Below are 55,275 nucleotides of genomic sequence, written 5' to 3' on the forward strand. Positions count from 1 at the left end.
GGTGTCAAGGGACATGAGAGCGTCCCTGTAGGCGGACAGGTCATGTCCCTGCGCGCGGACAGCTGATCTCCCTGTCGGCGGTCAGCCGATCTCCCGCACCAGGTCAGGTCAACGGCATCACCCCGCGTCCGGCGGTGGCGTCCTGCAGCCGCAGTGAGGTGCCCTCGGTGATCACGACATGCGCATGGTGCAGCAATCGGTCGACGGCGGCGGTGGCTAGGGTCTCCGGCATGATCGTGTCGAAGCCGGACGGGTGGAGGTTGCTGGTCACCACCACGCTGCGCCGCTCATAGGCAGCGTCGACGAGACGGTAGAACGCCTCGGCAGCAGCCTGCCCCGACGGCAGCATGCCGATATCGTCGACGACGATCATCTCGGCGCGAGTGATGCGGGTGATGGTCTTGGTGATCGATCCGTCCACCGCAGCCCGCCCGATCGCGGCGGTCAACGATTCGAGACTGAACCAGGACACCCGCATCCCCGCGTCGATGACCGCATGCGCGAGTGCCTCGACGAAGTGGGTCTTGCCGGTTCCCGACGGCCCGCTGACCGCAAGATTCTCGGCACGCCCCACCCACTCCAACGTGGCCAGAGCGTGCTGGGTGGGTAGCGGGATCGACGAATCCGTCTCGCGCCAGGAGGAAAACGTCTTGCCCGCGGGAAGCCCTGCAGTTTTTCGGCGCATCGCCTTCGTCGCCTCATCCCGACCGCGGACCTCCTCGTCGAGAAGAACCTTGAGGACCTCGGTGGGATCCCATCGCTGCGCTTTGGCGGTGGCCAGCACCTCCGGTGCGGCGGCGCGGAGATACGGTAGCCGCATCCGTTTGAGGACGGCGATGAGATCGTCGGGTAGTGGTGGTGCAGAGGCGTTCATGACCCGACTCCGGTTCCGGCGGCACCGAATCCCGCCCAGGCCGCGGTGCCGGGTTGGACCGAATGAGCCTCGTCGGCGACGACGAGCCCGGTCTCGGCTGCGGTGGCGGTGTGATGCGCGACGATCGCCGGCAGATCACCGTCGGCGAAGCGGCCGGCCTCGGCCGCGACCGCCAACGCGGCATCGACGGCGGCGGCGCCGACAAATGCGGCCAACTCGACCGCGCCGGTCATCTTCGCCCGGATCCGGACCGTCCCGGCCGCCGACGCGGCGATCAACCAGGTGTGCGCACCGGGGCCGAGGTCGAGGAACCGGGCCTCGGCCGCGGAGCGAGCCTTCGGGACCGGCGGCTTCGGTGACCCGTCCGGATCCTGCGGATGATCGGGATAATGCGCCGGGTCGATCTGCGGGTTGCCCGGTGTCGAAAGCAGATGCCGGGCAACCTCACTCAAACCCCGTCTGTTCTCAGCCCAGTCCGGAACCCGGGGCAGGGCATCGAGATCGGCCACGACGACCAGTTCGGTGCCGGCAACGCGCACCCACACTTCGGAGCCGACCAACCCGGGCGGGGTCGAATACCGCACTGACCCGAAGCGGATCGTCTGGTCGGTGCCGACACTGCGGGTGGTGCCCAGTGCCAGGGTGTGCGGGCTGGCCGGCAGGGTGTGCAGGCGGGCGCGTTCCTCGGCCACCGCCTCGGTGGGGATGCGGGCGCTTTCGCGGTGCCGACGGCCGTTGACGGTGGCGCAGAACCGCTCGCAGGCCGCCTCGAGTTCGACGAACGACACATAGTCCGGCAGCAGATTCGCGTCAGTGGGCACCAGATCGGCCTTGGCGATCTTGACGGTTGCTTCGCTGCCGCCCTTCGATTCCGGATCGTAAGGGATGCAGGTGTGCACGGTCATGCCGTAGTGGCGGGCGGTCTCGACGATCTGCGGATGCCGCACCGGGATTCCGGCGATGTGATCGATGCTCACGGTGCGCGGATTGTCGGTCAACGCGTAGGTCGGGACTCCGCCGAAGCGACGCACCGTGGCGTCGAGACACGCGATCAACGTCGGCAACGTCTGATCCCAGACCGGGATCACCACCCGGTAGCGGGACCATGCCAACCAGGCGCAGAACAACAAGGTCGAGCGTAGAACCCCGCCCGGGCCAGGAACTTTCGGGCCGTCGCCCCAGTCGAACTGCATCCACAACCCGGGCTCGGTGATCCACGGTCGATAGGTGCGGCGATGGCCGGCCTGCCATGCTGCTTTCACATCTGCGACGGCGCGTCGGGTGGTGCGTTCGGTGCCGTCGAAACCGAGATCGACGAGGCGTTCGTGGACGATGTCGGCGCGGACCTTGCCTTTACTGCGCTCGACCCATTCTTCGATCTTGGGCATGTAGTCGTCGATGATGCGTGGCCGTCGCGACGGGCCGGTCAGCGGCATACCGGCGTCTCGGGCGGCGACGTAGCGTCGGACGGTTTTCGGATCGACCCCGGCCAGCTGCGCTGCGGAGTGCGCGTTGCCGGTGGTGTCGTAGGCCTCGAGAATTTCCATGATGTCCCTGTCAGACTTCTTCATGCGTCCCTCCGGTGGGAGTTGCTCGTAGGTGGTCGAAGACCTCGAGCAAAACCCCGGAGGGGCGTCTGTGTCAGGACCGACACACCGCCGGCCCCCGTGTCCATCGGAAGGGAGATCAGCTGTCCGTCAGCAGGGACGAACCTGTCCGCCTATAGGGAGATTGGCATGTCCGCTTGCAGACCGGGACGCGGCCGCCCGGCCGATTACGCAGTAATCCTCATAGTCACGTCTCAACCGGTCGTTGCGCCGAACCGTTGCCTGTCACCAGGGCGCGTTTGTTCGGCCACCGTTGCGGGCGCGAAAGGGTAGCCCGCTTAGCGGGCAGGAGTCCCTCCGAGCGGGAACCGATCGAAGATCGGCGGGGTACACGCCGATGATGCCTGTGCTGCCGACCTTCGCGGCGCACGGGGGTGGCCCACCGCAGCGCCAGGTACCCACGTGTCACCGTCCGGACCGGCTTTGTGGCGATACGCGTCGACACCCACAGCATCGATGATCCGGTCGACGCCGATACCACCGTTCGACTCCAGCACGGTCTGCACCGGATCTTCGGTGCCGAAGTCGATGGGGTCGGCGTTCTGGGGGCGGGCCATCTCGAGGCGGGAGTCGATGCCGTCGACGACCACCCGCCGACGATCAGCGCCGCCCACAACACCGTGGCGATCATGCCCAGCGGTCCGGTCGAGCCGAGCGCCCGGCCGTGGCGGCGGATCTTGCCGGCGACCCACCAGGCACCCCGGAACACACCTCGGCTGAGCGTGCCCAACCCGTGCGGATGCTACAAAGTCGCATAGAGATCCCGTAACGCCATCGCGATGAGTGCCGCGCCGAGCACGCTGAGGATCCACGTCATCGATGCCGACCTTCGGGCGTTGTCCTACGCCGATCGAGCAACTCGCGCCGGTGTGCGAGCACCTTCGCGACCATGACGCTGTGACCCGGCGGACTCTCGAGCGCCACGCCACCGAGGTCCGCGCCGCCTTGACGCACCCTTGACGGGCGCCCGGGGTGCAACGCCCGGGTGCGTCGAGAGCCCGGCGCGTTACGCCCTCGCCGTCCGTGGATCGGCGCGGTACGGTGAGCGGCGGAGTGCCGGGAAGTCTGGTCGGCGATGGTGTTCGTGCTATCCGACCCCTGGGAGTTGCCTTGACCGATCGGATCCTCACCGGCCGTGCGGTGACGCGGACCGCGGCGCTCACTCCGCCCTCGACCGGGAGGGACGTCTTCTGTGGCCGGTAGTCGGCGGATGGGCCGATGGTCCGATCTGCTCACCGAGCGCCCCGACTTCGCGTTGGTCGGTGTGCTGCGGGTGCCGCAGCAACAGCGCAGTCCGCGGCGGGCCTGATCCAGGCCTTCGCCGGCGGCGCCACCATCGCCGTCATGGCCGACTCGCTGATGCCCGAGGCCTATCGGGAAGGTGGCTGGTGGGTCGGTATCTGTACCGCGGCGGGATTCCTGATCGCCTTCGCGCTCGGCGCATGAACCGGCCTGCCGCACACGATCACGACGCGACGACCCGCGCTACAGGGCCACGTCGAACAACTGACCCACTGCATAGGTCACGGCCATCGCCAGCGCACCGCCGAGCACCACCCGCAGCACCGCCCGGCCCCGCCGCGCCCGACCGAGCCACGCACTGATCGATCCGGTCGCGGCCAGCGCACACAGCACCGCGACGAAGGTCACCGGGATCCGCACCGCTTCCGGCACCGACACGATCATCAACAGCGGCACCAACGCCCCGAGGGTGAACGACACCGCGGACGACAGCGCCGCCACCCACGGATTCGCCAGTTCGGTCGGATCGATCCCCAATTCCACCTCGGCGTGGGCCGCGAGCGGATCCCGGGCGGTCAACTCCTCGGCGGCGGCACGCGCCGTGACCGCCGACAAGCCCTTGCGCTCGAGCAACCCCGCGAGTTCGTCGAGTTCGGCCTCCGGCATCACGGCGAGCTCGCGCCGTTCGGTGTGCAGCGCCGCACGCTCCGTGTCGCGTTGCGTGCTCACCGACACGTACTCGCCCAGCGCCATCGACACCGCGCCCGCGGCAAGCCCGGCAACCCCGGCGGTGAGGATCGTCGACTCGTCCGTCGTGGCGGCAGCGACACCGACGACCAACCCCGCGGTCGAGACGATGCCGTCGTTCGCGCCGAGCACGCCCGCCCGCAGCCAGTTGAGCTTGCTCGCCAACCCGCCGGTGTGCGGTTCGACGCGCTCGTGCTGCCCGCCGGAATCGTTCGCCGACGGTGGGTTCGGTAGCGACATGTCGAGAAGCTAGCACCGAACCCCCGAGACGCGACAGGACGGACATCCTTACCTGACCCGGCCCCGAGGTCTCGGTCGTCGCGCCGGCGTATCCGCGCTCGGTGCCGCAAAGGGATACCCTGCGCCGAATACCGGCGGGCCTCCGTGGTGGCGCGACCGCCCAGTCCGGATCGCCGGGCAGTGGGTCCATCGGATCCCGATTCCTGTACGGGACGCTCGTGTCGGCGGGAAGCACCGCGCGCTGCAGCGCCCGCTCGATACCCAAGGGCCGGTGGTCCGACGCGACCAGGCCACCGATCCACCGGAAGTCCCGGGCGGTCATGTCGTGTCGCAGACTCTCCATCAGAGCCGCAACGGTTCCGGAGGGCACCTCCGTCAGCCACGACCCGATCCGACCGATCACCGATTCCAGCAGCCGGGAGAGGGTGACCTGTGCGCGCGGCATCCCCGTGATCCGGACGCACCGGCCACCGCTGCGGTCAGATCGACGATCGCGACCGGTTCGACCTTCGAGTTCATCCAGTCGGGCACCACCGTCACCGGCAGCCGCCCCGCGAGCTGGCCCAGCACCTCGAAGCTCGTCGACCCGGATCCGAGCACCATTCCGGCCCGCAGGGTGATCACCGGTCGATTCGACCAGGACAGTTCCTGCTCGACCTCCCACCAGGAGAGCAGATGTTCGGACAACTCGTCCGGATCGCAGTCGGGGACGAAACCGGACACGTAGACGATGCAGGTCGCCGAGGACGCATCGACCGCGTGCCGCACCTCGTGAGCGGCCGCGAGATCGACCTCCCGGAAATCCGCCGAACGCATCCCGTGCACGAGATGGACCACGACGTCCACATCGTCGAGCGCGGCGGGAAGCGTGTTCCCGTCCGTGACGTCCACCTCGGTGGTCTCGACACTGTCGTGCCACCAGAAGCGCCGCAAAAAGAGGGGGCGCGGGCGACGACACCGCCCGGCGACAACGAAGTGCTCAGGGTCCACCGAATACTCAGTTGGCCGGGCACGGGCGTCGTGATCGTCCGGCCCGACGGCTATGTGGGATTCCGGGGCTCGGACAGCCGTCGCGCCGAGGCGTGGCTCGAGATGATCGGTGTGGATCGTGCCTCCCGTGCCCAGTGATGGTGCGGTGGGGTACGAACAAGTGGTGGATGCGCTCAGCATCGGGAGACATGACAGATTCACGTCTTCACGTTCGGCCTATGGCACCGTACCTGTCGGGACCGGGAGAATGGATGCACGCGCCGCAGGCTGGTAAGAGTCGTATGCGTCAGGTGTGTGCTGAAGTCTGCCTCGCCAGCCTCTCGCCCCATTGTTCCGCGCGTGCTTCCTCGTCCTCGACGAGTTGGGTGTGCGTATCGACCAGAAAGCTCTCTGGGTCGGCGACGATCGTGAAGCCGAGATGCCGTAATTTTTTCGAGATTCCTTTCGACGCGCGCCCGGTGAGAAGGGCGGGCTTGTCGATTCGGGTGTCGAACGCGGCGGCGTTTCCCTTGCTTCGGGGAAGCCCGTCGAGCCATTCACGAATTCCCGCACTGGCCGCGTCGGGTTCGAGCGTCAAGTTGCTCTCCGGTTTCTCGGCGGCCTCGACGGCGCCGCGCCGGGTCGAGTCACGGCTCATTCCGTGCACGTGCGTGGGACCACCGACGATCAGCAGATCGTATGCCTGTACGTCCTCCTGGGATGCCTGAGACACAGGGATCGTGGCGACAGTACCCGTCGGTGCTATTCCTCGTGCAATTGCTTCTGCCACAGTGTGGGTATTGCCGTACATCGATTCGTAGACGATCAGTGTGCGCATGCCGCTTCCTCCTGACCCGAGTATCGGTGACACCGAACCGTAAGGGTGAGGTTCAAGCCCCCGCGTCCGGTTCTCGCTCAGTCTTTCACCTCCTGCGGGGCACATCGAGCCTCGGGATGCGGATGCCAATCCCAGATGTTGTAGGAGTGAAGGTTGGGGCAACGGAGCCGCATTTTCCGAAGACAGGTCATTTACCAGTGGTGACACTGGTGGTTCCGAATGCCGGCGGGCAGGGCTTGCAGCGGGCACTTCGGCACGCAGGGCGGCAGCGGGACCAGCCATCTTGACGATGATGGTGGGGCTGGCAGAAACGTGAGTACCTATAGGCGGCGGCCGCGCTCGTACCCCTGCCGAGTGCGGCCGCGCTGTGGTCGAATGGTGTGTCATCGGGTGTCGGTGAGTGATCGTCGGCCACCCAATGCGGGGCCATCCGGATTGGACGCAGCCATAACGGCGCACCGAGCCCATCGACGAAGGGTTCGCCGTCGAAGCTGCCTGGTTCGCGACCACCGTTCCGACCGCAGGCGTGCGGAGCAGGTCTGGTGCACGGCGCGGCGGCGGACCAGTCAACGATGCCGATCGTCTGGTGCAGCTACTCGTCACCGGCGTCCTTGCCGGACCGGGTCGACAGGACCTATCCGACAATCTCGCAATCAGAACGGATCAGCTGTGGAGCCAACGAGATCCGCCACCGAATTGATGACGCGGGTCGGACGGTAGGGGAATCGTTCGACTGATTCACGGGTGGAAATACCCGTCAGGACCAGCAGCGTCTGCAGGCCGGCTTCGAGGCCGCAGACGATGTCGGTGTCCATGCGGTCGCCGATCATCAGCGTGTGTGCGGAGTGCGCACCGATCGCGCGCAGGGCCGAGCGCATCATCAAGGCGTTCGGCTTCCCCACGAAGTAGGGTTCGCGGCCGGTCGCGCGGGTGATCAGCGCCGCAACGGCGCCGGTTGCGGGAAGCGAACCCTCCCGTGACGGGCCGGTAGGATCCGGATTGGTCGCAATGAACCGGGCGCCGCGTTCGACCAGTCGGATCGCGGTGGTGATCGCCTCGAAGGAGTAGGTGCGTGTCTCTCCGAGGACGACGTAGTCCGGGTCGCTGTCGGTGAGGACGTAACCGATGTCGTGCAGCGCGGTGGTCAATCCGGATTCGCCCACCACGTAGGCGCTGCCGCCGGGACGTTGATTCGCGAGGAATGTCGCCGTCGCCAACGCCGAGGTCCAGATCGCCTTCTCGGGAACGTCGAGGCCGGAGAGCAGCAGGCGAGCCCGTAGGTCTCGGGGTGTGCGGATGGAATTGTTGGTGAGCACCATGAACGGCGTACCGGTATCGCGGAGTTCGGTCAGAAACGCGTCGGCGCCGGGAATCAGGTGATCCTCGTGCACGAGAACACCATCCATGTCCATCAGGTAATTCCAGACCGGCGCGGATGTGGGTTCTTCGCTCATTCTTCGAGTGTGTCACCGACTGTTCCAGTCGGTGGCCGATACAAGGTGATCACCCGGCGGCCGGTGTCGGCTCCGTACTCACCCGCCGAGGTTTGCGACGGTCGAGTCGAGCACGCCCGCCTGCAGTTCGAGGTCGCTCTCGTCGAAGTCGCGATCCTGCGGCAGTTGCTTCCGGAGGTCTTCCCTCGTGACCACGAGAAACGGTCGGTTCTGATCGGTCAGCTCCTGACCTCCGACAACGCGGAACCGTCCCTCCTCCAGAACGAGTGCGGGGTCGTCGAGCGTCGAATCGAGGAGTTCTCGAAGGTCGGTGGCGGTCAACTTGGTGGGCACATGTCCTCCTGCGCTTGCTCGTCTCTCGAACCGTTGTGTCCTCTCGGAGGTACCCGGTCGAGTGCCGGCTGAACCTGGTGTTTGTCGGGCGACGTGACGGGCCGGCAATCTCCTCGGGGGAGGACATCGGCAGCGAATATTCCGTGTTGCGGTATGTGCCGCATCTAATTTCGAAATGTCAAGGGACCGGGTGCGTTCGGTCGCCTCTCGGCGAAAGGCGCAACACGGCTCCAGCCGAACGGAACTTCCGTGAAGGCAATGGGTTGAGCCCGGGGGACACGAATACGCACCCGATCCGCCCAGCACAACGCGACCCGATGGTTATCTATTCCCGGTGGGGATAAGCGTGCGGAAGCCGAACGCGTGCGTGACGGACTGTGACCGCGGACATCTTCGTTGATGCTTCAACCGGCATACGATCGAGACCACTCATGTACACAGACTTCGCCACACTCGGCGGAACTCTCATCTGGTTCGCCGCTCTCATCGCCCTTACCCACATCCTCGGCCATACCCTCTGACCTCCGACCCACGGTCGGCCACCCGATTCCTGAGGTGTCTGCCGTAGACCGCCGAGAGGACGGCACGATTTCGGCGAAGCGTTGCGCGCAGTAACCGCGGCTGCGGCTGCCACGATTGCGGGGGTCGAGTGCGCCGACATCGTCCTCATCGGCAAGGACACATTCGAATCCCACGGAGCGACCTCGTCGTTGTCCCGGGAACTCGGTCGGATCCAACGCGACGCCGGTGGCCCCTGTATCGATGCGGCCGGAGTTACGAGCGTGGTCTACAGCAGCGACCTCCGATCCGAGATGCGCTGGCCGCAGTTCACGGAAGAAGCCCTGATGGTCGGGGTCGGCAGCGTGTTGTCCTTCCAACTCCACACCCGCACCGACATTGCCGGTTCGCTGAACCTGTTCGCATCGAAACCGCAGGCCTTCGACGGTGCCGCGGTAGCGCTGGGCATCGCACTGGCGGCGCAGGCGGCCGCCGAGCGCACGGCTGCACGCGCGGAGCTGCATCTGCGCTCGGCGTTGGGCACCCGAGACACCATCGGCCAGGCCAAAGGTCTTCTGATGCAGCGCTGCGGTGTCGATGCCGCCCGCGCCTTCGTGATGCTGCGGACGCTGTCGCAGGATCTCAACGTCACCGTCGCTCGAATTGCCGAGCGAATCGTGGAGGACCACACCGCTTCTCTGTGATCGTTTGTCCGATCACGCACAGTCCGTCCGTCGGGCGGTCCACAGCGGTTCCCTCGAGATCGATGTAGGCACAAGAGGTGCATTCGACTGCCTACGAACCGTGGGGGTGTCTATCGCCCTCGAGTGCTGCGACGACGCTTCTGGCATGCGAAACCCATGCAGCGACCGTCGCGCCGGTGCTCCGAAGCGGGAGTTGAGCCAGACGCAAAGTCGAGGTGCAGCGGCCTTCCGGATCGCGTACAGGGAAGACGAGGGACCCGACATCGTAGCGACCGTCAGAATCGAGCTCCTGAACGCGATAGTCGACGTCCGACCCAGGGATCACGGTCCGGATGTCACGTTCCTCCATGGGTGTGAGCAGACCTGATTCGTAGCGTCGCGTCGCTTCGCACATCGTCTCGTAGGCGGTGCGGCCTTCTCGAGGAAGAAGCGAGAGCGCGTATCCGTGGGCGCGTACGAAACCGAGTCGCCGGCGGTAGACCCCCTTCGTGTCCTCGTCGATTCCGATGGCCCTGGACAGCCAGCGTTCCTGTTCGTCCTCGGACAGGTCGAAGACGATACTGTCGCCGATCGGAGGCACGATCGGGATACGTCGTGCGAGTCCGTTCGTCTGTTCCACGCCGGGACCGAAGGCCGACAGCACTCGGACCATCTCGTCCCGGCCGATCGTCGTATACAGCGCGATCTCGCAACCGATCGAGTGGGCGAGCGCTTCCACCTCCGGGCGGAGGGCCTCCGCCGCGCTGATCGAATCGGTGATCTCGTGCTGCAGCCGAGCGATCAGCGACGTACTCACGAAGCTGCCGTAACCGCCCTGGAAGTAGATCAGAGGCGCCACGGGGTTGGTGACCGCCAGATCGCTCACGGCGCAGAGGACGATCCAATGGTCGCCGGCATCGACCGTGTTCGTCACGCGTGCGTCGATCCAGGCGACCGATTGTTCGAGAACCGGGTTGCCGGACGGAGAGGTGGACCATTCGATGCCGTCGAGCTTGTTCTCCCAGCGCCGGGCGATCGTGGCGACAAGATCCTCCTGCTCGCCCCCGATGACATTGATGCATATCGACTCGCACCGCCGGAGTTTGTCGAAGGTCTGGGACGTCTTCATCGGCATGAACGAGACCAGGGGAGGATCGAGGGACACCGAACTGAAGGTCCCGACGACGAGGGCGAGCAGTTCGCCGTCGGCCGCGCGTCCGGTGATCACTGCAACGCCCGTGGGATAGTGGCCCATCACCTCGCGGAACAGGCCCTTGTTGATACTGGCGGTGTCGAGGGACATAAGCACTCCTTGGTCGGAACGACGATCGATCCGGCTCGGTTCAGCCTTTGCGGTGACGCGCCTGGAGGGTGCGTCCGAGGGCTTCGGGGCGGAGGAAGAGGATGCACAGCACGCCGCCGACGAGCAGGACGACACCGGTGATCGTGAAGGCTTGATGTACGCCTACGGCCATGTTGTTCGCCATCTCGGGGGTGAGGGGCGTGCCCGAGGGCGGCGAGACGTACCCCGCGCGCGTCATCAGCCATCCGACGAGGGTGGGGGAGATGATTGCGCCGATCGACGCGACACCGCCCAGCGTGGCCATCATGATCGGACGCTGCCGTGCGCCAACCGCGAATGCCAGCGCTGAGGCGGTCATCGGGTAGGCGAGGCTGCAACCTGCGGCGATGCAGAGCAACGCGACGGCGGCGACACCGGAGGCCGCCTGGACCAGGATGAAGCACACACCGGCAACGAGTGCTGCGATACCGAAGGGGATCGCGATGGACCGATGCGCGTTGTATCCCCGCTGCATCAGTCGGTGACCGAGGAATCCGAGGAAGAGAAGCACGAGCGCTCCCAGGATCCAGGGAATCGTGGTGACCGTCCCGACCTGGGACAACGAAAGTCCGACCACGGTCCCCAGGTACTGGGGTAGCCAGGTGGTCACGAACCCCTGCACCCAGAAGTTCGAACCTCCGCCGATGACCGCCGCGAGGAAAGTCAAGCTCGCGAATGCCCGCCAGAGCGAGACGGCCGGTTGTTTGTCGACATCATCCGTGGCGATTTCGTGAGCGGACTCGGCATCCGCCTCGGGGGCATCCTTGCCGGCGGAATCCTTCTTCCCGTGGCCCGCGTAGGGTCCGTCGCCGGCCAGGATCAACCAGGCGATCACCCAGACCAGACCGACGATACCGAGGACACCGAACGCCCAGCGCCATCCCCAAGCACCGATGACCCAGGCCAGGGCAGGTGCGGCGAGGACCGGACCGAGGGTCGAGCCCGCAGCGACAAGATTGGAGGGAAGCGCGCGACGTCGGGGTTCGAACCAGGAGTGGGCGGAGGTCAGTGACATCGCGGTGGCCGGGCCCTCGGCGCCGCCGAGAACGATGCGGGTGACCAGAAGAATCGCGGCGCCGCCACCGAGCAGCATGGGGAACTGCATCACGGCCCACACGACGCCCATCGTCAGGATGATCCACCGCACCGAGAACCGCGCTGCGAGAAATCCGGTAACGACCGAGACCACGGCGTAGAGGAAGAAGAACGCACTGCCGATGAAACCGAACTCGACGGCCGAGATTCCCAGGTCCGGGATCGCCTCTGACGCAACGAGTCCGAGTACGGCCTTGTCGGCAAACGCGACGATCTGAAAAAGAACGAGGAGTGCAGTGATCAACCAGGCCTTGCGGTTCATTCTGCCGAAGTCGATCTTCTTCGATGCCTTCGGATCGGAAGGATCGATGATCTTGTCCGGCGCCACGGTCGAAGCCATGAGAGGCCGCCTTTCTTGTGGGCTGGGAATGGGGCTGGAGTGAGCGGCGAGTGCTCCGTTGGTGATCGGAAGCCCAACGGTGTGGAAAACCTATGTCGCCTTGCGTCACTCGGGTAGGAGGGAAACCTTTACTGTCGGTACGTCCTTTTCCTGGGCAGAATGGGGAGGTCAGCGACTGCAGGAGGATGATGTGAACGCGCCCGTGGTTGACGTGTCCATCGAAGATCAGGTGAGGTCGGTCCGGACCGGTTCGACGACGGCGACGGAACTCGTGTCCCGAGCCAGAACGGCAATCGACGCTCAGGAACCCGTACTGCAGGCGTGGGTGCAAATGTCGAGCACTACTGCCGAGGACGTCGCGACGATCGATGCCGACCGCCGAGACCTGCCTTTGCGAGGGATTTCCGTCGGTGTGAAGGACCTGATCGACGTCGCCGGCATGCCGACCCGTGCGGGATCGCCGGTCACATCCGCCGCGGCAGCTGTCGCGGACGCGCCCTGCGTGGAACGATTGCGTTCGCTCGGCGCCGTCGTCCAAGGTAAGACCGTCACGACCGAGTTCGGTTACTTCCGTCCGGGTCCCACACGCAATCCTCATGCACCCGAGCACACGCCCGGAGGATCGTCGAGCGGGTCCGCCGCCGCGGTCGGTGCTGGCACCGTGCCGTTGGCGCTCGGTACCCAGACCGCGGGTTCCCTGACCCGACCGGCGTCCTATTGCGGCACGGCCGGACTGGTTCTCGCCCACGGCAGTACCGAGATGGCAGGAATTGTCGGCCTGAGCGACTCCCTCGATTCCCTGGGGCTGCTCACCCGCACCGTCGCCGATCTGCGTTACGTCCACGATGCGTTCCTCGGCTCAGCCGCCGCTGTTCAGTCCGGTCTTCCGGAATGTGCGTTCGTCTGGGGCGGAAGCTATCTCGGATATCTCGACCCTCCGATGATCGCTCTGCTGGGCCGTCTTCCGTCTGTTCTGGCCGGACTGGGCCTGCATTCGGAAATGCTCGACTGGGACGACCACGTGCAGACTCTCGCCGAGGACCACGCGACGATCATGGCCTTCGAGGCCGCACGCACCCGAGCTCGTGAGTTCGAACGGCAGCGGGACGATCTGAGCCCGCAGATCCGAGATCTGCTGCAGCAGGGACAGACAATCTCGGTCTCCGACCACACGGCTGCGTTGATCCGACGGGATCGCTCGCGGGAGTTGTTGGGCGAGATACTCGACGGATCATCCCTCATCGTCGGTCCTGCCGCGACCGGACCTGCACCGAAGGGATTGTCGGCGACCGGTTCGCCGATCCTCAGCCGCCCGTGGCAGTTGCTGGGCCTACCCGTGGTGATTGTGCCCGGAGCGCGCACCACTGCGGGACTGCCGCTCGGAATACAGCTCGTCGGCCTGCCAGGTAGGGAGGATGACCTGTTCGAGGTCGGGGAGAGACTCGAAGCAATTCTCCGCGAAAGTCCCCCGCTGGACGAGTGATTCGAAGACCATGCCCCTGATGACGACTGGAGAATTCTCGATGCTGAAACCGCGCCCGGTCAATCACCATCGGATGTTCCTCACCTGCTACGAGGACACCTTCAACTACGGATGGCATCACGTCGACCTGTTCGTCCACGACGAGTACGGACGCGAGGTCAACTGGGTGCATTGGACCGTGGAGGCGGATGGACCGGAAGCGGCCGACATATCGATCCGTCGTGAAGAACCCCTGCTCCGCCGCACCACCGACTGGGAGCCGAAGACAAGCGCAGTCGGGGCTCCGTACTGGACTGCCGAAGCAGCGTGGGATGCGGACAGCTGACATGGCCGAGCATGTGACCGGCAACGATGCGCCGGCGTCCGAGGCCACCGTGTACGTCGTCGACGACGATCCAGCGTTGTGCGATTCCGTCGACTGGATTCTGGAGAGCATCGGCATCCGACCGGTCATCTGCCACAGTGCCGATGTCTTCCTCGATGTCTACGACGGCACGCATCCCGCTTGCATCGTGCTCGATGTGCGCATGCCGGGCATGAGCGGCACGAGGTTGCAGGAGCGGATCAACGAGTTCGCGCCGCATGTGGTGATCATCTTCGTCTCGGCGCACGGCGACATCAGGATGTCCGTCTCGACGCTACAGAAGGGCGCCATGGATTTCCTGGAGAAGCCGTACGATCCGCAACGGCTGCTCGACGCGGTTCAGTCCGGCGTCGAGCGCGCTCGGACGCGTTTCGCGGAGCATGCTGCACGCGTAGCGCTGCGGGAGAAACTCCAGGGGCTGACGCCGCGTGAGCGGCAGATCCTGGCCTTGGTCGTCGAAGGCCTGCCGAGCCAGAATATCGCCCGCAAGCTGGGGATGAGCGTGAAGACCGTCGATGTCCATCGGGCTCGGATCAAGAGCAAGACCGACTCCGACAGCATCGGCACCTTCGTTCGGGACCTCCTCCGCTACGGCGTAGAGGTCCCGAACGAAGCCTGACCACGGTCGATCAGTAGTAGTCGAGGACGAGTCGCTGCCCTCTCGTGCGCGACACGCACACTGCCATGACTTCCCCGGATTCCTTCTCGGCACGGGTGAGCACGTTGTCGCGGTGTTCGGGCGAACCCTCCAGGACCTGCATGATGCACGTTCCGCAGATGCCTTCCTGGCAGGAGGTGTCGACGTCGCAACCGTTGTCCTGGAGGACCTCGACGATGCTCTTATCGGCCGGAATCCGATAGGTCTCTCCGTCCAGCTCGACTTCGAATGCGGCGTTCGCCGACGCGTCGGGTTGCTCCGAGGCGTGGAAGTTCTCGATGTGGATGGCGTCGGGGGAGACGTGCTCACGCGCGACGGCAACGACCTTGTCCATGAACCCCGCCGGTCCGCACGTATAGATGTGAGTGTGTGGAGGCAATTCGGCGAATTCGTCCTTCAGGACATGCTCCTGGGCCTCGCGCGTCACTCCGAGATGCTGATGCAGCTTGTCCGGGCAGCGGTCGTTCAGCAGCGGCAGGAATGCCGCTTCGGATTCGGTGCGGGCGAAGTAGTGCAGTTCGAAGCTGATGCCGTGAACGTCCATGTAGCGGGCCATACTCAGCATCGGAGTGATGCCGATGCCGGCGGCGACGAGCACGTGGTGCTGTGCCTCTTCGGCGATGGCGAGCAGGTTCCGAGGTGTGCTGATGCGGAGGGTGTCGCCGACAGAGAGTTCGTGCAGGGCAGCGGATCCACCGCGTGAGTTCGCCTCCTTCTTGACGGCGAAGACGAACGAGTCCGGTGCGTCCGGGGTGCTGCACAGCGAGTACTGACGTGTGATCGCTGTCGGGCCCTCGACGTCGATGTGTGCGCCCGGCAGGTACGGACCCAGCGGTGACCCGTCCGCCTTCACGAGCGTGATCGACTTGACGGTCGGTGTTTCCTGGGTGATGTCGGAGACGATGACGTCGATGAGTGTCATGTCAGGTTCTCCTCGTGTAGCGACGGGTGCGGGCCGATAGGGATGGAACGCTCAGCGCAGGTACAGGCCGCCGTTGATGTCCCAGCAGGCACCGGTGACGAAGAAAGCGTCGTCGGAGATCAACAGCGCGACGGTGTCAGCGACGAACGATGCACTGCCGAGTCGCCCGACCGGAATGCCGGCAACGATGCCGTCGAGTTTGTCGGCCGGAACCGTCTTGCGGACGACCGGCAGATCGTGTGGGCCCGGGGAGATCGCGTTGACCGTCACGCCTCGCGCGGCGAGTTCTCGCGCGAAGATCTTGGTGGCGGTCAGGATCGCGCCCTTCGACGCCGCGTAGTGCCCGCCGGTGGCGGTGCCGCCGTTCTGGCCCGCGAGCGAAGCCATGTTGACGATGCGACCGAATCCCTTGTCGGCCATCGCCGCTCCGAACACCTGACAGCCGAAGAAGACGCTGTTGACGTTCGTGGTGAGCACGTCCGTGAACTCGTCTTCACCGAGTGTCATCAGGTCGGCCGCGCGGGTGACCGCTGCGTTGTTGACGACGATGGTGGGCGTGCCCCACAGGTCTTCACAGACTGCGAGGCCTTCCTCGAAGGCCGCCTTGCGGCCGACGTCCAACTTGATGCCGCGGGCTGTGGACCCGTCGGGGGACAGTTCCGCCGCGAGGGCGTCGACCGCGGCGGTGTCGAGGTCGGCGAGGAGCACCCGCCGGCCGTCGGTATGCAGTTTACGGGCGATGGCGGTGCCCATTCCGCCGGCGGCTCCGGTGACGACCGCGATACGCGGGGCATGAGGATTCATGGTGGCCTCTCAGAGCAGATAACCGGACGCACTGACCGCGTCCTCACTGTCGATCAGACGGACCACCTTGAGCGCGATCCTGTCGTCGCCCTCGTCGTCGAACACGATCGTGTGCGTCAGATCCGCGCCGAGGGTCAAGAACGCGTTGCGTTTGAAGGCATTGACGATCTGCGCCGAGCGGAGGGTGACCGAGGTATCCGTGCGTTCCTGCACGGTGAAGCGGGAGATCACGCGGACGGTGCGTGCTGCGGCGACCGCGGACGGCGAGTAACCCTGGAGCATGCGTTGGACGCGCAGTCGGCGCATCCGTGCATCGTCGTAGACCATGTTGAGCGAGGACGCGAAGTCATCCGTGTCCGGGTCGATGGGGATCACGTAGATGCCATCATCGGTGTACATCTGCTCCCAGGACTTGTAGTCCTTCGCGTCGAGGGCTTCGGCCTCCTTCCACACCAGTTCTATGGCACGCAACACGCGGGGATCGGTCAGGCCCAGGTCAGTCATCGCTCATCAGCTTCTTCCACATTGCGTAGGCCTCGCGCATTCCTGTCTCGTCGGTGACATGTGAAGTGGGCCAACCTTCTTCGGTGATGTATTCGCGCCCCTCGCCGCGGTTGACGAGAATGGGCATGTCGGGATTGCCGCCGGCACCGATCTGAACCCGGGTCCAGCCCTCCGCATCGTCGGGGCTGCCGAAGCCGAACGGACCCTGGAAGTGCTCGTGAATACGCAGACGCTCCCGGTTGACGGATTCAGGGCCGCCGTCCATGCCGATGGCCATGTGCCAGATCTCGGTCTCGTCGACGGAGATGGGAATCAAGACCCGGAAGAACGACGAGGACATCGCCACATTCGGAAAAGTGTTGAGGTTGAACCCGCAGCCGTGCATCGAGCGCATGTAGCGACGGATCCGCTCCGGACTCTCCCCGGCCTCGGTGAGTTCGTCGACGAGATGCTGGAAGCGTGGCTGGATCTCCTCGGTGCCGTCGTCAATATCGAGGTCGACGTGGGCAGCGGCCATGATCGCGACGCTGTGTCCGTTGCCGAGCGAATGTGTCTCGGCGGCCGGATCGTCCATGAACGACATCATGTCGGCGGTTTCCGCGTCGACGGAGGCCATCCATGACTTGTGCACCATCGGGAAGTGGTAGCCGTCCGTGGTGTTCTCCAGTTGGATCTTCCAGTTGCCCTTGAAGCGGAACTTGTGGACGCCGAGCACCTTGGTCGGCAGTCCGTTGCTCTGCTTGAAGAAGCGCTCCATCCAGAGCTTGGCGTCACCGAGGAAATCCTCGAGGGGTTCGGCGTCCTGGTTGAAGGTTGTCCAGATCATGCCCAGGTAGCTCTCGGTGCGCAGCGTCTGGAGGGGGAAGTCCTTCTTGTCGATGACTCCCTCGTAGCCGTCCGGATAGGGGATACCGCGCAATCGACCGTCGAGAGCGTAGGACCAGTTGTGGTACGGGCACGTGAAGCCGTTGGCCTTGCCGCTGCGCTGGTCGCAGACGGTCGCGCCGCGGTGCCGGCAGCGGTTCAGGAGGGTGTTGAAGTTTCCCTTGCGGTCACGAGTGACGATCACCGGCTGATTCCCGACCTGAGTGGTCTTGAACGAACCGGGCTCAGGGATCTCGCTCTCGTGCGCGACCCACACCCACGTGCGGTAGAAGATCTTCTCCATCTCGACACGGAAGATCTCCGGGTCCGTGTAGAGCCGTCCGGCGACCCGATCGGTGCCGACGAGATCCCCGTAATTGTTCTGGATCGAATGTTCGATCGTCGTCATGTGTTTGCTTCCTTCGAACTCGTCACGTGCGGGTGTCCGCATCAGTGCAGATGACTCATCGCGTCGATGGGTAGGGGTGCCGCGAACATGCGCTGGGTGCGGAATCGGTGTATGCGGGCCGTGATGTCCGCCGAGCGGGTGATCTCGAAATCGATCTCGAGTCGGGCACACAGCAGTTCGGCCGTGCCGTCCGTGTACAGCGACAGTTGTTGCATGATCCATCGACCGTGAGCACTGTCGCGCTCGACCCGGATCCGTTCGCTGCCGAGCAGATGCGTGTTGCGAACGAAATGTTCGGCTGGTGGAAGATATCGAGAGACCAGAGCGACGATGTCCTCGCGCCCGTGAGCGATCCCGAACTTGCCTGTGTACTCCGATCCGATGCCTTCCCAAGTCGCATTGCCGGTGAACAGCGCGCCGATCTGTTCGGGATGCTCCAGGGAACCGGGGACGTCGCACAGGTCCATGTAGCGCATCAGGCATAGCCGGGCAGCGTCCTTGACTTCGAGCGCGGACAGTCGGTCCGACATGTCGGTCACGTCTACACGTCCACGTCGTCCCGAATGGTCAGCTCACGACCCATACGAGCTTCGATCTTGAAATACCTCCACAATGCAAACTCACCGATCATGGTGGTGCGCAACAGGTTGCACGCGTTCTTCACTGTCTCCTGGTCTTTGACGTCGGCGAGGACGTAGCACGTCCACGGCCACCCATCGGACGGTCCGACCATGTGGGCGTCGTCGTCGAAGGTGCCGATGATGTCGACGCCGTCCATGCGCTTGAGATCGGAGAGCATAGTGGAGATGCCGACCCAGACCGGGCCGATCTCCGCCTTGGGGAGATCGAAGAAGTTCTGGTTGTTGCCGATGCAGAACAAGGTGCGCAATGGTTCGGGCACGACAGGTGTCCTTTCGGTCGGGTGAGCCTTGCGGGCTCGCACGGTCGGAGAGGCGATCAGGGGAAGCTGGGGATATCGGCGTCGAGACCGAGCAGAATCGAACCGGCGGCCTCGAACGTGTTGGTCTGCAACATGGCGTGCTGGGCAGGAACGAGCGCATCCTGCAGATATCGCTGGAGAGGATGACTGTCGTAGATCGCGCCGGTGCCGGCGAGATCGAAGGCCGACAGCACCACGGTGCGACCGACATGCGCGGCATGTGTCGCTGCCAAGCGGAGCATCGCCCTGTGTTCGTCGGCGATCGGATCGCCCGCAAGCGCAAGACTCCACACTTCGTCGGTGACCTCGTAGAAGAATGCACGTGCCGACCGCAGATCGGCCTCGGCCCTGGCCAGACCGATCTTGTAGGCGGGACGGTTGCCCTTGGCGGCACCGCCGGTGATGCTGGAGCGCGCTGCACCGACCTCCTGCACGTAGTCGAGGGCACCGCGCGCTGCTCCGAGCGTGACCACCGCGAGCACCTGCGCTGCGTAGGGAAGCATCGGGTAGCGGGTGATCGGTTCGTCGACTTTCGGTGCGCCGCCGCGGACGAAGGTCATCTCCTCGGGCACGAAGAGTTGGTCAGCGCGTATCGAGTGCGAGCCGGTGGCTGCCATGCCCGCCACGTCCCAGTTCTCGACGATCTCGACGTCCGCTGGATTCACCAGCGCGGTGAGAGGCATGCCGTTGGTGTCCGGGCCGCCGGCGAGACCGATCCCGAGGATGTCGGCGCCTCGGCAGCCGCTCGCGAACTGCCACAGCCCGCTGCACAGATAGCCACCGTCGACCTTCTCGGCTTCCTGCATGGGGAACAAGCCGCCGGCGTAGGCGATGTCGGGGCCGTCAGCGTAAATCTTCGCCTGGGTCGCGACCGGGAGAGCGGAGAAGTACACCAGCGACGATCCGAAGCTGGCGACCCAGCCCGTGGCTGGATCGATCGCAGAGATCCGTTCGACGAGGTGCATGAAGGACGACGGCGCCATCGGTTCGCCACCGAACTGTGCCGGCGTGGATGCCCGGTACAGTCCGGCCTGTTTGAGCAATGCGATGTAGTCGGGGGGTACGAAGCGTTGCTGGTCGAACTCGTCGCGCCGGTCGCGGAGCACTTCGAGCGCGTGCTCGAACGCGCGATCCCGCGCCGGACCCGCCGGCGCTGCCTCGATCCGTTCGGTCGTGCTGGGGATGGTCATGCCGTCTCCGTTTCGGTACGTGTTCGCGCTGATGAACACGCTATGGACGAGCCGGTTACGGCGGTATCGGGACTTTCTCCCGAGGCCATAAAGTAATTCCTAATGGCGGTGACGACGTCGCTCGTCGGACGATGGACCGTCCTGCTCCCGGAGGTGTTGATCGATGTTCCCTACCCGACGTGACTTCCAGGCGATGGCGGAGCGAACGCAGACCGGCATCCTGATCCACGAGGCTGCGTCGAAGAACATCCTGTGGGCCAATCCCGCTGCGTGCCGGATGTTCGGTTTCACGCTCGAGGAGTTGCGGCCGCTCAAAGCGCACCACATGAGCAGTCAGGAACGTCAGTATCGCCGGGCCCTGGGAGTGGCGTGGCTGCAGTCCGCGGTCGTACATGGATCGAGTCGGCGGCAGTGGAAATATCGAACCAAGGACGGGGTGGACTTCCTCACCGACGCCAACGCGTCCCTGGTGCAGTTCCAGGACGGTCCGGTGGTGATGGTCGAGTTCCGCAACATTTCCGAGGAGGTGGAGATCCAGCAGGAACTCAGCTGGGTGTCGCAGTCGTTGCAGCGGATCATGACGCACACCTCGGCCGGCATCCTGGTGCTCGACGACGGCAACTGCATCGACGACATCTCACCACTCGCGGCGCGGTTGTTCGGCTCGACCACCGACCAGTTGATGGGGGCCCACCTCGAGGGCCTGGGGCGATGCGATCCCTCGCTGGATTCCGAGCAGGTGGTGTCGAAGCTGGCGTCGGGCACCGGATCGGTGAAGATCCGGCAGAAGATCGAGAGGCCGGACGGCCGCGTCACCTGGCTCGCCGGTGAGCTCGAGGACGTGGTGCACGACGGCATGGTCTCGCGGGTGCTCGTGATCCGGGACGTGACCGACCGCGTCGAGTTGGAGCAGCGCCACGAATACCAGGTAGCGAACCTGCAGTATCTGAGCCGCTACAACGCGATGGGTGACATGGCGATGATCCTGGCCCATGAACTCGGGCAACCATTGGCGGCGTCGTCGAACTACCTGCGTGGTCTCCAAACGCGCGTTGCCGGTGGCACTCTCGACCGCGATCAACTCTCCTACGGTCTGGACATGGCGGAGAAGCAGTTGAGCCGTGCTGCGGAGATCGTGGCGTCGGTCAAACGGTATGTGCGGCGCATCGAATCGACGTCGTCGGCCATCGATCTCAACGACGTGATGGAGGAGAGCCTGTATTTCGTTCGGTTGCGCGCGGCTGAACGGGGCGTGCGGGTGGTGGTCGATCGGACCGTCGAGAGCTTGCCTGTGCAGGGGGAGAGCGTGTTGATCGGTCAGGTCATCATCAATCTGTGCTTCAACGCGATCGACGAGATCGTCCTGCCCACAACGGAGGCGAAGGAATTGAGGGTCACGACCTGCCGTGATGGTGACTGGGCATGCATCCGGGTGGCCGACGAAGGCCGAGGCATGGAACGAGCCCCGCGAAATCAACTCGTCTCAGGGGCGTTCTCCGCGAAGCAGGACGGCTCCGGGCTCGGCTTGATCGTGTCGGAGCACATCGTCGAGCGTCACGGCGGCGACATCGAGTTCTCTCCGAACGAGCCGCGGGGAACCGAGGTTCGTCTGCGGCTTCCGATCGCCGGTGGCACGCCATCGGTAGGTGTGTAGCGCCGTTCCTCGATCGCGACACCACCGGTTGCCGCGCGTCCTTCAGTCCAGACAGAACTCGTTGCCTTCGATGTCCTGCATGACGATGCAGGACTCGTCGACGCCGTCGGCATGCAGAACCTTCACCTGCGCAGCGCCGAGCGCGACCAGCCGGTCGGATTCGGCTTGCAGAGCAGACAGGCGTTCGTCACCCTCCAAGCCTGTCCCGACGCGGACGTCGAGATGCACCCGGTTCTTCACTACCTTTTCTTCGGGTACTCGCTGGAAGTGCAGCCGTGGCCCGGCACCGGTCGGGTCGGCGCACACGAACGCGCGTCCTTGCGACTCTGCGGGCAGGCTTGCGTCGTAGTCGGTCCGTGTCGCGAACCCGTCGGGCGGCGTGGGCACCTCGTAGCCGAGAACAGCGCACCAGAAGTGCGCGAGTCGCTCGGGTTCGGTGGAATCGAACGTGACCTGTACCTGCCTGATCGATGCCATGCGGGCCACCCTAGGGAGCAGTGCCGGAACGAGCAACCGCATTTTCGGACGCGATATCGCACTCGGTCGTCGAACCGAATGTCGGTGGTGGGCATCGATTCTCGTTACCACGGACGTGGACACCGACAGCTGACGGTCGTATCCGCAGTCTCAGCGCTCGTTCACGGGGTAGGCGAGGGTCTCACGAGTCAGATGGAACAAGCCAGGTATCAGCAGCGCAACGACGATCACCACGACCACCTTGTCCATGGTCGGTAGGAGCGCGATCGCCAGGCTCGGAGCTCCGACGACCAGTCCGACAACCGCAACATTTCGCCCTTTCTTCACCCGGGTACGCCCCGCGTCCGATAGCGGACCCTCGGATCGGCGCACGACACTTCGATGAGCCCGGTACACCACCGATGTGCCCCATCCGAACACAGCCACGGCCACGATCGCTACCGCCCACAGCAGCGCAGTCACTTCGAATCCTCCATGTGTCGTCGGTTGGTAGAAGACCGCCCGCAGGCTACATAACCGCGCGTTCCATTACGGGCTCGCAACAGAGTTGCAACAGTCTTCTCCGATACTCGAGAAACGAACAGACACCCTGTTCGCCCGGGAGGATGCTGGATCATCCGAGTTACACGGCTGCACTCCATCTCGTTGCGCGACTTCCACGACCAGGGGGTAGCCCATGAACGCCGGCCGCTGCTCGCGCGACGTTCCACCACCTCGGCGGCGTGACGCCGCCGTACGAACCGATCGCCTCAGGGAGACGGAATGTCAGTCGTAGAACCATCGAAGAGTTCGGGAACCCGTAAGCACCACGACGGCGCCGACTTCCACGCCGAGAAGAGCGAATACCTCGAAAAACGTTCACTGCGTAAAGGAACCGCAGGGTGGGTGCTCCTTGCAGGACTCGGTGTCAGTTATGTCATCTCCGGTGACTACGCCGGATGGAACAACGGACTCGCCGAAGGTGGATTCGGCGGCCTGCTCATCGCCAGCGTGGTCATCGCGGGCATGTACTTCGCGATGGTGCTCGGGATGGCGGAATTGTCGTCGGCCCTTCCGGCCGCAGGGGGCGGATACACCTTCGCTCGTCGCGCGCTCGGCCCCTGGGGTGGATTCGCCACCGGCACGGCCATTCTCATCGAGTACGCGATCGCCCCTGCGGCCATCGCGACGTTCATCGGCAGTTATGTCGAATCGTTGAACATCTTCGGGATCACCGACGGATGGTGGATCTACCTCGCTGTCTATGCCATTTTCATCGGCATCCACCTCACCGGTGCGGGCGAAGCGCTCAAGGCGATGTTCGTCATCACCGCCATCGCACTCGTCGGACTCGTGATCTTCGCGATCTCCGCGGTGGGACTGTTCGAGTCCGACAATCTCACGGACATTACGCCGACCGATGCCGTCGGTGCCTCGGGCTTCCTGCCGTTCGGCTACTTCGGTATCTGGGCCGCAGTTCCGTTCGCGATCTGGTTCTTCCTGGCGATCGAGGGCGTTCCTCTCGCTGCGGAGGAAGCGCGCGAGCCGGAGAAGAACGTGCCCCGCGGCATCATCTCCAGCATGCTGGTGCTCCTGGTGACAGGAGCGACGGTGCTGTTCCTCGCGACCGGTGCGTTGGGTGCCGAGGGGTTGTCGACCTCGGGCAACCCGCTCGTCGAGGCGCTGGGTGACGGGACAGCGGCGAAGGTCGTCAACTACATCGGGCTCGCCGGGCTGATCGCCAGCTTCTTCTCCATCATGTACGCGTACTCGCGGCAGACCTTCGCGTTGTCCCGCGCCGGCTACCTGCCGACGAGCCTGTCGGTGACGAATTCGCGCAAGGCCCCCATACTCGCGTTGATCGTGCCCGGCGTGATCGGCTTCGTCCTGTCGCTGACCGGTGAGGGCGCGATGCTCCTCAACATGGCGGTCTTCGGTGCCGCCGTGAGCTACGTGCTCATGATGGTCAGCCACATCGTGCTGCGCGTGCGCGAGCCCGGGATGCCGCGTCCGTACCGCACGCCCGGTGGTGTCGTTACGATCTCGTTCGCGCTGGTGATCGCCGCGGCCGCTGTGGTGGCCACCTTCCTCGTCGATCCCGTCGCGGCTCTGTGGACGTTCGCCGCGTTCGCGGCATTCATGGCCTACTTCGGTCTCTACAGCCGTCACCACCTCGTCGCGAACTCCCCGGACGAGGAGTTCGCGGCCCTCGCGAAGGCAGAGGAAGAGCTGGGGTGACGACCTGAAGCCGTCCGCGCGGCCGTGTGCTCACAGCGTGCGGACCGAGGTGGGTTCGTAGACCATGACCGAAGCCGTCGGCGCTCCACGGCAGGTCAATCGGCACGGGGGAGTGCGATGGGCCCGCAGTTCGACGTCGACACGCTCCGGGTGCGGTGCACGACCGGCGAGCCGGATCCGCCAGAGATCACCCTCGCGGGCACTCTCTGCGACTGTGTAATCACTGCGCCCGGCCGGACCGAAGCGTCGGAGCGTGGCAGCGAGCGCGGCCTGCTGAGGCGGCGACATATCGGTGTAGCCGCGTAGATGACGGTGGTGGATCCGGTCGAAGAAGTGTTCTTCGATCGTGAGGACGGACGACTCGGCGTCGAGACCGCCGTAGTAGACACCGTCGGGTACGACGACGACATTGGCGGCGAACCGGTCTCCGCCTACGTGCGAGCATTCCCAGACCTGGTCGGGCCAGCGCTCGGCCAAGGCGCGCGCGACCGGCCGTCCACGCACGGCGCAGCACGGGTCGTGGTGACCGTGAGCGCAGACCAGGAGGACGGAGGGGCCACCGAGGTCGCCGGGAGTCTCGAGGGCGGTGACGATCTGTGTCAGATCCTCCTCGCGATCCCACGTTCCCCATTGCTGACGCACCGCGCCCGAGGTCTCGCGGCGGAGCACCGCCCAATGGTCGTGTCCGCCGCGGCGGCGACGGCCCGGGCGCTTGACCAGCAGTATGCGTGCGCGGGCCGCCTGCGCGGCGGAGAACACGGCCGTCTTGGTCGCGGCGTCGAGCTCGAGCCCCTCGAACCCGTTCACCGGCCATCTGCCCCGGTATTCGACGAGGACCCAGGCGAATCCGCGCGGGGCCGTGCCGGCCATCGGATCACCCCGCAGGCGGGCATTGTCTGCGCAGAAGAAGCGTTCGGCTGAGACCACAGTGCACCGTCACTGTTCCGCGGGGACGAGGATCCCTGCGCGCAACAGCCGTTCGACCAGGTCGGTCCCGAGGGTTTTCGCCGGGTGGGATCCGCCGTCGAGCAGGCGCGTGACAGACGGCAGTTCCTCGTCCGCCACAGAGACACGGCCGACACGCGTGACCAGGTGTGAACCTTCCAGGCGCGCATACAGTGCGCTGCGGAGTTTCACCGTGGTGTCGGGGCCGAGATCGTGGACGGCGGCGAATTGGGCGAGCGGCCCCAGCGGTGCCGGACGGGCCTGCTCCCGCCGGGCACGACGGAACAGGGAGGTGACGTCCGCCTCGCCCAGTACGGCGATGAGATGCTCACGAACAGCAGCGATCTCGGCTTCCGGGTCATCGATCCCCATGGGCAGCGCGTCGCGCATCTCGGGATCGTCGCCGAGCGCAGCGAGTGCTGCCCGGGTCAGATGCTCCGCAAGTGCGTGGCGCGTCCACGTGTGGATGCCGACGGTGAGGTGGATGGAGATCTCCCCTCGCGCCTCGGCGGCATGGATCCAGCCACGCGGTAGATAGAGGCAATCGCCGGGTTCGAGCACGGTGTCGATGCACGCAGGCTCTGTCGCGGCTCGGGCGACAGCGGCGCGGTGATCGGTCCAGGGTTGATTGCGCAGCGGCGCCGGGTGGACGGGCTCGTGGATCACCCATCTCTTGGTTCCCTCGATCTGCACGACGAAGACGTCGTGGACGTCGTAGTGGTGGCTGAACCCCTGGTTCCGAGGTGGAGTGATGTACGCGTTGACCTGGACGGGGTGTCCGAGTTCGTCGCTCAGAGCGGTGCCGAACTGCGAGATCGGTTCCCACGTGCGGTGCAGTGCCTGCAGGACGAGGGTGGCACCGTCGGCAAGGTTGCGCCAGAGCATCGTGTCGTCGAGTTGGTCGGAGATGGTCGCTCCGACACCGGCGGGGGAGGTGAACGACGAGTCCGGCAGTGTCGTCCCGTCCTTGGCGACGCGAAGAAAGGGCGTGCGGAGTCCGCGACGCGAGATGAGTTCGTCGACCGCCTCGGCGGAGAACAGGTCGGTGAATGTCCCGGCGCTACGCGTCAGCAGTGGTGCTCGCCCCCAGATCTCGGACGCGAACTTCTTTCGACCGATGTCGATCAGGCGGGTTTCCAGGACTCCGGCGTCCGTTTCGACGCCGGAGTCCTGGGTGCGGTGCGAGGAGTCCTCACACTCAGCTGCCGCCGTCGGCTCCGCCATCGGCTCCTCCGTCAGCCCCACCGTCGGCTCCACCATCGGCTCCGCCGTCGCCACCGCTGTCGGCTCCACCATCGGCCCCGCCGTCCGCACCGCCGTCGCCACCGCTGTCGGCGCCCCCGTCGGCTCCGCCGTCAGCGCCACCGTCGTGAACGCCCGGGACGCCGACTGCGCCGCCGTCCGCCGGGCCTTCCTGGCCTTCGTCCTTGTTCGGATCCTGCTGTGGGTCGGTCATGATTCCTCCCGAGGTCAAAAGGCTTGGGAACAGCGGCGTTACCGGCTCCCGGAGCCTGCAGCGGTGTATCGTTCGGCCGTTCTCAGCTTATCCGGGCGCATCGGTGGCCACGTTCGATTCCGAGATCATCGAACCGTTGTGCCACGCGTTGTACCCGCGCACTCGCCGGCGCGGCGTCGCGTAGAAGAAAGCCGAGGCGTTGCTCGCCGATAATCGGGTACAGGAGAGTATGGCTGACGAGAATCCCGACGCGTCCGAGTTCGACCCGCAGAACCCCGATCCCGCGAACACTCCTGGTCTCGAACCCGGGGGCGGGGTGGCGCCCGGAGATACTCCGCCCGCCGAGACCTCTGTGGGCGGTCCGCAGCACGAACCGCCACAGCGCCGCAGTGCCGGCGCCCTCGTCGCCATCGTGATCGCAGTGGTCGTGGCCCTGATGGTGGCCGGCGGTCTGCTCGTTCGAGCAATCGGGTTGTTCTGAACAGTCGACCGAACGAAGGTCAGAGAGGTACCGGAAGAACGAATTGCCTTGCGGTAGTTGAAGAGGTCGGGGCGGGTCGCATCACGACGACGTCACGCCGCCGTATCGGTCGATTCGATGCGACGGCGGGTTCGGCGCGCCCCACGTTCCGAGCCAGATCGTCTTCACATTGACCAGCATCCGTCTCGACTCGGCTTCGGAGGGCCTGAGCGATCGGTCCTTGAAGAACGCCATGACGATCATGTCGGTCAGCGTCGTGACGAGACCCTCGTGGTCGTCCGACAGCGGAGTGATCTCCCCGGCGTCGGCGTCCCTGCTCATCTGCGCTGCCAGTTGGTCGTTGAGATCGGTGACCAGCGACGTCCACCGAGCTCTGAGCTTGTCGTCGTAGTTGACGGCCTGAAGGCCCGCGACCATCACGCGGTCGCGCTCGACCCAGGCGCGATAGGACGTGCCGAAGAGTCGGTCGAAATAGTCGGCGTGGGACTCGCCGGCGCGGCGGTGATAACCACCGATGCTGTCGGACCAGTCGTCCCATGCCCTTCCGACCAGTTCGCCGAGTACCTCGTCCTTGGACTCGAAATAGAAGTAGAAGTTCGGTCGCTTGATTCCCGCAGCTTCGGTGATGTCCTTGACCGAGATGTCCACGGCCGACATCTCGCGCAGGCACCGCTCGAACGCGTCGAGAATGGATTGCCGCTGGACCTCGCCGCGCGGAATCCGCCGACGTCGCCCGACATCCTGGTCGGGTAGCCGTGCTCCGGCATCCCCGCCGCTCACCGCTGACGGGGATTTGGTCGACTCCATGGCTCGCATCCTAGTGTCGCGTTGCGGTCGGATCGGGGCAGGCAGGACCGGCCCCGGGGGTAGCGTCGGGCACGTCGCGTTCCGAGGAGGGTTCCATGGGCAAGGTGGTCATGTACGCCTCGGTTTCGGTGGACGGCTTCATCGCGGACGAGAACGATCAGCCCGGACCGTTGTTCGACTGGTTGACCAGTGGCGACGTTCCGTTGGACGACAGTGGCTTCGTGAAGGTGTCCCGAACCTCCTACGACTACATCCGGCCGTACTGGGACGAGATCGGGGTGACGATCGCCGGTCGGCACGTCTTCGACATGACCGACGGCTGGGACGGAGAACTGCCGGCCGGGGTCGACCACGTGGTCGTCGTTTCGCGTCGCCCGAGGCCCGAGGGATGGCACCCCGAGGCGCCGTTCCACTTCGTCGACGGCATCGAGGCGGCCGTGGCCACGGCGCAGGAACTCGCGGGCGACCGCACCGTCGAAGTCGCCGCCGGCGACGTCGGAGGCCAAGTGCTCGCCGCGGGCCTGGTCGACGAGGTGCGCATGGAGGTCGTGCCCGTCGTATTCGGAACCGGGAAGCGCTACTTCGGATCGGTCCACGCGCAGCACCTGCTGGACGATCCCGACGTGGTGATCCAGGGCGACAGAGTTCTCCACCTGCGCTATCCGGTGCGCCGACGGTAGCGCGTGTGGCCACTGCCCGGTCGACGACCGAACAGTGGCCACACGGCACAGCGCTTCACGACCCGAAGGAGACGGGATCAGGCCTGGACCTCGACGGGGACCGCCGAACGAGACGGCTCGAACGTCAGACCCTCGAACTCCCGGGCCTCCCACCAGCCCTCGATCATGTTCCAGAAATCGATTTCGCTCGAGTTGTAGACCTCGTTGAACACGGCCTTCGACACGTCGCCCTGACCGTTGTAGTAGCCGGGCGTGCACGCCGCCCAGTACGCCACGCGCGGTTCGTTCGATGCGCGGACCTTCGCGACCCACGAGGACTCGGCCTCGACGGTCGGTTCGAACGCGCCGATCCCGTTGTCCAGCACGTGTCGGATCAGCCGCGCAGCGTGCCGGGCCTTCCGGTCGAGCATGTACACGAAATTGACGTAGTAGGCGGTCTGGCTCATGCCCAGTTCGACGAAGTTCGGGAAGCCGTGCGTGAAGAAACCGTGCATGGTCTTCGCGCCGTCGGAGAAGTACTCCTGCATCGACCGGCCATCGCGTCCGAGGACGTCGTAGCCGTAGATCCCCGCGGGGCCGGAGCCGGTTTCGAATCCGGTCGCGAACACGATGCAGTCGACCTCGTAGTGCTTGCCACCGACGACGATGCCGTCGACCGTGATGCCGTCGATGCCCGTCGGCGCGGCCGCGAGCGTCACGTTCTCCCGGTTGAAGGCGTCGAGGTATTCGTCGTTGAAACAGGGCCGCTTGCACATGTATCCGAACCACGGCTTCAACCCGTCGGCGACGGCGGGGTCGGTGACGATCGAATCGATCCGACGGTGTGCGCTCATGAGCAGCTGCATGTCGGCGATCTCGGCGACAACGGCCTGATCGGCCGCCGACAACTCCGCCATGGGCGTCTCGAGCAGATGCTGCCCCTTCAGGGCGGGGAACAGGTGCGTCCAGCCGTCGTCGACATGGTTGCCCTCGACGTCGTGGCCGGAGATGATCCCGTTGAAATTGTCGTGCCGCTTGTACTGCCAGCCCGGCTTCAGCGACGCCGCCCAAGCAGGGTCGGTCTTCCGGTTGTTGCGAGGCTGTACGACGCTCGGCGTCCGCTGGACCACGACGAGTTCCTTCGCGTCCGCGGCGAGGTAGGGGACGACCTGGACGCCGGTGGCGCCGGTGCCGACGACGGCGACGCGCTTGTCGCGCAGGTTCTCGAGGTTTCCGGCGGGCGACCCGCCGGTGTAGTCGTAGTCCCAGCGGCTGGTGTGGAAGATCTTGCCCGTGAAGTCGCCGATGCCGGGGACCTTGGGGAGCTGCGGCTTGGTCAGTGCGCCGTTCGAACGCAGGAGGAACCTGGTGAGGAAACGGTCGCCGCGATCGGTGGTCACCTCCCAGCGCTGCTCGGCCTCGTCCCAGGTGGCCTGCGTGGCGCGGGTCTGGAAGTAGGTCCGCTCGTAGAGGCCGTAGTGGCGTCCGATGCGCTGGGCGTGTTCGAAGATCTCGGAGCCGTCGGCGTAGCGCTGGGTGGGGACGTATCCCGTTTCCTCGAGGAGCGGCATGTAGATGTGCGATTCGATGTCGCACTGCACACCGGGGTACCGGTTCCAGTACCAGGTGCCGCCGAAGTCGCCGCCGTATTCGACGATGCGGAAGTTCGTGATGTCGTTCTGCGTGAGGTAGGCGCCGGCGGTGAGTCCGCCGAAGCCGCCGCCGAGAACGAGGGCGTCGAGTTCCTCGGTGACGGGTTCACGATTGATCGGCTCGACGAAGGGGTCGCGATCGTCGACCTCGAGCACGTCGGAGAGTCCCTGGAACTGGGCGAGGGTGTCGGGCCGGATCCGCTTCTTCTTGTCCACCTCGAAGCGCTCGCGCAGGTGGTGCGGATCGAAGTCGAGGTCGAGGGGGAGCTTCGAGTCGGGGAGGGTGAACGCCATGGGGGAGTCCTTTGTGTGCGTGCGTCCTGAGCCGAGTCGGGGCTGCAAATCGTGGGGAAACGCGGCTGGACGACCAGTCGAGATTACTTGACGATGTGTCAAGTTGTGACCGAGGTTACGTCGAGTATGTGATGGGTGCAACATCCGGAACGAAAACGGCTGCGCCTCCGGCCAGGTTCTGTCGGCGAGGGGCGCAGCCGTTCGCTCCGGATTCGGAGGAGTCGAAGACAGCGTCAGAAGATGGCGGTCGGATTCACCGGCGTCCCTGCTCCACCGGTGATGTTCAACGGCGATGCGGTGAGGAAGAATTCGTAGCGGCCTTCACGGGCGCACTCCGCGGCCAGTTCTTCGAGCCACCAGATCTCGCCGAGGGTGAGTCCGAGATCGCGGATCAGGCGTGCGTGCAGCGGGTAGACGCCGCCCTCCTCGGCCGGTTCCACCTCGACCGCGACGTTGTCCACGGCCAGTGCGGCGATCTCCTTCTCGTGGATCCACGCGACCGTGTCCGCGCCCAGGCCCGGTGCGCCGGCACCCCAGAACTCGCTCTTGTCGGTGAGCGAGTAGAACCACGGCACGTGCCCGGTGCGGATGGTGAGGATGTCCCCGGTGCGCACCTCCACGCCCTGGGCCTGCGCGCAACCGTCCAGTTGTGCGGCGGTGATCGGAACCCCCGGCTCGCAGCGCTCCACTCCGAGATACTGCGGTAGATCGAGCAGGACGCCACGGCTGGTCAGCGAGTCCTTGAGATTGCTGATCGCGCACTTCTTCGCCCCGGCCACGCCTTCGACGTTGCCCATCCAGAACCCGTTGTACATGGCGTCGGAGCTGAAGATATGGGCCAGACCGTCCCATTGGGTGCTGCCCTGCAACGGCATGAAGATGTAGTCGTCGGCGCCCTGGAAACCGGGAGCGACGCGGCCGAGTTCGGTTCCGACCGTCCAGTCGGCGCCGCTGTAGCCGAAGAAGTGCACCACATTGGGGCGCGTCGGGTGCACGGGGCCGGTGGAGTCGAGGGGCACGGCGAGGCTGATGGACTTGCCGGATCGGATCAGTCCCGCCGCAGCGCTGACGACGTCGGGGGTGATGAAGTTCGCGGTGCCACGTTGGTCCTGGTCACCCCAGCGACCCCAGTTGTTCGGGACGTTGTCGTTCGTCAGCCCGATGACCTTGCCGTTCTCGTCGACACTGAACACCGGCGGTGCCCAGGTCTGGTCGGTGAATGTGCCTTCGGCGGTTCTACCCATGAGATCGTGTCTCCGTTCGTGAAGCGGGATCAGTTCGCGGACAGGGATTCGCGCAAGCGGAACTTCTGGACCTTCCCGGTCGCGGTGCGAGGCAAGGAGTCGGTGACGACCACCGAGGTCGGCTTCTTGTAGGAGGCCATCCGGCTGCGGCAGAACTCGATGACGTCCTCCTCCGAGGGAGGATCGTTCGGATCGGTGGGCACGACGATGGCGACCGGGGTCTCCACCCACTTCGGGTGCGGCGCCCCGACGACGGCCACCTCGGCGACACCCGGGTGCTGATCGATGACCGCCTCGACCTCGGCGCAGTAGATGTTCTCGCCGCCGGAGATGATCATGTCCTTCGCGCGGTCGACGACGAAGAGGAAGCCGTCCTCGTCCTGCCGCACGAGGTCACCCGAGTGGAACCAGCCATCCCGGAACGCTTCCTCCGTCGCGTCGGGTCTGTTCCAGTAGCCCTGCATCACGGTCGGTCCGCGATAGACGATCTCGCCGACGTTGCCCTGCTGCACGTCGTCGCCGTTGCCGTCGACGACGCGGGCCTCGACGTTGACGATGGGTGTGCCGACCGACCCCATCTTGGGGATGGCGTCCTCACCGCGGAGGATGCAGGTCACCGAACTCATCTCGGTCTGCCCGAACACGTTGAGCGTGGGGATGTTCGGGAACGTCTCGGCCATCGCCGAGAGCACCGACGGCGGGGCCACGGACGCTCCCCACATGATGCGGCGCAGACTCAGCTTCCGATCGCGCACCCCGGGAACGGCACACAGTTCCTTCCACTGCGTGGGAACGAAATAGCAGGACGTGACCTCTTCTTGCTCGAGGGTCTCGATCGTCGAGACGGGATCGAAGTTCCCCGAGGGGGCGATGATCGAGCGTCCCCCGGCCATGAGATAGATCAGGATGCCGTTGAGCCCACCGATGTGGAACAGCGGCAGACCCGAGTACCACACCTCGCCTTCGGTCCGAACCTGGTGCTCGATCATCGAATTGACCGTGTTCATCGCAAGATTCAGGTGGCTGAGTACCGCGCCCTTCGGGCGACCCGTGGTCCCGGAGGTGTACATGATGAAGGCCGGATCGTGGTCGTCGACGACGATGTCCAACGAGGAGTCGTCCGGATCGAGCACCGACTCGTAGTCCAGCGCGGTATCGGACACCCGGCTCGCATCACCGCCGGTCACCAGCACGGTCCGCACGAGCCGGGGTGCGAGTTGCGCAGCGAGCGATGTCATCGGCTCGTCGACGACGAGCACTTCGGCGCCACTGTCGGAGAGGATGTACTCGACCTCGGCGGCGACGAGACGGAAGTTGACCGGCACCACGATCGCCCCGAGTCGCAGGACGGCCAGATAGGATTCGACGACCTCGAGCCGGTTGTGCATCAGGACAGCGACACGGTCACCTTTCGACACACCACGAGCCTGCAGTGCCCGGGCCAGACGGTTGACCCGTTCGTCGAGTTGCCGATAGGTGAGGTCACTGTCGCCGAAGCTCAGGGCGATCGTCTCCGGCCGCTGTCGTGCCTGACGGGCGAGCTGTTCACCGTGGGCGAGCGTGCGGTGCGCCGCGAGGGAATCGATCATGTCACTTCTTCTTTCCGGTGAATCCGAACAGGTGACCGGCCACCTTGCGGATCTGGATCTCCTCGGCACCCTCGGTGATCCGATAGCGGCGATGGTGGCGGTAGATGTGCTCGAACGGCAGGTGACGGCTGTATCCCATGCCGCCGTGGACCTGCATGGCCCGGTCGGCGGCATCGCACACGAGCCGGTTGGCGCGGTAGTTGCACATCGAGACGCGATCGGAGACCTCCATGTGCGAGCGTGTGTCCAGGTCACGGGCGGTGACGCGGATCAGCTCGCGCAACATCGCGCCGTCGGTGTGCAGTTCCACCAACGGCCACTGGATGGCCTGGCGGGCCGCGAGAGGCTGGCCGAAGGTCACGCGATCGCGGGCAAAGGAGACCGCTTCGTCGATGCAGTACTGGGCGGCACCGAGACTCGAGGCGGCCTGGCGGATCCTGTTCTCGTGCACGAAGTTCTGCGCGATCTCCAGTCCGCGACCTTCCTCGCCGAGGATCGCCGAGTCGGGCACCCGGACGTCGCGCAAGGACACGTCGGCGTGGTCGGTGGGCATGTTGAGCGTCCACCGGAACAGGTCGACGGATAACCCGGGCGTGTCGACGGGGACGAGGAAGGCGGTGATGCCGCGGGCCTGTCCCGGTTCGCCGCTGGTGCGCGCGAAGACCAGATCATGAGTGGCGATGTGCATCCCGGTGTTCCACCGCTTGGCGCCGTTGATGATCCAATCGCCACCGGAGCGGACGGCAGTCGTCTCCATCCACGTCGCGTCCGATCCGTGGTCGGGTTCGGTGAGGCCGAACCCGAGGAAACGCTCGCCGGTGATCAGGGCTTCGGCGAACTCGCTGCGCTGGTCGCCGGTGCCGAACTTCCAGACCAGGTGGAAGCTGGGAAAGTTCCCGATGATCGACGATTCGTCCTGCAGGTCGTTGTGCAGCCCCAGGCCGCGGTGCGCGAGGTGCTCGCGTACGACCGCCATCTCGAAGTTGCTCGCGTCGGTGCCACCGACCTCGGTGGGCAGGTCGCGGCGGAGGAAACCGGCCTTGTCGGCGCGACGTCGCATCTCCGAGAGCAGTTCGTGCCATTCGGGGCGGGGGAGGCCGCCGGCTTCGAAGTCGGTGCGCGCCCATTCGCGTCGATGGTCGAAGAAGCGTTCGTTGTCGTTCTCCGCCTGCAGGGGTGCGATCTCGGTGTCGATGAAGTGGTCGATGTCGTCGAGCAGTTGCTGCATGTCGTTCGGAAGATCGGATCTCATGCGTGGTCCTCGAATACGAAGTCGAATGAACGAATGTTCAGAGTGACCGTAGCCACATCCGGAGTGATTTTCAACGACTTTGCCGCAGATGAGCTTTGCGAAGATTGCCGATTCCGATTGACAGTCCAGCGACCGTGAGCGATCGTTCATAGTGGAGTAACCAGGAGGAACATGCCCCGCTCAACCGAGAAGAACCCACCGCGTGCGATGTCCTTCGCCGTGCGCGGGACCGACGACAAGGTCGCCGCCACGCTGATCACCGCCGCGGTGGCGACGATGGCCGCCAAGGGCTACCACGGCACCTCGGTGCGCGATATCGCCTCTGAGGCCGGGGTGGCGGTGGGTTCGCTGTACAACTACTTCGGCTCGAAGCAGGAGCTGCTCGCGCTCATCCTCAACCGAGGGCTCGACGCCCTCGTGGAGGAGACCGAGGAAGCGCTGCTCGCCGCGGGCAGTGATCCCGTGGACCGGCTGCGCGCAATCGTCGGCGTGCATGTAGGGCAGCACACGAAGGCTCCCCGGGAAAGCCTGCTCGGGAACAGTGAGTTGCGCAGCCTCGAACCGCAGCACTACGCCGTGGTGGTGACCAAGCGTGACGTGCAGCGACGCATGTTCGACCGCGTCGTCGTCGACGGCGTGGACCGTGGGGTGTTCACGACGAAGACCCCGGTGGACACCGCGCGCTTCATCGTCAGTGCCTGTACCGCTGTCGCCGGGTGGTTCCATCCCGACGGACCGCTCACCGCGCAGGAGGTCACCGCCCGCTACCAGGACATCGCCCTCGACGCCGTCGGGTACCGAAAGGATCCGTGATGAGCATCGACGACCTGCGCGCGGCGCTGACCAGGCACCTCTCCGGACTCGACGGGGTTCGTGGGACGCTCACGGACCTGGCTCGTCTGACCGGCGGCGCGAGTCGCGAGACCTGGCTCCTCACCGTCACCGACGATGCCGGCGCCGAACGTGAACTGATCCTGCGACGCGACCCTCCCGAAGCCGAGGATCCGGCTCGAATGTCCCGCGAAGCGACTGTTCTCCGCGAGGCCCACACTGCGGGTGTTCCCGTCCCCGAACTGCTCGATCACAGCGACGGCGACCGGGTCGAGGGCCTCGGCGCGGCGTATCTCCTCATGGAGAAGGTCCCCGGCGAAGCGCTCCCGCAGCGCCTGCTCCGCGACGACCGGTACAGCGCGGTGCGCAAGAACCTCTCCTACGCATTGGGTCGTGCGCTCGCCCGCATCCACCGGATACCGATCGACGCACTGCCCGACTTCCCGGCCGGAGATCAACTCGACGAGCTCTTCGCCCGTTATGTCGAGACGGGACCACCGCTGCCGAGCCTCGAACTCGCGTTCCGCTGGTTGCACGAGCATCGGTCACCGTCCACGCGCACCACCGTCGTCCACGGCGACTTCCGCAACGGCAACGTGCTCATCGACGAGTCGGGCATCCGCGCCGTCCTGGACTGGGAGCTGACGCACCTCGGGGATCCGATGGAGGATCTCGGCTGGTTGTGCGTGAAGACCTGGAGGTTCGGTGCCGTCGAACCCGTCGGAGGTTTCGGATCCCGCGACGAACTGTTCCGCGGCTATGAAGACGAAAGCGGAATTGCGCCGGATCCCGAGGCGGTGCGGTGGTGGGAGCTCTACGGCACCCTGCGGTGGGCGGTAATGTGCCGGATCCAGGCCAACCGCGCTCTCGTCCACGGCGAGGGAAACGCCCTCGAACTCCTGGCCATCGGCCGGCGCATCGCCGAATGCGAGCACGATCTCCTGCAGTTGCTGGAACCCGCCGGCGATTTCGACCCGGCCACCATCACTTCGGACGAGGAGTCCCGGCAGGATCTGTTCGGCATGCCCTCGGCCGCGGAATTGTCGCGGGCGGTCAAGGCTTTCGTCGTCGACCATCCGGCGACCGACGCACCGTCTCGCTACCAGGCGCGAGTGGCATCGAAGGTTCTCGACATCGTCGCCCGGGAAGCCGAACACGGTGCGCATCTGCGGGCGCAGCATCGGGCCGCGCTCGACGCAGTGGGCGTGGCCGACGAAACCGAGTTGGCGCTGGCGCTGCGGGACGGGAAGCGGACGATGGGGGAAGCCTCCGTCGAGAAGGCGGTGCGGCAAACGGTCGCGGCTCGTCTCATGGTCGCGAACCCCGGGTACGCCGCGTGAACCACTCGTAGTGCTCTCGTCTCGGTGAGACCGGACTCGGTCGGGCTCAGTCCGGATGTGTTTCGTCATCGATGGGCGCCGGCGGTGCGGACGAGCGAGGATGCGACTCGGCGTCGTACTCGATCACCACACAACACCGATCCGGCCGCGGGTGCAGTTCGGCATGCGCGTCGAGGTGGTCGCTGCCGGCGATCACGCCCTCGATCAGGCGTAAGTTCAATCCGCACACCACATCCAGATGATCTTGGGCGACGAGGTGGAAGGGACAGTTGCGTAGGTGGACGTGGCCGTCGCCCTCGGCTCGGGGCAGGTATCCGCAGCCGCGCAGCGCCTCCAGGAGGTCGCCTCCCGAGTCGGCGACCGCTCGTCGTCCGGCGTCGCGTGCGGCTTCGTTCACCGCCGCTCGTACCGTTCCGTCGGTGTCCTGTTCGACCGCGGAGACGAGCAGCCTGGCGAGCAGTTCGTAGTCGCGCGGCGGCACACTGACGGTCATTTCCGTCGTCGTCCTCGTGTAGACCTTCGCCGGGCGTCCCGCGCCGGGGCCGCCGCGCCCGGCAGGTCGCTGGTAGTCGACCGTGACCAGGCCGGCGTCGGCGAGCTTGTCGAGGTGATAGGCCGCGAGGGTCCGGCCGATATCGAGAGCAGCCGCCACCTCCTCGCGCGAGACCGGTTCCTCGCTCTCGGCCACGTACTCGAACAACCGGCGCCGCAACGGATCGTCCAGATTGCTCAATGCCGCCAGCGCCGTCGGTGCGGCAGACCGGGGAGTGGACATGTCCCGACTCTAACACCAAAAAGTATTGACAAATAGGGTCAGTGGAGAGACTCTAAAAACATAAACTATTGTTTTTACAAAGGGGTCCGTGATGACCACTCCCGCAGCTCACTCGTCTTCCACAGCGCCCGGTGCACCTGCACATGGCGACGTGATGCACCGCGCTCGCAGTGATCCCGCCTACGGGGCATTCGTGTTGCTACGCATCGGGTTCACCGCGCTCCCGATCGTCATGGGCATCGACAAGTTCACCAACGTGCTCACCTCCTGGCAGGGCTATCTGGCGCCGTGGATCGTCGATCTCAGTCCCCTCGGCGCGCAGCAGGTGATGCTGGTGGTCGGGGTGATCGAGATCGTCGCCGGTATCGCCGTCGCGATCAAACCGCGATACGCGGCGTATATCGTCGCCGCTTGGCTCGGAGGAATCGTGATCAACCTGTTGAGCTATCCCGGCTTCTACGATGTCGCCCTGCGAGACGTCGGACTGCTGCTTGCGGCTCTGACCCTGGCGCGGTTGGCGTCCGTGTACGACCCGCCCTGGCGATGACCACCGCCTTCGTCCTCGGTGGTGGCGCCGGTCTCGGTGCCGTGGAGGTGGGGATGCTCTATGCGCTCACCGAACGAGGCATCCGTCCCGATCTGCTGATCGGGACGTCGGCCGGTGCGCTCAACGCCGCCTACGTCGCCGGTCGCGGTACCGGCCTCCCGGCTCTGGACGAACTGGCGGCGATCTGGCGGAATCTGCGCCGACAGGACGTCTTCCCCCTCGATCCGGTACGTCAGCTACTGGCCGTGACCGGACTCCGTTCCTCGCTGTGTTCCGACCGGAACCTGCGGCAGCTCATCGAATCACACCTGCCCTACCGTGATCTCGAGGACGCGTCGATCCCCGTGCACCTCGTGGCCACCGACCTGCTCACCGGCCGCGAGGTGCTGCTCTCTACGGGTGAGGCCGTCAGTGCCGTGCTCGCCAGTGCCGCCGTCCCCGGTGTTCTGCCCGCCCTGCAACGCGAGGGTCTGAGTCTCGTCGACGGGGGTATCGCCGACGATGCGGCTCTGTCCCAAGCAGTGGCCCTCGGCGCGGACGACGTATGGGTGCTGCCCGCCGGCTACGCATGTGCCCTGCCACGTCCTCCGACCACCGCGCTGGCCACCGCGGTGCAGGCTCTGACGCTGCTCACTCACCAGCGCCTGCTGCTCGAGGTCGCCGACTTCTCCGAACGGGTCGAACTGCACGTACTACCCCCACTGTGTCCGGTGTCCGTGTCGCCGATCGACTTCAGCCATGCCGGCGAGTTGATCGAGCGGGCCCATCGGGCGACGCAGGCCTGGATTGCCGCCGGGGGAGATCGACGGCCCCACCCCGAACGTATTCTGTCCCTGCACAATCACCGGCCCCGGCTCGGGGAGCCGGACGCGTCGAGCGGTCGCATTCCCGGCCGCGGTTCCGATCCGACACGGCCGGAAGACGGATACACGACAGTTGCGGCATGGGGTCGGGTGTGGCCTTCTCAGGGAAGGGGTACGCGATCGCCATGAGCACAATCACGGAAGCCATCGATGTCGATGTACCGATCCGCGTCGCATACAACCAGTGGACACAATTCGAATCGTTTCCTCATTTCATGGAAGGGGTTCGAGAGATCCGGCAACTCGACGACACGCATGTTCATTGGGTGATCGATATCGCAGGTCAGGTCCGCGAGTTCGATGCCACCATCACCGAGCAACATCCGGACGAGCGGGTGGCGTGGACGTCGGATTCGGGACCCAACCACGCGGGAGTGATCACGTTCCATCGTCTCGATGACGAGAAGACCCGAGTGACAGCCCAAATGGACATCGACCCGGAAGGATTCGTCGAGAATGTAGCCGACAAACTCGGTGTTCTCGGCAACCGGGTCAAGAACGACATGAGGAAGTTCAAGGAGTTCATCGAGCAGCGCGGACACGAGACCGGTGGGTGGCGCGGGGACGTGGACCGACCCACCCCCTGAGGCCCTTCCATCATCGACGTCACCAGTTCCTGCAACGGTACCGGTTCCTCTCACCGTGGAGCTACGACGAAGGACCGGCCCGAAATGCTCGGGCCGGTCCTCTCATGTGGACGTCGCCGTCCGATTCGTCGATCGTCCCTGCACGGCAGGGGGTACCACTGTCAGACGCGTGTCAGACGCGTTTGACCGCCTCGCGGTGGTCGACGGAGTCGTCCGATGCCTGCAGCCGCGGCGGTTCCTTGGTGAAGAACAGCATCGCGACAGCACCGATCAGACACAGGGCGGTCATGACCAGGAATCCGCCGTCGTAGGTGCCGGTACGAGCGACACTGAAGCCCATGACCGACGGAGCGACGATGCCGGACAGTGCGAAGCAGGCATCGGCGAAACCGGCGGCCGTGCCGGGCTGGCTCGGAGCGGCATCGATCGACGCGACCCACCAGATGCCGCCGGTGATGAAGCCGAAGCCCACACCCGCGGAGATGCAGATCAGTGCGACGACGATGTTGCCGCGGAAGAACAGGATCGGTGCGATCGACGCGCCCGCCAGCAGCAGCGCGACACCGATGATGATGAATCGCGAGCGGATGCTCTGCGTGCGCTTGTACACGCGGTCGACGAGGATTCCGCCGAGCAGTGCGCCCACCACACCGGCTGCCCACGGCGCCACGGAGAATGCACCGACCTCCTTGATGGACAGACCGAATTCGTGCTCGAGGTACTGCGGGAGCCAGTACATGAAGGCCCAGAACATGAAGCCCCACGAGAAGTATCCGAGACCGACGAGCCAGAGATTGCGGTTGCGGAGGATCTCGCCCCAGTCGGTGCTCGACTCGTGACCGGTCTCCTCACCGTCCAGCTGGCCGGCGCGGATGTAGTCCAGTTCTTCCTTCGACACGAACTTGGCCTCGCTCGGCGAGTTCTTCAGCGTCGGATAGGCGATCACGACCCACACGACTCCGACGATCGCCAGAATCCAGAACATCGCCTTCCAGCCGGTGAGGGCGATCAGCTGGGTGAGGATCGGTCCGCCGACGAGCAGGCTGCCGGAGACCGCCACACCGCCGATCAGGGCCAGCGCCTTGCCTCGTTCCTGCGCCGGCAGCCAACGGCTGACGAGGCGGGTCGCTGCGGGGAAGCATGGCGCTTCACCGGCTCCGAGGAGGATGCGTAGCAGGATCAGGCCGATGAACCCGCCGGCGAACGGGGTCAGTGCCGTGGCTGCGGCCCAGATGAACATGCCCACGATGAGCACGCGCCGGGAACCGTAACGGTCGACCAGCGGTCCCGACAGGAGAGCGAAGAGCATGTAGCCGATCGAGAATGCGGAACTGATGATGCCGTACTCACCGGGAGTGATCCCGAACTCGGAGCGCAGATCGGATGCTGCGAACGAGATGGCACTGCGATCGATGTAGTTGACGATTACCAGGCCCAGAATGATGGCGATGGTCCACCAACGCGATTTCATAGCGAACTCCTCGGATGACGCAGTCGCAGGGTCAGATGACGCCCCGGGCCCGCAGTTCGTCGATGTCCTCGGGGCTGCGCCCGAGGTGGGAGAGAACCCTGTCGGTATCGGCACCGGCAGGGCGACCGGTGTGGCGGATCGCACCGGGGGATCGGCCCATGCGCCACATGACGTTCTGCATGCGCACGGGGCCGAGTTCGTCGTCGTCGACGGTGGTGACTATGTCGGTCGCGACGACTTGCGGATCTGTCAGCAGGTCACTGGGTCGGTAGACCGGTGCCACGGCGGCGCCGGCCTCCTCGAAGGCGACGACCACCTCGTCGCGAGTACGGTCGGCGATCCAGTCGCCGACGTACTTGTCGAGCAGGTCCGCGTGCTCGGCGCGGGTGCGACCGGTGGCGAACCAGTCTTCGTCGATGACCTCGGGATGCCCCACCAGGCGCAGTACCCGTTCGGCGATCGCTTGTGCGCTCGTGGACACGGCTACCCAGTGGTCGTCCTTGGTGCGGTAGAGATTTCGCGGGGCATTGTTCTGCGATCGGTTGCCGGTGCGCTGTTGGTCGACGCCCAGCTGATCGGCGTAGATCACGCCGGGGCCGACGGCGGTCATGATCGGTGTGAGGAGATCGAGGTCGATCTCCTGACCGGTACCGCCGTTGCGTTCACGCTCGAACAACGCCATCGACACCGCCGAGGACCCGGCGACTCCGGCGATGGAGTCGGCAAGGCCGAATGCCGGCAGGGTGGGAGGGCCGTCGGGGTGGCCGGTGAGATGGGCGAAGCCGCTCATCGATTCCACCAGCGTGCCGAACGCGGGACGTGTCGCATACGGTCCCTGTTGTCCGAAACCGGTGACCCGCAACATGATCAGTGCGGGATTCCGCTCGGCGAGTTCGGCATAGGACAGGCCCCAACGCTCGAACGTACCGGGTCGGAAGTTCTCGACCACCACGTCGGCTTCGGCGGCGAGATCGCGGAAGATCTCCTGGCCTTCCGGTGTGCTCAGGTTCAGGGTGACGGTCTGCTTGTTGCGGCTGACCATCTTCCACCAGAGCGGGACACCGTTCTTGTCCAGGCCGTGCCCGCGCATCCCGTCCGGCTTCGCCGGATGTTCGATCTTGATGACCTCCGCGCCGAAGTCACCCAGGATCTGCGCGGCGAGCGGCCCGGCAAGGATGGTGGACGCGTCGAGGACCTTGATCCCCCGCAGGGGACCGGCAGGGAGCTTGTCGTCGGTCAACGGGTGTCTCCTCAGTACGGGCGGGCGAGGTAACGGCCGGCGGGCGTGCCGGTGACCGCTCCGTCGGCCAGGACCCGGTTACCGCGCACGAAGGTGTCGGTCACCGCAGCGGTGAGCTCGAATCCCTCGAAAGGCGTGTATTCCTGGGTGGATTCGGAATCAGCCGCGTGCACGGTCCAGGTGCGATTGGGGTCGACGATCGCGATGTCGGCGTCGGCGCCCTCGGCGAGTCGTCCCTTGCCGGGCAGACCGTAACGGTCGGCCGGGTTGGAGGAGAGCAACTGCGCGATGCGGCGCAGGGACAGTCCACGCTTGCGGCCTTCGCTGATCAGGCCGGGCAGGAGGTATTCGGTTCCGCCGAAGCCGGACTTGGCGGCGAACACGTCGTCGCGGTCCTCACCGAACTTGACCTCGTCCTTGCAGCAGGCGTGGTCGGAGACGACCCAGTCGATGTTGCCGGCGAGCAGGTGCTCCCACAGCGCCTCGACGTCCTCGCGCGGACGGATCGGCGGGTTGACCTTGGCACCGAGTCCGTTGGCGTTGTCGATGTCGGTGAGCAGGTGGCCGATGGTGACCTCGCGACGGAAGTTCACGTGCGGGAAGGCCTCGGCCATCTTCATCGCGGCCTTCAGTGCCTTCGCCGAGCTCAGGTGCAGCAGGTTGATGTTCGGCAGGCCGGTCTCGTCGGCGAGGAAGGACGCGATGGTCACGGCCAGGCCCTCGGAGTGCTGAGGCCGGGAGGCGCTGTAGGCGGCGAGGCCGCTGAGCTTGCCCTCCTGCTCGACGATCTTGGTGTAGGCGCTCATGATCTCGGCGGTCTCGCAGTGCAGCGACAGCGAGATGTGCGGAGCGAGCTCGGGGAACTGCTCGCGAGCCTTCTGGACGCCCCGCATGACGAACTCGAAGTGCGCGATGTCGTAGCGCTCGTCCTCGGGGATCATCAGGAAGTCGTTCTGCGAGGTGGAGCGCCCGTGCAGGCCGTGGCTGCCGTAGAACATGAAGATCTTGAAGGACGTGACACCCTGTTCCGACGCGAGCGCGGGGATCTCACCGATGTGCTGCTTGGACATCGGGGCGAGATGGAACGCGTAGTCGATGTAGCTGCGCCCGGCGGAGGCCTCGAGGACCTCGGGGAAGAAATCGGCGTAGGCGCCACCCTTGTTCAGGTAGTACTGGCCGGTGCGCATGTAGGTCAGTGCGGTCGTGACGCCGCCCTGCGCGCTGGCCCGGGACTCCGTGTGGGTGTCCTCGGAGAGCGGGTTGTAGATGCCCCAGTGCTGATGGGCGTCGACGACACCGGGGAACACCAGCTTGTCGGTCGCGTCCACGATCTCGGCACCGTCGGCCTGGAGGTCGGGGCCGATGGCGGCGATCTTGCCGTCGACGACGAGGACGTCGGCGATGTCGCCTTCCGCGGCCGCGGTGTCCTCGGTGCGGACGACGGTGCCGTTCTTGATGAGGTAGCTGGTCATGTCATCTCCTGGGGAGTATCGGGACAGGTGGTGCGTTTTCAAACGGTTACGGTGCTGCTCACGTGCTCGGCGGCGAGATAGGCCAGACCGAGCGCGGTGATCAGACCATTGCCGGCGAGGTAGCCGCCGGCTCCGTGGCCGGAGATTCCGACGGCGGCGCCGCCGGATGCGTACAGGCCGGGAATGGGGGCTCCGTGGGCGAGTACGCGGGCGTGTTCGTCGACGACGAGTCCGCCCTGGGTGTGGAACAGTGCCGGTTTGACAGCGATCGCGATGTAGGGCGCGGTCAGGGGGTGTCGGGTATCGGTGCGTCCTTGTCGATCGGGCTCGAGTCCGGCCGCGGCGCTGTGGGCGGCAGTGAGCTCGTCCTCGAGTGCTGATGCGGGCACCCCGATGGCGTCGGCGAGGTCGGTGGACGTGACGGCCCGCACCAGCGACCCGCTCTCGGCGACGGTGCGGAAATCGTCGAACACCGAGCACAGTTCTTCGATGTGCTCGTCGATGATGATCCAGCCGGCAGATCCGGGTCGGGCGGCGAGCAGGGCGGCGAATTCCGAGTAACCGGTGGTCTCGGGGGCGAATCGCCGGCCGGTGCTGTCGACGACGATACCGCCGTGGACCACAGTCGCCCAGCCGACGAGCGTCTGACTGCGCGACGAAAGCGCAGCGTGGCCCTGGTAGGCGTCGAGGAAACCGGTGTCGGCTCCGAGTCGCCCGCCGATGCGGAGCGCGTCGCCACGGCTGAACTGACCACCGTGGTAGTGGGCGTCCGCGATCTCGGGCATGTGGGTCCGGACCAGGTCGCGGTCGGCACCGAAGCCGTTCGTCGCCAGAAGCACGGCCCCGGTCGTGAGCCGTTCGGTGTTTCCGTCGGGGGTGGCGATCTCTACTCCGGTCACGCGGCCGTCGACGGTGTAGACCTCGCGCAGACTCATCGGGGCGATCAGTTCGATCCGAGGATGTGCCTGGGCGCGGTGCACCAGGTGACGCAGCAGGTGGGAGCCGTGGCGGCCGGGAATGCTGTGGCAGCGGTCGGCGGTGTGTCCCGGATAGCGGAAGTCGGTGACGAGCTCGAGGTCGAGGCCCTGAATGTCGGCCAACCAGGTCACGAGTGCGCCGCTGACCTCGGTCAGTGCCCGAGCGACCCGCTGATCTGCCGTACCTGCGGTCTTGCGGGTGATGTCGTCGAGGAAACGGTGCGGATCGTCCTCGACGCCGGCCGCATCCTGCCAGCGTGTCCCCGCCGCGGGGATCATCGCCGTGCACATCGAGGTGTTGTTGCCGCGCTGGAAGTGTTCGTCGGCGTCGATGACCAGAACGTTCGCGCCCAGTTCCGCGGCACGCAGGGCCGCGACGAGTCCGCCGCCCGCGCCGGCGACGACGAGGTCGAATTCCGGACTTGTCACACTGCCTCCTAGATGGTGTTTCGCTCAGCGGAACACTGGAAAGTGATCTCCTGCACTATGCGCCTCCTCGAATCGATGCGCAAGTGGGAATTGGGCGAATTGCGCTGGGAAACTTCGATGTAACGCGAGTGGTCATGTCTGGACAATCGTTTCGCTAAGCGGTACAAAGTGTCCAAGGCCTTGAACGGTCGTGCCGCTCCCGCAGCATGTCCAGCAGACCTGACAAGGTGTTCACCATCCGAACCGACCGGCGAACGGAGCCACAATGGAGTCCTCAACTGGCGGCACCACCTCCGCCGCGCGAGCCGCGGAAGTGCTGCTCGAATTCGGTCGCCGGTCGAGCGCGCTCGGCGTCTCGGAGATCGCCCGCTCCACGGGGATCTCCAAGGCGGTCACCCACCGCATCCTCACGACCTTCGTCGAATGCGGTCTACTGCTCTATGAGCCCTCGACCCGCCGCTACCTGCTCGGTCCCGCCGCTGCCACGCTCGGGGCTCGTGCACTGGATGTGTCTCCGTTGCGTCGTGTCGCCCGCAGTGCCCTGGAAGACCTCCAACGTGCCACCGGTGAGACCGCGACGGTGACCGGCCGGCTGCCGGGCGGACGCGTCTACCTCGACCAGGTCGAGAGCACCCAGGAAATCAAGATGACGGTGGAGTTGGGGCGTCGCTTCGAGCTGTACAGCGGGTCCTCGGGACGCATCATCCTCGCGTACCTGTCGGAGTCCGAGCAGGAGGACGTGCTGTCCCGGCAATTGACGCGCCTGACCGGGAAGACCATCACCGATCCGGCCGCGCTGCGTGCAGTGCTGCAGGAGGCGCGTGAGCGCGGTGTGTGCCGATCGACCGGCGAACGCCAGGAAGGCGCGGCCTCGATCGCCGCGCCCGTTTTCGGTGCAGACGGCACAGTGGTCGGCTCGCTGTCGGTCTGCGGGCCGAGCTACCGCATGACCGACGAAGCATTCGACCGCTACGAGGACGCGCTCGTCGAAGCGGCACAAAGGGTTTCGCGCGCTCTCGGGTACCGTCAGGTTCACGCCCCGGTGGGAGAACCGGTATGACGCCCCGCAGTTGGTTGTACGTTCCGGGGCATCGCGCGGACCGCATCGACAAGGCGCTCGCCAGTGCCGCTGATGCCGTCGTCATCGACCTCGAGGACGCAGTACCCGTCGATGCGAAGAAACGTGCACTCGACAACGCCATCGCGGCCGTGCACAGCGCACCCTCCGACCGCGTGGTCTGGTTGCGGCTCAACGCCATCGGATCGCAGTGGCTCGACGACGAGATCGCCGCGTTGTCGGCCGCCGATCGAACCCCGGCCGGCGTTCGACTGCCGAAGGCCGACGATCCCGATACGGTTGCGGCGACCGCGGATCGGCTCGACTGTCCGGTCCACGCGATCATCGAATCCGCTGCGGGTCTGCTCGCCGCACCGCAGATCGCGCGATGTCACCACCGCGTCACCGGAATCGCGCTCGGTGAAGCCGACCTCGCCGCGGACCTGCGTACCGAACCCGACGGACTGACCTGGGCGCGCGGCTGGATCGTCACAGCCGCACGCGCGGCGGGACTGTCGTCGCCGATCCAGAGTGTCTGGACCGCAGTGAACGACCTGGACGGGCTCGCGGAATCGTCCCGAGCCGGCCGCATCCAAGGATTCTTCGGACGCTCCGTCGTCCACCCGAAGCAGATCGACATTGTCAACGAGGCCTACACGCCCTCGGCCGAAGAACGAGAGCGGGCGCAGCGAATAGTCGACGACGCGTCCGCGTCCTCGGCAGCGGGGGAGTCCGCAGTTCTCGACGAGAACGGCAGATTCATCGACCCGGCGGTCGTTGCGAACGCTCGCGTCGTTCTCGACCGAGCCCAGGCCATCACAGTACGAGGAGCCACATCATGACCGAACAAACCATCGCCGGTCCCGACGCACTGCTGAGTGCGGTCGTCGACACCGACGTCGACATCGTCGAGCTCGGACATCCCCACACGACCGGTATGCCCTGCTCACCGAACCATCCCGGCTTCCGGATGACGCTCATCCGCCGGCACGGCGACATGGTGCGACCCGACGGCGGATCGGCATCGAACGAGATCATCGTGACCGGCGGACACGTCGGCACTCACGTCGACGCGCTCTCCCACGTCAGCCACGAGGGGAAGCTGCACGGTGGTATCGACGCCGAGGAAGCCCAGCGCGGTGGAAAGTTCTCCCAGCTCGGCGCCGAGTCCATTCCCTTCATGCTTCGTCGCGGACTGCTCCTCGACGTCGCCCGGGTCCGCGGCGTCGACTCCCTCGATGCGGGGCAGGCGGTCACCGAGCAGGACCTGCGCGACGCGGCCGACGCCGCCGGTGTGACACCGCGCCGCGGTGATGTCGTGCTGATCCGTACCGGATGGGCCCGGTACTTCGACGATCCGCAGCGCTATCTCGGCCAGCAGGACGGTGTTCCGGGTGCCGATGTCGGTGCGGGCCGGTGGCTCGCGGCGAGCGGCATCGCAGCCGCCGGCGCAGACACGACGGCCTTCGAACACATCCCGGCGGGCAAGGGGCACAGCGTTCTTCCGGTTCACCGAGTACTGCTGGTGGAAAACGGAATCCATATCATCGAGCACCTCAACCTCGAGGATGCCAGTGCCCGCGGCCTGACCGAATTCACGTTCGTCATGGCACCGCTGCGCATCACCGGCGGTACCGGTTCGCCCGTGCGCCCCGTCGCGGTGGTGGCCTCGTGACCAGTACCGAGACTCGACACGACCTGACCGGAACGGTCGTCGGCCGGCTCGCCGCTCTCGCCGCGGACATCCGCACCACGGGACTGCCTGCAGAACTGCGCAAGGACGTCGCGCGCCGGGTACTCGACCTGCTCGGAAACTCCCTCGCGGCGCACGACCAGCCGTCCGCTCGCGCCGTCACCGAGGTGGCACGCAACTGGTCCGGCGCAACCGCGGCCACCGGCATCGGCACCGGAGAACGATTCCCGGCGGCCACTGCCGCGCTGGTCAACGGCACACTCGCCCACTCGATGGACTCCGATGACACCCACCTGCCGTCGGTGCTGCACCCTTCGGCCTCGGTGATCCCGGCGGCGCTCGCTGTGGGTGAAGCCGTGGGAGCCTCCGGTGCAGCCGTTCTCGACGCCGCGGGTGTGGGTATCGAGATCGTGGTTCGCCTCGGTATGGGCGGCTACGACGAGGAACTCGGCAACTCCGAGTTCTTCGAACGTGGCCAGCACGCGACCTCCATCTGCGGTGCCGTCGGTTCGGCTGCCGCCGCAGCGATGCTGTACGGACTCGACGCCGAAGGTATCGCGGATGCCATGGGCATCGCCGCGAGCTTCGGTGCCGGATTGCTCGAAGCGAACCGCACCGGCGGCACGGTCAAGCGGACGCACTGCGGATGGGCGGCGCATTCCGGTGTCACCTCGGCAGAATTCGCTCGGGCCGGACTGACGGGACCGCCGACCGTGATCGAAGGACGCTTCGGGTTCCTGCACGCCTTCTGCGGCGATCGGGCCGACACCGCGAAGGTCCTGGACGGACTGGGCGAGCACTGGGAACTGCCGGGCATCTTCTTCAAGCCCTATCCGTGCAATCACTTCACTCACGCCGGTATCGACGCCGCACGAGCGCTCGTCCGCGACGGCCTGGACCCGGCCGATATCGTGGAGATCCAGCTCGGCGTGCCGAAGCCGGTACTACGCACGATCGCCGAGCCCCCGGCATCGAAGGCTGCTCCCGAATCCGGTTACCACGCGGCCTTCTCGGGCCCGTTCACCGTCGCACGGGCACTGCTCGGTGGCTCGGGACTCGGTGTGGGACATGCCGATTTCACCGACGCTGCCGCGAAGGATCCGCGCACACTCGAACTCGCGCGGCTGGTCACGAGTTACAGCGACGACCGCTGCGACGAGATCTACCCCCACCAGTTCCCGGCGGTTCTCCGGGTACGTACCCGGGACGGTTCCTGGCACGAAGCTCGCGTCGACCACAACCGAGGTGGTCCGGCGAACCCGCTCTCCGACGACGAACTCACGATGAAGTTCGATCTCAACGTCGAAGGACGGTTGTCGCCGGAGAGTGCCGCAGAGGTCGCGGGAACCGCGCTCGCACTTCCTGCTGCCGAGTCACTCGATGCCCTGATGGCGACCGTGCGCGGTTGATCCGCGCAATGTGCGGGTCGTGATGGTGTGCCGTCCGGTCGCAAGCGAGAAGGCGGGTCTTCTCCGGTAGCTCTGTACCGAAGAAGACCCGCCTTCGTCGCAGCGCCTACGGAATGCGCATGCGGGCGAGGAACTCTGCGACCATCGTCAGGACGGTGTCGTCGTTCGTAGCTCGCGGCGCAGCAGTTTGCCCGTCGCCGTCTTGGGAATGTCGGAGATGATCTCGACGAAGCGTGGGCACTTGTAGGCCGCCAGTCGCTTCTTCGTGAATGCGATCAGCTCATCGGGCGTGACCGTGGCTCCGGGGCGGAGGCTGACGAAAGCTTTGACAGTCTCCCCGCGGTACTCGTCGGGTACACCCACCACCGCTGCTTCGCGAACGGCGTCGTGTTCGTAGAGCACGTCCTCGACCTCGCGAGGCCAGACCTTGTAGCCACTGGCGTTGATCTGGTCCTTCTTGCGGTCGATGATGTAGAACCAGCCGTCGCTGTCCATGTAGCCGACGTCGCCGGTGTGCAGCACGCCGTTCGGGATCGAGTTCGCCGTGGCCTCGGGCTTGTTCCAGTACCCGGCCACCACCTGCGGTCCGGCCGTCACGAGTTCCCCGACCTCGCCCGGGGGAAGGTCGTTGCCGTTGTCGTCGACGATCCGCACGATGGTGTCGTAGACCGGCACGCCCACGGAGGTCGCTCCGGTCAGCTCGTCGACCGGAGCCCGCCTGCCGAGTGGCACCCCGTGCGACGGGGAGGTCGTCTCGGTGAGGCCGTAGATGTTGTGGATGTAGTGGCCGAGTCCCTCCTCGAACGCCGCGATGGTGCTCGGTGGAATCGGTGCCCCACCCGAATAGATCTTGGTCAGGCTCGCCAGGGCCTCCTTGCTCGCGTTCGGGGCGTTCATCAACGCGATGAACACCGTGATCGACCCGACCGTGAACGTGGCGTGTTGCTTCTCGATCGTCTCGATGGTGTCGGCCGGATCCATGCGGTACATCAGCACCAGCGGTGCGCCGGTCAGCAGCGACAGGGCGATGTGGCCGACGAGTCCGGTGATATGGAACAGCGGTGCGACGCCGAGGATGACGTCGTCGGGACCGATGTCGATCCAGTCCCGGTAGGTCTGCGCATTGAACGCCACGTTGCGGTGGGTGGTCATCGCGCCCTTCGGCGGACCGGTGGTCCCGGAGGTGTACGTCAGGAAAGCGACCGTGCCGGGGCCGATCTCGGCAGGAGGGACGGTCCGGTCCCGGAAGGCCGCGAGCATCTCCGCCATGTCCGTGGTGCCCGCGCACGAGATGCGTTCGACGCCGGCGAGGGTGCCGCTGTTGGCACTCTGGTACTCCAGTTCCGACGTCGTGATCACGGTGCGCACGTCGGTCGACTCGACGACCTTCGCTGCCACCTCGGTGTAGAGGGATTGCAGCGCCACGAGGACCGTGGCCCCGGAGTCGCGCAGGATCTCCTCGAGTTCGCGTTCGCGGTACATCGGATTGGCGGACACGGCGATGCCGCCGGCCTTCCACGTTCCGAGTTGGGCGATGACGAACTGGGGCACGTTCTGTGCATAGATCGCGACCCGCTCACCCGGCCGGAACCCGGCGTCGAGGATTCCGGCGGCGAACGCGTCGCTCAGTTCGTCGAGTTCGCCTGCGGTGATCCGGCCGTCGAAGTAGCGGATGATGTCGGCGTCCGGATCGCGTTCGACGGTCGCCCGGAACATCGCCAGGGCGTCGTCGAATTCGATCGTGCGTGGTTGCCGCTGCGCAGCGTCGTACTGCGACAACCACACCTTGTCGTCGTAGATGGTCATGGTTCGCCTCAGCGGATGACGATGGGATTCACCGGGGCGCCGGTGCCGTTGACGATCTTCAGCGGGGCGGCGGTGTAGAGGAAACTCCAGCGGCCGTCCGCGGCGCAGGCGTCGGCGAGGTCGTCGAGCCAGGCGATCTCCGTCAGCGTGACACCGAGATTGCGCATCAGGGCGCAGTGCAGTGGCAGCGCGACGCCGCTCTGCGGGTCGTAGGTCACCTCGTTGGCGATCGTGTCGGTCACCAGGTTCGGAATCTCCTTGTCCTGGAACCACTCGACGAGCTCGGGCGAATAGGTGAGGCCGGGCTCGCAGAATCCGTCGTAGAACTGTTCGGGGTTGTTCAGCTCGTACCAGTACTTGAGCCACCCGGTGCGGATGATCAGGATGTCGTGCGGCTCGATGGTCACGCCTTGGGCGGTCGCAGCTTCCTCGAGATCGCGGTGGTCGAACGTTTCACCCTTGTCGAGATAGGGCTTCCCGCGATGGCGGGCCATGTCGATGAGGACGCCGCGGCCGACGATGCCCTTCTCTGCGATCGGGAGGACGGAGGCCTTGTCCATTCCTCCGACGGTGCTGCGGGCGTCGTATCCGTTCCAGAGTTTGCCGTCGTACCAGACGTGTCCGAGCGCGTCGTACTGGGTCGATCCCTGGAGAAAGACCAAGGCGGTGTCGTCGGCGTAGTGCAGGCCACCCGGGAAGGCCGGCGCCCCGTCGCCGTCCCAGGAACTCTCGTCGAGCACGTTCTGCCGCTTGATCCCCTCACGACCCGGCCACAGCGGGTCGCCGGGGCTCTCGGCGCGTCCCATGTGGATCTGGAGCGTGAAGGTCTCGCCCGACTTGACGTGCTGGACGCCGCGCAGAACCTCCCCTGCGTCGAGGTAGTTCAGTGCACCCAGCTCGTCGTCGGGTCCCCACTTGCCCCAATTGCTCGGCGCGTTCTCTCCGAGCAGTTCGCGCATTGCGGGAGCGTCGACCTCGGTCATGTTGTCCTCCATCGGGTAAACAGCGGGAGCGAGCACACGCTCGGTGCCGACTATGGTGCACGTCACACCTGTCGACGTCAACGATTCGATATTTTCGCGAAAATCCCTGCGAGACAGCCGTGCAAGTGGATACGCTGCCCGGAACGGTCGCGGGCCGGATGGTCAGTGTTCAGCTATTCTAAACACAGGAGTTGTCGGTGAGTGCGGTTTCGGTCGACAGGTCGGCGTCGGTCGGGGCCGGTTTGCGCCAGGTACGGATCGCGCGCGGCATGACGCTGCGGGGCCTGGCCCAGCGCATCGAGGTCAGCCCGGCCACGCTGAGTCAGATCGAGAACGACAAGACCGGACTGACCGTCGATCGCTTGAATCGCATCGCCGACGTACTCGGGGTGAGGCCGGCGGACATCCTCGAAGCCGGTCGGGGGGCACTCGCGGCACCAGTAGTGGAACCCGAAACCCTCGTTGCGGCCCGGCCAGACCCCCTCGGACAGACCGAGGCTCGCCGGCAGTGGCGTGAGTACGAGCCGTTGCCGCTCACGCCCGTGGTCCAGGCCGCGCTCGAGGAGATTCTCGCCGTGGGTTACCACGGCACGAGCATGCGCGAGATCTCCAAGCGCTGCGGCCTGTCGGTTCCCGGCATCTACAACTACTTCACCAGCAAGCAGGACATCCTGATGTCGATCTATCAGGTGACGATGGGCGATCTGGAGCAGCGCACGCGCGGCGCACTCGCCGAGGGCGCCGGCCGAGATCCCGTCACGGTCTTCACGTTGCTGGTCGAGAACCTGGCGCTGTACCACACGCACCGGCGCGAACTCGGCTTCATCGGTGCCAGTGAGATGCGTTCTCTCACAACGGAGAACCGACGGATCATCGCCAGCAAGAGGAACTGGCAGCAAGCGGTCGTCGACGAGAAGGTGTTGGCCGCTGTGCGCGCCGGATCGTTCCGGGTCCGGAACCCCGAGGACGCCGCTCGCGCCGTGGTTTCGATGTGTACCGCTCTCCCCACCTGGTGGCGACCGGGCGGGCGGATGAGTCCGGAGGAAGTCGCGAACCTCTACGTGGAGTACGCCCTCGATCTCATGCAGTACCGAGGCGCAGACCTCGACCGCGGTCCTTGACCGAACCTCGACCTCATTCCACGACGTCCCGACCGAACCTTCGAGGGAGAAACCGTATGACCGACGTAGCGAACAGCATGCTCACCGCGCAGACGAACACCGGATCACTGGATCTTCGACCGTCTCCCAGAGCGCTCGAACTCGAACAGGCGCTGGTGGAGTTCATGCACAACCACGTGTTCCCCGCCGAACACGAATACGAGGCCTACCGCCACAACGTCGGCCCCGACGACCACACCGTCCCGCCCGTCATCGAGACCCTCAAGCAGGAGGCCCGCAAGCGCGGTCTGTGGAATCTGTTCCTGCCCTCCGAATCCGGTATCGGGCAGCTCGACTACGCCGGGCTCGCCGAGATCACCGGTTGGAGCCTGCATCTCGCACCGGAAGCCACCAACGGGCAGGCTCCCGATACCGGCAACATGGAACTGCTCCACCTGTTCGGCACCGATGATCAGAAGAAGCGGTGGCTCGATCCTCTGCTGAACGGGGAGATCCGGTCCGCCTTCTCGATGACCGAGATCGCCGTGGCCAGCTCCGACGCCACCAACATCGAGACCAGGATCGAGCGCGACGGCGACAGCTACATCATCAACGGTCGCAAGTGGTGGACCAGCGGCGCCGCGGATCCTCGCTGCAAGTTGCTGATCGTCATGGGCAAGACCGACCCCGCCGCCGACACCCACCGTCAGCAGTCCATGATCCTGGTGCCGATCGACACTCCGGGTGTCACGATCGTCCGCGACCTGCCGGTGTTCGGACGACACGACCAGCACGGTCACTGCGAAGTCGTCTACGACGACGTCCGCGTGCCCGCCGAGAACCTCCTCGGGGAGGAAGGTGGTGGATTTGCCATGGCGCAGGCACGTCTCGGCCCCGGCCGCATCCACCACTGCATGCGCGCACTCGGTGCCGCCGAACGGGCCCTGGCGCTGATGACCACGCGCGCGCAAGGGCGTGTCGCCTTCGGCAAGACACTGGCCGAGCAGGGTGTCGTGCAGCATCAGATCGCCGAATCGCGCGTCGCGATCGAACAGGCCCGGCTGCTGTGTCGTCTTGCGGCCAAGACCATCGACGAACACGGGAACAAGGCCGCCGCCCCGTACGTGTCCGCCGCGAAGGTCGCAGTGCCGCGCATGACCCTCGAGGTGATCGACCGGGCGATCCAGGTGCACGGAGGTGCGGGTATGAGCGACGACGTACCCTTGGCTGCGATGTACGGCTGGCACCGAGCCATGCGCATCTACGACGGGCCCGACGAAGTACACCTGCGCACGATCGCCAAGAACGAACTACGCAAGTACCCGAAGTGACCGCGCTCCTCATGCGAGGGATGACTCGACCGAACGTAGGAAACGCCGCAGCTCGCGGGTGACGTCGTTCGGGGCCTCGACCGTGCTGACGTGACCGGGTCCGGTCAGAACGACAAGTTCCGACCCGGGCACTGCGCGGTGGATGTCCTCACCGAGGGAGACGGGAGCGCGTACATCGTGGCTGGAGTACAGCAGGAGCGTCGGAACATCGATCTCGGCCAGCACATGCCGCTGGTC

The 55,275-nt window shown here is 65.7% G+C and carries 55 protein-coding genes and 1 pseudogene (1 of these 56 only partly in view); 22 read left to right on the forward strand and 34 right to left on the reverse strand.

Features of this window, described 5'->3' with window-relative positions; translation table 11 throughout:
* Positions 1-103: 103 nt before the first annotated feature.
* Both istB and istA read right to left on the reverse strand, forming a co-directional pair.
* Positions 104-874, reverse strand: coding sequence for an IS21-like element helper ATPase IstB (istB, locus tag ACNJ7K_RS14855; RefSeq protein ID WP_487041594.1), 771 nt, complete (start codon positions 872-874; stop codon positions 104-106).
* On the reverse strand, positions 871-2,445 hold the full coding sequence (istA, locus tag ACNJ7K_RS14860; RefSeq protein ID WP_268655857.1) for an IS21 family transposase: 1,575 nt from the start codon (positions 2,443-2,445) through the stop codon (positions 871-873). The genes istB and istA overlap by 4 nt, the downstream gene beginning before the upstream one ends.
* 461 nt (positions 2,446-2,906) lie before the next feature.
* On the opposite strand from istA, the gene ACNJ7K_RS14865 reads away from it, so the two are divergent.
* The gene (locus ACNJ7K_RS14865) at positions 2,907-3,239 is read left to right on the forward strand and encodes a hypothetical protein (protein ID WP_487041854.1); all 333 of its coding nucleotides are present in this window, start codon (positions 2,907-2,909) and stop codon (positions 3,237-3,239) included.
* 544 nt (positions 3,240-3,783) lie between these two features.
* Positions 3,784-3,927, forward strand: a pseudogene (locus tag ACNJ7K_RS14870) (ZIP family metal transporter); the annotation flags it as partial.
* A gap of 39 nt (positions 3,928-3,966) precedes the next feature.
* Here ACNJ7K_RS14870 and ACNJ7K_RS14875 read toward each other — a convergent pair.
* Together ACNJ7K_RS14875 and ACNJ7K_RS14880 are read right to left on the reverse strand one after the other, a co-directional pair.
* A complete protein-coding gene (locus ACNJ7K_RS14875; protein ID WP_016690732.1) occupies positions 3,967-4,710 on the reverse strand; it encodes a VIT1/CCC1 transporter family protein in 744 nt (247 codons plus the stop codon).
* A 399-nt stretch (positions 4,711-5,109) separates the two neighbouring features.
* A complete protein-coding gene (locus tag ACNJ7K_RS14880) occupies positions 5,110-5,526 on the reverse strand; it encodes a Rossmann-fold NAD(P)-binding domain-containing protein (RefSeq protein ID WP_487041855.1) in 417 nt (138 codons plus the stop codon).
* A gap of 12 nt (positions 5,527-5,538) precedes the next feature.
* Between ACNJ7K_RS14880 and ACNJ7K_RS14885 the strand changes: the two genes are divergently transcribed.
* Complete coding sequence (locus ACNJ7K_RS14885; RefSeq protein ID WP_183070821.1) at positions 5,539-5,838, forward strand: hypothetical protein; 300 nt, start codon at positions 5,539-5,541, stop codon at positions 5,836-5,838.
* A 148-nt stretch (positions 5,839-5,986) separates the two neighbouring features.
* Here the strand turns inward: ACNJ7K_RS14885 and ACNJ7K_RS14890 are convergent, their stop codons facing one another.
* From ACNJ7K_RS14890 to ACNJ7K_RS14900, 3 genes are all read right to left on the reverse strand, one after another.
* Entirely contained in the window at positions 5,987-6,517 is a 531-nt protein-coding gene (locus ACNJ7K_RS14890; protein WP_026060854.1) for a flavodoxin family protein, read from the reverse strand.
* A gap of 653 nt (positions 6,518-7,170) precedes the next feature.
* Entirely contained in the window at positions 7,171-7,971 is an 801-nt protein-coding gene (locus ACNJ7K_RS14895; protein ID WP_016690736.1) for an HAD-IIA family hydrolase, read from the reverse strand.
* Between the two features lie 78 nt (positions 7,972-8,049).
* On the reverse strand, positions 8,050-8,304 hold the full coding sequence (locus tag ACNJ7K_RS14900; protein ID WP_016690737.1) for a hypothetical protein: 255 nt from the start codon (positions 8,302-8,304) through the stop codon (positions 8,050-8,052).
* A 602-nt stretch (positions 8,305-8,906) separates the two neighbouring features.
* Between ACNJ7K_RS14900 and ACNJ7K_RS14905 the strand changes: the two genes are divergently transcribed.
* The gene (locus ACNJ7K_RS14905; protein WP_016690739.1) at positions 8,907-9,506 is read left to right on the forward strand and encodes an ANTAR domain-containing protein; all 600 of its coding nucleotides are present in this window, start codon (positions 8,907-8,909) and stop codon (positions 9,504-9,506) included.
* Positions 9,507-9,597: 91 nt separating this feature from the next.
* On the opposite strand, the gene ACNJ7K_RS14910 is transcribed toward ACNJ7K_RS14905, so the two are convergent.
* Both ACNJ7K_RS14910 and ACNJ7K_RS14915 read right to left on the reverse strand, forming a co-directional pair.
* Positions 9,598-10,788: a flavin reductase family protein gene (locus tag ACNJ7K_RS14910; RefSeq protein WP_145708907.1), complete on the reverse strand. Its 1,191-nt coding sequence runs from the start codon at positions 10,786-10,788 to the stop codon at positions 9,598-9,600.
* A 40-nt stretch (positions 10,789-10,828) separates the two neighbouring features.
* The gene (locus ACNJ7K_RS14915) at positions 10,829-12,262 is read right to left on the reverse strand and encodes an MFS transporter (RefSeq protein WP_120282741.1); all 1,434 of its coding nucleotides are present in this window, start codon (positions 12,260-12,262) and stop codon (positions 10,829-10,831) included.
* A 190-nt stretch (positions 12,263-12,452) separates the two neighbouring features.
* Between ACNJ7K_RS14915 and ACNJ7K_RS14920 the strand changes: the two genes are divergently transcribed.
* From ACNJ7K_RS14920 to ACNJ7K_RS14930, 3 genes are read left to right on the forward strand one after another with little or no spacing between them, the layout of a single operon-like run.
* The gene (locus tag ACNJ7K_RS14920) at positions 12,453-13,745 is read left to right on the forward strand and encodes an amidase (protein WP_145708906.1); all 1,293 of its coding nucleotides are present in this window, start codon (positions 12,453-12,455) and stop codon (positions 13,743-13,745) included.
* 40 nt (positions 13,746-13,785) lie between these two features.
* Positions 13,786-14,070, forward strand: a complete 285-nt coding sequence (locus ACNJ7K_RS14925) for a hypothetical protein (RefSeq protein WP_487041898.1) — start codon at positions 13,786-13,788, stop codon at positions 14,068-14,070.
* 1 nt (position 14,071) lies between these two features.
* On the forward strand, positions 14,072-14,728 hold the full coding sequence (locus ACNJ7K_RS14930; RefSeq protein WP_016690744.1) for a response regulator transcription factor: 657 nt from the start codon (positions 14,072-14,074) through the stop codon (positions 14,726-14,728).
* 10 nt (positions 14,729-14,738) lie between these two features.
* Here ACNJ7K_RS14930 and ACNJ7K_RS14935 read toward each other — a convergent pair whose 3' ends face one another.
* The 7 genes from ACNJ7K_RS14935 to ACNJ7K_RS14965 are packed head-to-tail and all read right to left on the reverse strand — an operon-like array spanning position 14,739 to position 20,400.
* Positions 14,739-15,689 (reverse strand): PDR/VanB family oxidoreductase, encoded by a 951-nt coding sequence (locus tag ACNJ7K_RS14935; protein WP_016690745.1) that lies wholly within the window; start codon positions 15,687-15,689, stop codon positions 14,739-14,741.
* 51 nt (positions 15,690-15,740) lie between these two features.
* Positions 15,741-16,493: an SDR family NAD(P)-dependent oxidoreductase gene (locus tag ACNJ7K_RS14940; protein ID WP_145708904.1), complete on the reverse strand. Its 753-nt coding sequence runs from the start codon at positions 16,491-16,493 to the stop codon at positions 15,741-15,743.
* Positions 16,494-16,502: 9 nt separating this feature from the next.
* A complete protein-coding gene (locus ACNJ7K_RS14945) occupies positions 16,503-16,997 on the reverse strand; it encodes an aromatic-ring-hydroxylating dioxygenase subunit beta (protein WP_026060858.1) in 495 nt (164 codons plus the stop codon).
* Positions 16,990-18,270, reverse strand: coding sequence for an aromatic ring-hydroxylating oxygenase subunit alpha (locus ACNJ7K_RS14950; RefSeq protein ID WP_026060859.1), 1,281 nt, complete (start codon positions 18,268-18,270; stop codon positions 16,990-16,992). The genes ACNJ7K_RS14945 and ACNJ7K_RS14950 overlap by 8 nt, the downstream gene beginning before the upstream one ends.
* 41 nt (positions 18,271-18,311) lie before the next feature.
* Positions 18,312-18,809, reverse strand: a complete 498-nt coding sequence (locus ACNJ7K_RS14955) for a nuclear transport factor 2 family protein (RefSeq protein ID WP_016690749.1) — start codon at positions 18,807-18,809, stop codon at positions 18,312-18,314.
* A gap of 2 nt (positions 18,810-18,811) precedes the next feature.
* On the reverse strand, positions 18,812-19,171 hold the full coding sequence (locus tag ACNJ7K_RS14960; protein WP_006552110.1) for a hypothetical protein: 360 nt from the start codon (positions 19,169-19,171) through the stop codon (positions 18,812-18,814).
* Between the two features lie 56 nt (positions 19,172-19,227).
* Entirely contained in the window at positions 19,228-20,400 is a 1,173-nt protein-coding gene (locus tag ACNJ7K_RS14965) for an acyl-CoA dehydrogenase family protein (protein WP_026060860.1), read from the reverse strand.
* A gap of 163 nt (positions 20,401-20,563) precedes the next feature.
* Between ACNJ7K_RS14965 and ACNJ7K_RS14970 the strand changes: the two genes are divergently transcribed.
* Positions 20,564-22,054, forward strand: coding sequence for a PAS domain S-box protein (locus ACNJ7K_RS14970; RefSeq protein ID WP_174247035.1), 1,491 nt, complete (start codon positions 20,564-20,566; stop codon positions 22,052-22,054).
* 42 nt (positions 22,055-22,096) lie between these two features.
* Here the strand turns inward: ACNJ7K_RS14970 and ACNJ7K_RS14975 are convergent, their stop codons facing one another.
* Both ACNJ7K_RS14975 and ACNJ7K_RS14980 read right to left on the reverse strand, forming a co-directional pair.
* Positions 22,097-22,531, reverse strand: coding sequence for a VOC family protein (locus ACNJ7K_RS14975; protein WP_026060862.1), 435 nt, complete (start codon positions 22,529-22,531; stop codon positions 22,097-22,099).
* A 150-nt stretch (positions 22,532-22,681) separates the two neighbouring features.
* Positions 22,682-22,993 carry a hypothetical protein gene (locus ACNJ7K_RS14980; protein ID WP_106199647.1) on the reverse strand — a complete coding sequence of 104 codons (312 nt, stop codon included), beginning with the start codon at positions 22,991-22,993 and terminating at the stop codon, positions 22,682-22,684.
* A 300-nt stretch (positions 22,994-23,293) separates the two neighbouring features.
* Here ACNJ7K_RS14980 and eat point away from each other — a divergent pair, with 300 nt between their 5' ends.
* On the forward strand, positions 23,294-24,748 hold the full coding sequence (gene eat / locus ACNJ7K_RS14985) for an ethanolamine permease (RefSeq protein ID WP_106199645.1): 1,455 nt from the start codon (positions 23,294-23,296) through the stop codon (positions 24,746-24,748).
* Positions 24,749-24,778: 30 nt separating this feature from the next.
* Here the strand turns inward: eat and ACNJ7K_RS14990 are convergent, their stop codons facing one another.
* From ACNJ7K_RS14990 to ACNJ7K_RS15000, 3 genes are all read right to left on the reverse strand, one after another.
* The gene (locus tag ACNJ7K_RS14990) at positions 24,779-25,618 is read right to left on the reverse strand and encodes a sucrase ferredoxin (protein ID WP_225623563.1); all 840 of its coding nucleotides are present in this window, start codon (positions 25,616-25,618) and stop codon (positions 24,779-24,781) included.
* A gap of 66 nt (positions 25,619-25,684) precedes the next feature.
* Positions 25,685-26,917: a cupin domain-containing protein gene (locus tag ACNJ7K_RS14995; RefSeq protein WP_174247034.1), complete on the reverse strand. Its 1,233-nt coding sequence runs from the start codon at positions 26,915-26,917 to the stop codon at positions 25,685-25,687.
* Positions 26,892-27,149 carry a hypothetical protein gene (locus tag ACNJ7K_RS15000; protein WP_016690757.1) on the reverse strand — a complete coding sequence of 86 codons (258 nt, stop codon included), beginning with the start codon at positions 27,147-27,149 and terminating at the stop codon, positions 26,892-26,894. Before ACNJ7K_RS15000 ends, ACNJ7K_RS14995 begins: the two co-directional genes overlap by 26 nt.
* A gap of 229 nt (positions 27,150-27,378) precedes the next feature.
* Between ACNJ7K_RS15000 and ACNJ7K_RS15005 the strand changes: the two genes are divergently transcribed.
* Entirely contained in the window at positions 27,379-27,630 is a 252-nt protein-coding gene (locus tag ACNJ7K_RS15005) for a DUF6480 family protein (RefSeq protein ID WP_120282760.1), read from the forward strand.
* Between the two features lie 81 nt (positions 27,631-27,711).
* Here ACNJ7K_RS15005 and ACNJ7K_RS15010 read toward each other — a convergent pair whose 3' ends face one another.
* On the reverse strand, positions 27,712-28,437 hold the full coding sequence (locus tag ACNJ7K_RS15010) for a TetR/AcrR family transcriptional regulator (protein ID WP_159418237.1): 726 nt from the start codon (positions 28,435-28,437) through the stop codon (positions 27,712-27,714).
* A 95-nt stretch (positions 28,438-28,532) separates the two neighbouring features.
* Here ACNJ7K_RS15010 and ACNJ7K_RS15015 point away from each other — a divergent pair, with 95 nt between their 5' ends.
* A complete protein-coding gene (locus ACNJ7K_RS15015) occupies positions 28,533-29,117 on the forward strand; it encodes a dihydrofolate reductase family protein (protein WP_120282764.1) in 585 nt (194 codons plus the stop codon).
* Between the two features lie 77 nt (positions 29,118-29,194).
* Here the strand turns inward: ACNJ7K_RS15015 and ACNJ7K_RS15020 are convergent, their stop codons facing one another.
* The 4 genes from ACNJ7K_RS15020 to ACNJ7K_RS15035 form a co-directional block, all read right to left on the reverse strand.
* The gene (locus ACNJ7K_RS15020) at positions 29,195-31,042 is read right to left on the reverse strand and encodes a flavin-containing monooxygenase (protein ID WP_455409124.1); all 1,848 of its coding nucleotides are present in this window, start codon (positions 31,040-31,042) and stop codon (positions 29,195-29,197) included.
* A 233-nt stretch (positions 31,043-31,275) separates the two neighbouring features.
* On the reverse strand, positions 31,276-32,286 hold the full coding sequence (locus tag ACNJ7K_RS15025; RefSeq protein ID WP_487041856.1) for a cyclase family protein: 1,011 nt from the start codon (positions 32,284-32,286) through the stop codon (positions 31,276-31,278).
* Positions 32,287-32,315: 29 nt separating this feature from the next.
* The gene (locus tag ACNJ7K_RS15030; protein ID WP_159418234.1) at positions 32,316-33,875 is read right to left on the reverse strand and encodes a long-chain-fatty-acid--CoA ligase; all 1,560 of its coding nucleotides are present in this window, start codon (positions 33,873-33,875) and stop codon (positions 32,316-32,318) included.
* A 1-nt stretch (position 33,876) separates the two neighbouring features.
* Complete coding sequence (locus ACNJ7K_RS15035; RefSeq protein ID WP_159418233.1) at positions 33,877-35,127, reverse strand: acyl-CoA dehydrogenase family protein; 1,251 nt, start codon at positions 35,125-35,127, stop codon at positions 33,877-33,879.
* Positions 35,128-35,298: 171 nt separating this feature from the next.
* On the opposite strand from ACNJ7K_RS15035, the gene ACNJ7K_RS15040 reads away from it, so the two are divergent.
* On the forward strand, positions 35,299-35,940 hold the full coding sequence (locus ACNJ7K_RS15040; protein ID WP_159418232.1) for a TetR/AcrR family transcriptional regulator: 642 nt from the start codon (positions 35,299-35,301) through the stop codon (positions 35,938-35,940).
* Complete coding sequence (locus tag ACNJ7K_RS15045) at positions 35,940-37,298, forward strand: phosphotransferase family protein (protein WP_159418231.1); 1,359 nt, start codon at positions 35,940-35,942, stop codon at positions 37,296-37,298. Before ACNJ7K_RS15040 ends, ACNJ7K_RS15045 begins: the two co-directional genes overlap by 1 nt.
* A 46-nt stretch (positions 37,299-37,344) precedes the next feature.
* Here the strand turns inward: ACNJ7K_RS15045 and ACNJ7K_RS15050 are convergent, their stop codons facing one another.
* Positions 37,345-38,073 carry a helix-turn-helix transcriptional regulator gene (locus ACNJ7K_RS15050; RefSeq protein ID WP_159418230.1) on the reverse strand — a complete coding sequence of 243 codons (729 nt, stop codon included), beginning with the start codon at positions 38,071-38,073 and terminating at the stop codon, positions 37,345-37,347.
* Between the two features lie 91 nt (positions 38,074-38,164).
* Here ACNJ7K_RS15050 and ACNJ7K_RS15055 point away from each other — a divergent pair, with 91 nt between their 5' ends.
* Genes ACNJ7K_RS15055 through ACNJ7K_RS15065 form a run of 3 tightly spaced genes read left to right on the forward strand, consistent with a single transcriptional unit; the run spans position 38,165 to position 40,070 of the window.
* Positions 38,165-38,620, forward strand: coding sequence for a membrane protein (locus ACNJ7K_RS15055; RefSeq protein WP_026060865.1), 456 nt, complete (start codon positions 38,165-38,167; stop codon positions 38,618-38,620).
* Positions 38,617-39,612, forward strand: coding sequence for a patatin-like phospholipase family protein (locus ACNJ7K_RS15060; RefSeq protein ID WP_159418229.1), 996 nt, complete (start codon positions 38,617-38,619; stop codon positions 39,610-39,612). The genes ACNJ7K_RS15055 and ACNJ7K_RS15060 overlap by 4 nt, the downstream gene beginning before the upstream one ends.
* Positions 39,609-40,070, forward strand: coding sequence for an SRPBCC family protein (locus ACNJ7K_RS15065; protein WP_060653105.1), 462 nt, complete (start codon positions 39,609-39,611; stop codon positions 40,068-40,070). The genes ACNJ7K_RS15060 and ACNJ7K_RS15065 overlap by 4 nt, the downstream gene beginning before the upstream one ends.
* A 172-nt stretch (positions 40,071-40,242) precedes the next feature.
* On the opposite strand, the gene ACNJ7K_RS15070 is transcribed toward ACNJ7K_RS15065, so the two are convergent.
* The 4 genes from ACNJ7K_RS15070 to ACNJ7K_RS15085 are packed head-to-tail and all read right to left on the reverse strand — an operon-like array spanning position 40,243 to position 45,659.
* Complete coding sequence (locus ACNJ7K_RS15070; RefSeq protein WP_016690774.1) at positions 40,243-41,541, reverse strand: MFS transporter; 1,299 nt, start codon at positions 41,539-41,541, stop codon at positions 40,243-40,245.
* A gap of 31 nt (positions 41,542-41,572) precedes the next feature.
* The gene (locus ACNJ7K_RS15075) at positions 41,573-42,781 is read right to left on the reverse strand and encodes a CaiB/BaiF CoA transferase family protein (RefSeq protein ID WP_016690775.1); all 1,209 of its coding nucleotides are present in this window, start codon (positions 42,779-42,781) and stop codon (positions 41,573-41,575) included.
* A gap of 11 nt (positions 42,782-42,792) precedes the next feature.
* A complete protein-coding gene (locus tag ACNJ7K_RS15080) occupies positions 42,793-44,253 on the reverse strand; it encodes a dihydroorotase (protein ID WP_487041857.1) in 1,461 nt (486 codons plus the stop codon).
* A 38-nt stretch (positions 44,254-44,291) separates the two neighbouring features.
* On the reverse strand, positions 44,292-45,659 hold the full coding sequence (locus ACNJ7K_RS15085; RefSeq protein ID WP_159418228.1) for an FAD-dependent oxidoreductase: 1,368 nt from the start codon (positions 45,657-45,659) through the stop codon (positions 44,292-44,294).
* Positions 45,660-45,924: 265 nt separating this feature from the next.
* Between ACNJ7K_RS15085 and ACNJ7K_RS15090 the strand changes: the two genes are divergently transcribed.
* The 4 genes from ACNJ7K_RS15090 to ACNJ7K_RS15105 are packed head-to-tail and all read left to right on the forward strand — an operon-like array spanning position 45,925 to position 49,818.
* Positions 45,925-46,719, forward strand: coding sequence for an IclR family transcriptional regulator (locus ACNJ7K_RS15090; RefSeq protein WP_016690778.1), 795 nt, complete (start codon positions 45,925-45,927; stop codon positions 46,717-46,719).
* Entirely contained in the window at positions 46,716-47,558 is an 843-nt protein-coding gene (locus ACNJ7K_RS15095; RefSeq protein WP_016690779.1) for an HpcH/HpaI aldolase/citrate lyase family protein, read from the forward strand. The genes ACNJ7K_RS15090 and ACNJ7K_RS15095 overlap by 4 nt, the downstream gene beginning before the upstream one ends.
* Positions 47,555-48,391 carry a cyclase family protein gene (locus tag ACNJ7K_RS15100; RefSeq protein ID WP_016690780.1) on the forward strand — a complete coding sequence of 279 codons (837 nt, stop codon included), beginning with the start codon at positions 47,555-47,557 and terminating at the stop codon, positions 48,389-48,391. Before ACNJ7K_RS15095 ends, ACNJ7K_RS15100 begins: the two co-directional genes overlap by 4 nt.
* Positions 48,388-49,818: an MmgE/PrpD family protein gene (locus ACNJ7K_RS15105; protein WP_230791808.1), complete on the forward strand. Its 1,431-nt coding sequence runs from the start codon at positions 48,388-48,390 to the stop codon at positions 49,816-49,818. The genes ACNJ7K_RS15100 and ACNJ7K_RS15105 overlap by 4 nt, the downstream gene beginning before the upstream one ends.
* 147 nt (positions 49,819-49,965) lie before the next feature.
* Here the strand turns inward: ACNJ7K_RS15105 and ACNJ7K_RS15110 are convergent, their stop codons facing one another.
* Together ACNJ7K_RS15110 and ACNJ7K_RS15115 are read right to left on the reverse strand one after the other, a co-directional pair.
* Positions 49,966-51,624: a class I adenylate-forming enzyme family protein gene (locus ACNJ7K_RS15110; protein ID WP_487041858.1), complete on the reverse strand. Its 1,659-nt coding sequence runs from the start codon at positions 51,622-51,624 to the stop codon at positions 49,966-49,968.
* 8 nt (positions 51,625-51,632) lie between these two features.
* Positions 51,633-52,607, reverse strand: coding sequence for a cyclase family protein (locus ACNJ7K_RS15115; protein WP_159418225.1), 975 nt, complete (start codon positions 52,605-52,607; stop codon positions 51,633-51,635).
* A 197-nt stretch (positions 52,608-52,804) separates the two neighbouring features.
* On the opposite strand from ACNJ7K_RS15115, the gene ACNJ7K_RS15120 reads away from it, so the two are divergent.
* Together ACNJ7K_RS15120 and ACNJ7K_RS15125 are read left to right on the forward strand one after the other, a co-directional pair.
* A complete protein-coding gene (locus ACNJ7K_RS15120; RefSeq protein WP_308257004.1) occupies positions 52,805-53,728 on the forward strand; it encodes a TetR-type transcription factor C-terminal domain-containing protein in 924 nt (307 codons plus the stop codon).
* A gap of 56 nt (positions 53,729-53,784) precedes the next feature.
* On the forward strand, positions 53,785-55,038 hold the full coding sequence (locus ACNJ7K_RS15125) for an acyl-CoA dehydrogenase family protein (protein ID WP_159418224.1): 1,254 nt from the start codon (positions 53,785-53,787) through the stop codon (positions 55,036-55,038).
* Between the two features lie 9 nt (positions 55,039-55,047).
* On the opposite strand, the gene ACNJ7K_RS15130 is transcribed toward ACNJ7K_RS15125, so the two are convergent.
* Positions 55,048-55,275, reverse strand: partial view of an alpha/beta fold hydrolase gene (locus ACNJ7K_RS15130; protein WP_159418223.1) — the final stretch only. The gene runs 573 nt beyond the window's last position; only the last 228 of its 801 coding nucleotides appear in the window; the start codon falls outside the window, past its right edge — the gene reads right to left on this strand; its stop codon occupies positions 55,048-55,050.

It is taken from the genome of Rhodococcus shunpengi (genome assembly GCF_048381395.1).
Lineage (GTDB): Bacteria > Actinomycetota > Actinomycetes > Mycobacteriales > Mycobacteriaceae > Rhodococcus.

Excerpts from the sequence above, each read along its gene's own strand:
- ACNJ7K_RS15020 (WP_455409124.1), bottom strand. The coding sequence starts at position 31,042 with ATGGCGTTCACCCTCCCCGACTCGAAGCTCCCCCTCGACCTCGACTTC.
- ACNJ7K_RS14935 (WP_016690745.1), bottom strand. The coding sequence starts at position 15,689 with ATGACACTCATCGACGTCATCGTCTCCGACATCACCCAGGAAACACCG.
- ACNJ7K_RS15115 (WP_159418225.1), bottom strand. The coding sequence starts at position 52,607 with ATGACCGAGGTCGACGCTCCCGCAATGCGCGAACTGCTCGGAGAGAAC.
- ACNJ7K_RS14915 (WP_120282741.1), bottom strand. The coding sequence starts at position 12,262 with ATGGCTTCGACCGTGGCGCCGGACAAGATCATCGATCCTTCCGATCCG.
- ACNJ7K_RS15125 (WP_159418224.1), top strand. The coding sequence starts at position 53,785 with ATGACCGACGTAGCGAACAGCATGCTCACCGCGCAGACGAACACCGGA.
- ACNJ7K_RS15045 (WP_159418231.1), top strand. The coding sequence starts at position 35,940 with ATGAGCATCGACGACCTGCGCGCGGCGCTGACCAGGCACCTCTCCGGA.
- ACNJ7K_RS14925 (WP_487041898.1), top strand. The coding sequence starts at position 13,786 with ATGCTGAAACCGCGCCCGGTCAATCACCATCGGATGTTCCTCACCTGC.
- ACNJ7K_RS15055 (WP_026060865.1), top strand. The coding sequence starts at position 38,165 with ATGACCACTCCCGCAGCTCACTCGTCTTCCACAGCGCCCGGTGCACCT.
- istA (WP_268655857.1), bottom strand. The coding sequence starts at position 2,445 with ATGAAGAAGTCTGACAGGGACATCATGGAAATTCTCGAGGCCTACGAC.
- ACNJ7K_RS14875 (WP_016690732.1), bottom strand. The coding sequence starts at position 4,710 with ATGTCGCTACCGAACCCACCGTCGGCGAACGATTCCGGCGGGCAGCAC.
- ACNJ7K_RS14910 (WP_145708907.1), bottom strand. The coding sequence starts at position 10,788 with ATGTCCCTCGACACCGCCAGTATCAACAAGGGCCTGTTCCGCGAGGTG.
- ACNJ7K_RS15090 (WP_016690778.1), top strand. The coding sequence starts at position 45,925 with ATGGAGTCCTCAACTGGCGGCACCACCTCCGCCGCGCGAGCCGCGGAA.
- ACNJ7K_RS15095 (WP_016690779.1), top strand. The coding sequence starts at position 46,716 with ATGACGCCCCGCAGTTGGTTGTACGTTCCGGGGCATCGCGCGGACCGC.
- ACNJ7K_RS15035 (WP_159418233.1), bottom strand. The coding sequence starts at position 35,127 with ATGAGATCCGATCTTCCGAACGACATGCAGCAACTGCTCGACGACATC.
- ACNJ7K_RS14940 (WP_145708904.1), bottom strand. The coding sequence starts at position 16,493 with ATGAATCCTCATGCCCCGCGTATCGCGGTCGTCACCGGAGCCGCCGGC.
- ACNJ7K_RS14970 (WP_174247035.1), top strand. The coding sequence starts at position 20,564 with ATGTTCCCTACCCGACGTGACTTCCAGGCGATGGCGGAGCGAACGCAG.
- ACNJ7K_RS14885 (WP_183070821.1), top strand. The coding sequence starts at position 5,539 with ATGGACCACGACGTCCACATCGTCGAGCGCGGCGGGAAGCGTGTTCCC.
- eat (WP_106199645.1), top strand. The coding sequence starts at position 23,294 with ATGTCAGTCGTAGAACCATCGAAGAGTTCGGGAACCCGTAAGCACCAC.
- ACNJ7K_RS15015 (WP_120282764.1), top strand. The coding sequence starts at position 28,533 with ATGGGCAAGGTGGTCATGTACGCCTCGGTTTCGGTGGACGGCTTCATC.
- ACNJ7K_RS15080 (WP_487041857.1), bottom strand. The coding sequence starts at position 44,253 with ATGACCAGCTACCTCATCAAGAACGGCACCGTCGTCCGCACCGAGGAC.
- ACNJ7K_RS15070 (WP_016690774.1), bottom strand. The coding sequence starts at position 41,541 with ATGAAATCGCGTTGGTGGACCATCGCCATCATTCTGGGCCTGGTAATC.
- ACNJ7K_RS15110 (WP_487041858.1), bottom strand. The coding sequence starts at position 51,624 with ATGACCATCTACGACGACAAGGTGTGGTTGTCGCAGTACGACGCTGCG.
- ACNJ7K_RS14995 (WP_174247034.1), bottom strand. The coding sequence starts at position 26,917 with ATGGCGGAGCCGACGGCGGCAGCTGAGTGTGAGGACTCCTCGCACCGC.
- ACNJ7K_RS15010 (WP_159418237.1), bottom strand. The coding sequence starts at position 28,437 with ATGGAGTCGACCAAATCCCCGTCAGCGGTGAGCGGCGGGGATGCCGGA.
- ACNJ7K_RS15060 (WP_159418229.1), top strand. The coding sequence starts at position 38,617 with ATGACCACCGCCTTCGTCCTCGGTGGTGGCGCCGGTCTCGGTGCCGTG.
- ACNJ7K_RS14975 (WP_026060862.1), bottom strand. The coding sequence starts at position 22,531 with ATGGCATCGATCAGGCAGGTACAGGTCACGTTCGATTCCACCGAACCC.
- ACNJ7K_RS15030 (WP_159418234.1), bottom strand. The coding sequence starts at position 33,875 with ATGATCGATTCCCTCGCGGCGCACCGCACGCTCGCCCACGGTGAACAG.
- ACNJ7K_RS14880 (WP_487041855.1), bottom strand. The coding sequence starts at position 5,526 with ATGCGTTCGGCGGATTTCCGGGAGGTCGATCTCGCGGCCGCTCACGAG.
- ACNJ7K_RS14945 (WP_026060858.1), bottom strand. The coding sequence starts at position 16,997 with ATGACTGACCTGGGCCTGACCGATCCCCGCGTGTTGCGTGCCATAGAA.
- ACNJ7K_RS14990 (WP_225623563.1), bottom strand. The coding sequence starts at position 25,618 with ATGGCCGGCACGGCCCCGCGCGGATTCGCCTGGGTCCTCGTCGAATAC.
- ACNJ7K_RS14950 (WP_026060859.1), bottom strand. The coding sequence starts at position 18,270 with ATGACGACGATCGAACATTCGATCCAGAACAATTACGGGGATCTCGTC.
- ACNJ7K_RS15100 (WP_016690780.1), top strand. The coding sequence starts at position 47,555 with ATGACCGAACAAACCATCGCCGGTCCCGACGCACTGCTGAGTGCGGTC.
- ACNJ7K_RS15025 (WP_487041856.1), bottom strand. The coding sequence starts at position 32,286 with ATGGGTAGAACCGCCGAAGGCACATTCACCGACCAGACCTGGGCACCG.
- ACNJ7K_RS14965 (WP_026060860.1), bottom strand. The coding sequence starts at position 20,400 with ATGACCATCCCCAGCACGACCGAACGGATCGAGGCAGCGCCGGCGGGT.
- ACNJ7K_RS15040 (WP_159418232.1), top strand. The coding sequence starts at position 35,299 with ATGCCCCGCTCAACCGAGAAGAACCCACCGCGTGCGATGTCCTTCGCC.
- ACNJ7K_RS15005 (WP_120282760.1), top strand. The coding sequence starts at position 27,379 with ATGGCTGACGAGAATCCCGACGCGTCCGAGTTCGACCCGCAGAACCCC.
- ACNJ7K_RS14895 (WP_016690736.1), bottom strand. The coding sequence starts at position 7,971 with ATGAGCGAAGAACCCACATCCGCGCCGGTCTGGAATTACCTGATGGAC.
- ACNJ7K_RS14930 (WP_016690744.1), top strand. The coding sequence starts at position 14,072 with ATGGCCGAGCATGTGACCGGCAACGATGCGCCGGCGTCCGAGGCCACC.
- ACNJ7K_RS15050 (WP_159418230.1), bottom strand. The coding sequence starts at position 38,073 with ATGTCCACTCCCCGGTCTGCCGCACCGACGGCGCTGGCGGCATTGAGC.
- ACNJ7K_RS15065 (WP_060653105.1), top strand. The coding sequence starts at position 39,609 with ATGAGCACAATCACGGAAGCCATCGATGTCGATGTACCGATCCGCGTC.
- ACNJ7K_RS15000 (WP_016690757.1), bottom strand. The coding sequence starts at position 27,149 with ATGACCGACCCACAGCAGGATCCGAACAAGGACGAAGGCCAGGAAGGC.
- istB (WP_487041594.1), bottom strand. The coding sequence starts at position 874 with ATGAACGCCTCTGCACCACCACTACCCGACGATCTCATCGCCGTCCTC.
- ACNJ7K_RS14890 (WP_026060854.1), bottom strand. The coding sequence starts at position 6,517 with ATGCGCACACTGATCGTCTACGAATCGATGTACGGCAATACCCACACT.